This is a genomic window from Marinospirillum celere, assembly GCF_900112235.1.
Classification (GTDB): Bacteria; Pseudomonadota; Gammaproteobacteria; order Pseudomonadales; family Halomonadaceae; genus Marinospirillum; species Marinospirillum celere.
The window spans coordinates 115344-173014 of the sequence record NZ_FOLH01000003.1; the positions used below are offsets into that span (position 1 = coordinate 115344).

Annotated in this window: 56 protein-coding genes and 1 tRNA gene (2 of these 57 cut by a window edge); 45 read left to right on the plus strand and 12 right to left on the minus strand. The window is 48.2% G+C overall.

Translation table 11 applies throughout. The annotated features are described in order from the left end of the window. Positions 1 to 19: the 3' portion of a porin gene (locus BM185_RS07595; RefSeq protein WP_177203510.1), read on the plus strand. It extends 944 nt beyond the left edge of the window; only the last 19 of its 963 coding nucleotides appear in the window; its start codon lies off the left edge, out of view; it ends in the stop codon at positions 17 to 19. A gap of 58 nt (positions 20 to 77) precedes the next feature. Here the strand turns inward: BM185_RS07595 and BM185_RS07600 are convergent, their stop codons facing one another. After that, the gene (locus tag BM185_RS07600; RefSeq protein WP_091961625.1) at positions 78 to 956 is read right to left on the minus strand and encodes a LysR family transcriptional regulator; all 879 of its coding nucleotides are present in this window, start codon (positions 954 to 956) and stop codon (positions 78 to 80) included. Between the two features lie 170 nt (positions 957 to 1126). Between BM185_RS07600 and BM185_RS07605 the strand changes: the two genes are divergently transcribed. From BM185_RS07605 to BM185_RS07800, 39 genes are all read left to right on the plus strand, one after another. Then, positions 1127 to 3919: a monovalent cation/H+ antiporter subunit A gene (locus tag BM185_RS07605; protein WP_091961628.1), complete on the plus strand. Its 2793-nt coding sequence runs from the start codon at positions 1127 to 1129 to the stop codon at positions 3917 to 3919. After that, positions 3919 to 4257, plus strand: coding sequence for a Na+/H+ antiporter subunit C (locus BM185_RS07610; RefSeq protein ID WP_091961631.1), 339 nt, complete (start codon positions 3919 to 3921; stop codon positions 4255 to 4257). Before BM185_RS07605 ends, BM185_RS07610 begins: the two co-directional genes overlap by 1 nt. Next, positions 4254 to 5774 (plus strand): monovalent cation/H+ antiporter subunit D, encoded by a 1521-nt coding sequence (locus BM185_RS07615; protein ID WP_091961633.1) that lies wholly within the window; start codon positions 4254 to 4256, stop codon positions 5772 to 5774. Before BM185_RS07610 ends, BM185_RS07615 begins: the two co-directional genes overlap by 4 nt. A 32-nt stretch (positions 5775 to 5806) precedes the next feature. Next, positions 5807 to 6271, plus strand: coding sequence for a Na+/H+ antiporter subunit E (locus BM185_RS07620; RefSeq protein WP_245751731.1), 465 nt, complete (start codon positions 5807 to 5809; stop codon positions 6269 to 6271). Next, complete coding sequence (locus BM185_RS07625) at positions 6265 to 6534, plus strand: K+/H+ antiporter subunit F (RefSeq protein WP_091961639.1); 270 nt, start codon at positions 6265 to 6267, stop codon at positions 6532 to 6534. Before BM185_RS07620 ends, BM185_RS07625 begins: the two co-directional genes overlap by 7 nt. Next, positions 6531 to 6866, plus strand: a complete 336-nt coding sequence (locus BM185_RS07630) for a Na+/H+ antiporter subunit G (RefSeq protein ID WP_091961642.1) — start codon at positions 6531 to 6533, stop codon at positions 6864 to 6866. Before BM185_RS07625 ends, BM185_RS07630 begins: the two co-directional genes overlap by 4 nt. A gap of 81 nt (positions 6867 to 6947) precedes the next feature. Then, the gene (locus BM185_RS07635) at positions 6948 to 7790 is read left to right on the plus strand and encodes a pirin family protein (protein WP_091961645.1); all 843 of its coding nucleotides are present in this window, start codon (positions 6948 to 6950) and stop codon (positions 7788 to 7790) included. A gap of 20 nt (positions 7791 to 7810) precedes the next feature. Then, entirely contained in the window at positions 7811 to 8455 is a 645-nt protein-coding gene (locus tag BM185_RS07640) for a nitroreductase family protein (protein ID WP_091961647.1), read from the plus strand. Positions 8456 to 8549: 94 nt separating this feature from the next. Further along, positions 8550 to 8897, plus strand: coding sequence for a metalloregulator ArsR/SmtB family transcription factor (locus BM185_RS07645; RefSeq protein WP_091962723.1), 348 nt, complete (start codon positions 8550 to 8552; stop codon positions 8895 to 8897). Between the two features lie 64 nt (positions 8898 to 8961). Continuing rightward, positions 8962 to 10035, plus strand: coding sequence for a dTDP-glucose 4,6-dehydratase (locus tag BM185_RS07650; protein ID WP_091961650.1), 1074 nt, complete (start codon positions 8962 to 8964; stop codon positions 10033 to 10035). Between the two features lie 184 nt (positions 10036 to 10219). Further along, on the plus strand, positions 10220 to 11422 hold the full coding sequence (gene fliB / locus BM185_RS07655) for a flagellin lysine-N-methylase (RefSeq protein ID WP_091961653.1): 1203 nt from the start codon (positions 10220 to 10222) through the stop codon (positions 11420 to 11422). 20 nt (positions 11423 to 11442) lie between these two features. Continuing rightward, a complete protein-coding gene (locus BM185_RS07660; RefSeq protein WP_218149416.1) occupies positions 11443 to 13050 on the plus strand; it encodes an AAA-like domain-containing protein in 1608 nt (535 codons plus the stop codon). A gap of 3 nt (positions 13051 to 13053) precedes the next feature. Next, on the plus strand, positions 13054 to 14232 hold the full coding sequence (rfbB, locus tag BM185_RS07665) for a dTDP-glucose 4,6-dehydratase (RefSeq protein ID WP_091961659.1): 1179 nt from the start codon (positions 13054 to 13056) through the stop codon (positions 14230 to 14232). A 20-nt stretch (positions 14233 to 14252) separates the two neighbouring features. Continuing rightward, on the plus strand, positions 14253 to 15875 hold the full coding sequence (locus tag BM185_RS07670) for an aldolase catalytic domain-containing protein (RefSeq protein WP_177203511.1): 1623 nt from the start codon (positions 14253 to 14255) through the stop codon (positions 15873 to 15875). Between the two features lie 8 nt (positions 15876 to 15883). After that, positions 15884 to 16636 (plus strand): 3-deoxy-manno-octulosonate cytidylyltransferase, encoded by a 753-nt coding sequence (locus tag BM185_RS07675; RefSeq protein WP_091961662.1) that lies wholly within the window; start codon positions 15884 to 15886, stop codon positions 16634 to 16636. Then, positions 16629 to 17933 carry a phosphoenolpyruvate mutase gene (gene aepX, locus BM185_RS07680; RefSeq protein ID WP_091961665.1) on the plus strand — a complete coding sequence of 435 codons (1305 nt, stop codon included), beginning with the start codon at positions 16629 to 16631 and terminating at the stop codon, positions 17931 to 17933. The genes BM185_RS07675 and aepX overlap by 8 nt, the downstream gene beginning before the upstream one ends. A 19-nt stretch (positions 17934 to 17952) precedes the next feature. Continuing rightward, positions 17953 to 19071 (plus strand): phosphonopyruvate decarboxylase, encoded by a 1119-nt coding sequence (aepY, locus tag BM185_RS07685; protein ID WP_091961668.1) that lies wholly within the window; start codon positions 17953 to 17955, stop codon positions 19069 to 19071. Next, the gene (locus tag BM185_RS07690) at positions 19068 to 20168 is read left to right on the plus strand and encodes a phosphonoacetaldehyde reductase (protein ID WP_091961671.1); all 1101 of its coding nucleotides are present in this window, start codon (positions 19068 to 19070) and stop codon (positions 20166 to 20168) included. Before aepY ends, BM185_RS07690 begins: the two co-directional genes overlap by 4 nt. Beyond that, positions 20161 to 21408, plus strand: a complete 1248-nt coding sequence (locus BM185_RS07695) for a CDP-glycerol glycerophosphotransferase family protein (protein WP_091961674.1) — start codon at positions 20161 to 20163, stop codon at positions 21406 to 21408. The genes BM185_RS07690 and BM185_RS07695 overlap by 8 nt, the downstream gene beginning before the upstream one ends. A 37-nt stretch (positions 21409 to 21445) precedes the next feature. Continuing rightward, positions 21446 to 22729: a surface carbohydrate biosynthesis protein gene (locus BM185_RS07700; protein ID WP_281247339.1), complete on the plus strand. Its 1284-nt coding sequence runs from the start codon at positions 21446 to 21448 to the stop codon at positions 22727 to 22729. A gap of 20 nt (positions 22730 to 22749) precedes the next feature. After that, positions 22750 to 23790 carry a glycosyltransferase family 61 protein gene (locus BM185_RS07705; protein ID WP_091961680.1) on the plus strand — a complete coding sequence of 347 codons (1041 nt, stop codon included), beginning with the start codon at positions 22750 to 22752 and terminating at the stop codon, positions 23788 to 23790. A 17-nt stretch (positions 23791 to 23807) separates the two neighbouring features. Continuing rightward, the gene (gene rfbA / locus BM185_RS07710) at positions 23808 to 24689 is read left to right on the plus strand and encodes a glucose-1-phosphate thymidylyltransferase RfbA (RefSeq protein WP_091961683.1); all 882 of its coding nucleotides are present in this window, start codon (positions 23808 to 23810) and stop codon (positions 24687 to 24689) included. Next, positions 24689 to 25093: a sugar 3,4-ketoisomerase gene (locus tag BM185_RS07715; RefSeq protein ID WP_091961686.1), complete on the plus strand. Its 405-nt coding sequence runs from the start codon at positions 24689 to 24691 to the stop codon at positions 25091 to 25093. The genes rfbA and BM185_RS07715 overlap by 1 nt, the downstream gene beginning before the upstream one ends. After that, entirely contained in the window at positions 25090 to 25569 is a 480-nt protein-coding gene (locus BM185_RS14935; protein ID WP_091961688.1) for an acyltransferase, read from the plus strand. The genes BM185_RS07715 and BM185_RS14935 overlap by 4 nt, the downstream gene beginning before the upstream one ends. Next, positions 25553 to 26668, plus strand: coding sequence for a DegT/DnrJ/EryC1/StrS family aminotransferase (locus BM185_RS07725; RefSeq protein ID WP_091961691.1), 1116 nt, complete (start codon positions 25553 to 25555; stop codon positions 26666 to 26668). The genes BM185_RS14935 and BM185_RS07725 overlap by 17 nt, the downstream gene beginning before the upstream one ends. A 44-nt stretch (positions 26669 to 26712) precedes the next feature. Further along, on the plus strand, positions 26713 to 27678 hold the full coding sequence (locus BM185_RS07730; RefSeq protein ID WP_091961693.1) for an adenylyltransferase/cytidyltransferase family protein: 966 nt from the start codon (positions 26713 to 26715) through the stop codon (positions 27676 to 27678). After that, a complete protein-coding gene (locus tag BM185_RS07735) occupies positions 27656 to 28294 on the plus strand; it encodes a class I SAM-dependent methyltransferase (RefSeq protein ID WP_091961696.1) in 639 nt (212 codons plus the stop codon). Before BM185_RS07730 ends, BM185_RS07735 begins: the two co-directional genes overlap by 23 nt. Before the next feature lies 1 nt (position 28295). Next, complete coding sequence (locus BM185_RS07740; RefSeq protein WP_091961699.1) at positions 28296 to 30038, plus strand: CDP-glycerol glycerophosphotransferase family protein; 1743 nt, start codon at positions 28296 to 28298, stop codon at positions 30036 to 30038. A 216-nt stretch (positions 30039 to 30254) separates the two neighbouring features. Further along, complete coding sequence (locus BM185_RS07750; protein WP_091961704.1) at positions 30255 to 30908, plus strand: HAD family hydrolase; 654 nt, start codon at positions 30255 to 30257, stop codon at positions 30906 to 30908. 23 nt (positions 30909 to 30931) lie between these two features. Then, on the plus strand, positions 30932 to 31411 hold the full coding sequence (locus BM185_RS07755; RefSeq protein WP_143089497.1) for a hypothetical protein: 480 nt from the start codon (positions 30932 to 30934) through the stop codon (positions 31409 to 31411). Positions 31412 to 31420: 9 nt separating this feature from the next. Beyond that, entirely contained in the window at positions 31421 to 34906 is a 3486-nt protein-coding gene (locus BM185_RS07760; RefSeq protein ID WP_091961708.1) for a hypothetical protein, read from the plus strand. Positions 34907 to 35003: 97 nt separating this feature from the next. Continuing rightward, positions 35004 to 35867, plus strand: coding sequence for a flagellin N-terminal helical domain-containing protein (locus BM185_RS07765; RefSeq protein ID WP_091961711.1), 864 nt, complete (start codon positions 35004 to 35006; stop codon positions 35865 to 35867). A gap of 139 nt (positions 35868 to 36006) precedes the next feature. Further along, positions 36007 to 36471 carry a flagellar protein FlaG gene (locus tag BM185_RS07770; protein ID WP_091961715.1) on the plus strand — a complete coding sequence of 155 codons (465 nt, stop codon included), beginning with the start codon at positions 36007 to 36009 and terminating at the stop codon, positions 36469 to 36471. A gap of 24 nt (positions 36472 to 36495) precedes the next feature. Beyond that, positions 36496 to 37968 (plus strand): flagellar filament capping protein FliD, encoded by a 1473-nt coding sequence (gene fliD / locus BM185_RS07775; protein WP_091961718.1) that lies wholly within the window; start codon positions 36496 to 36498, stop codon positions 37966 to 37968. Between the two features lie 74 nt (positions 37969 to 38042). Beyond that, positions 38043 to 38477, plus strand: coding sequence for a flagellar export chaperone FliS (gene fliS / locus BM185_RS07780; RefSeq protein WP_091961720.1), 435 nt, complete (start codon positions 38043 to 38045; stop codon positions 38475 to 38477). Positions 38478 to 38609: 132 nt separating this feature from the next. Next, a complete protein-coding gene (locus tag BM185_RS07785) occupies positions 38610 to 39497 on the plus strand; it encodes a flagellin N-terminal helical domain-containing protein (RefSeq protein ID WP_091961723.1) in 888 nt (295 codons plus the stop codon). A 122-nt stretch (positions 39498 to 39619) separates the two neighbouring features. Then, entirely contained in the window at positions 39620 to 40117 is a 498-nt protein-coding gene (gene fliS, locus BM185_RS07790) for a flagellar export chaperone FliS (RefSeq protein ID WP_091961726.1), read from the plus strand. Beyond that, complete coding sequence (locus BM185_RS07795) at positions 40110 to 40484, plus strand: flagellar protein FliT (protein ID WP_091961728.1); 375 nt, start codon at positions 40110 to 40112, stop codon at positions 40482 to 40484. Before fliS (BM185_RS07790) ends, BM185_RS07795 begins: the two co-directional genes overlap by 8 nt. 73 nt (positions 40485 to 40557) lie before the next feature. Next, entirely contained in the window at positions 40558 to 42891 is a 2334-nt protein-coding gene (locus BM185_RS07800) for a Tex family protein (protein WP_091961731.1), read from the plus strand. A gap of 61 nt (positions 42892 to 42952) precedes the next feature. On the opposite strand, the gene BM185_RS07805 is transcribed toward BM185_RS07800, so the two are convergent. The 4 genes from BM185_RS07805 to rpsU form a co-directional block, all read right to left on the minus strand. Further along, positions 42953 to 43029, minus strand: a tRNA-Ile gene (locus BM185_RS07805). A 71-nt stretch (positions 43030 to 43100) separates the two neighbouring features. Further along, a complete protein-coding gene (gene rpoD, locus BM185_RS07810; RefSeq protein WP_091961733.1) occupies positions 43101 to 44960 on the minus strand; it encodes an RNA polymerase sigma factor RpoD in 1860 nt (619 codons plus the stop codon). Between the two features lie 107 nt (positions 44961 to 45067). Next, complete coding sequence (gene dnaG / locus BM185_RS07815; protein WP_091961736.1) at positions 45068 to 46882, minus strand: DNA primase; 1815 nt, start codon at positions 46880 to 46882, stop codon at positions 45068 to 45070. A gap of 134 nt (positions 46883 to 47016) precedes the next feature. Then, positions 47017 to 47232 carry a 30S ribosomal protein S21 gene (rpsU, locus tag BM185_RS07820; protein WP_072325212.1) on the minus strand — a complete coding sequence of 72 codons (216 nt, stop codon included), beginning with the start codon at positions 47230 to 47232 and terminating at the stop codon, positions 47017 to 47019. A 302-nt stretch (positions 47233 to 47534) separates the two neighbouring features. Here rpsU and tsaD point away from each other — a divergent pair, with 302 nt between their 5' ends. Genes tsaD through folK form a run of 3 tightly spaced genes read left to right on the plus strand, consistent with a single transcriptional unit; the run spans position 47535 to position 49502 of the window. Beyond that, positions 47535 to 48599: a tRNA (adenosine(37)-N6)-threonylcarbamoyltransferase complex transferase subunit TsaD gene (tsaD, locus tag BM185_RS07825; protein WP_091962733.1), complete on the plus strand. Its 1065-nt coding sequence runs from the start codon at positions 47535 to 47537 to the stop codon at positions 48597 to 48599. After that, complete coding sequence (gene folB, locus BM185_RS07830; protein WP_091961739.1) at positions 48592 to 48963, plus strand: dihydroneopterin aldolase; 372 nt, start codon at positions 48592 to 48594, stop codon at positions 48961 to 48963. Before tsaD ends, folB begins: the two co-directional genes overlap by 8 nt. After that, positions 48960 to 49502, plus strand: coding sequence for a 2-amino-4-hydroxy-6-hydroxymethyldihydropteridine diphosphokinase (folK, locus tag BM185_RS07835; RefSeq protein ID WP_091961741.1), 543 nt, complete (start codon positions 48960 to 48962; stop codon positions 49500 to 49502). Before folB ends, folK begins: the two co-directional genes overlap by 4 nt. Here folK and BM185_RS07840 read toward each other — a convergent pair. Beyond that, entirely contained in the window at positions 49478 to 50569 is a 1092-nt protein-coding gene (locus tag BM185_RS07840; protein WP_091961744.1) for a tRNA nucleotidyltransferase/poly(A) polymerase-related protein, read from the minus strand. The two genes, folK and BM185_RS07840, sit on opposite strands and share 25 nt — an antisense overlap. Positions 50570 to 50737: 168 nt before the next feature. Here BM185_RS07840 and BM185_RS07845 point away from each other — a divergent pair, with 168 nt between their 5' ends. Together BM185_RS07845 and BM185_RS07850 are read left to right on the plus strand one after the other, a co-directional pair. Continuing rightward, the gene (locus BM185_RS07845) at positions 50738 to 51310 is read left to right on the plus strand and encodes an LPP20 family lipoprotein (protein ID WP_091961746.1); all 573 of its coding nucleotides are present in this window, start codon (positions 50738 to 50740) and stop codon (positions 51308 to 51310) included. Between the two features lie 89 nt (positions 51311 to 51399). Further along, positions 51400 to 52605, plus strand: a complete 1206-nt coding sequence (locus BM185_RS07850) for a flagellar assembly protein T N-terminal domain-containing protein (protein ID WP_091961749.1) — start codon at positions 51400 to 51402, stop codon at positions 52603 to 52605. A gap of 25 nt (positions 52606 to 52630) precedes the next feature. On the opposite strand, the gene glpE is transcribed toward BM185_RS07850, so the two are convergent. The 6 genes in view from glpE to BM185_RS07880 are tightly spaced (at most 16 nt apart) and all read right to left on the minus strand, a layout consistent with a single transcriptional unit that may run on beyond the window. Further along, complete coding sequence (gene glpE, locus BM185_RS07855; RefSeq protein ID WP_091961751.1) at positions 52631 to 52945, minus strand: thiosulfate sulfurtransferase GlpE; 315 nt, start codon at positions 52943 to 52945, stop codon at positions 52631 to 52633. Between the two features lie 13 nt (positions 52946 to 52958). Further along, complete coding sequence (locus tag BM185_RS07860) at positions 52959 to 53780, minus strand: symmetrical bis(5'-nucleosyl)-tetraphosphatase (RefSeq protein WP_091961754.1); 822 nt, start codon at positions 53778 to 53780, stop codon at positions 52959 to 52961. Between the two features lie 10 nt (positions 53781 to 53790). Further along, positions 53791 to 54603, minus strand: coding sequence for a 16S rRNA (adenine(1518)-N(6)/adenine(1519)-N(6))-dimethyltransferase RsmA (gene rsmA / locus BM185_RS07865; protein WP_091961756.1), 813 nt, complete (start codon positions 54601 to 54603; stop codon positions 53791 to 53793). 16 nt (positions 54604 to 54619) lie between these two features. Then, entirely contained in the window at positions 54620 to 55615 is a 996-nt protein-coding gene (pdxA, locus tag BM185_RS07870; RefSeq protein WP_177203504.1) for a 4-hydroxythreonine-4-phosphate dehydrogenase PdxA, read from the minus strand. Further along, positions 55608 to 56897 (minus strand): peptidylprolyl isomerase, encoded by a 1290-nt coding sequence (locus BM185_RS07875; RefSeq protein ID WP_177203512.1) that lies wholly within the window; start codon positions 56895 to 56897, stop codon positions 55608 to 55610. The genes pdxA and BM185_RS07875 overlap by 8 nt, the downstream gene beginning before the upstream one ends. Positions 56898 to 56911: 14 nt before the next feature. Continuing rightward, positions 56912 to 57671, minus strand: partial view of an LPS-assembly protein LptD gene (locus BM185_RS07880; protein WP_091961764.1) — the end only. It continues 1808 nt past the right edge of the window; the window shows 760 of its 2568 coding nt (coding positions 1809-2568); the start codon falls outside the window, past its right edge — the gene reads right to left on this strand; the stop codon is at positions 56912 to 56914.

The window sequence follows — 57671 nt, forward strand, 5'->3', positions numbered from 1 at the left end:
TGCCCGCTACGACTGGTAAGCAACAACCGTTTCAGGTTCTTGGATAGAGCATTTGCCCCGGCCCAGCCGGGGCTTTTTTATCCCCTGGCCGTCACTTTCAACAAGCTCTCAGCCAGGGCACGGGTTGCCGGGCCAGCTCCTTCAGGGTCAGCGTAAATCAATTGCAGGGGAACTTGACGCAATCCTTGCGCGGGTAGATTTAAAGGCTGGAGTTCTTTTGAAGCTATTGCTTCCGCAACCAGATGCCGGGGTAACCAGGCAAATCCCAATCCCAGTTTGAGCATACGCAGTGAGGTGGCAACATGGCTCACGGTCCAGCGTTGTTCTGCTTCCAGCCAGCCAGCATCCAAACGATGGGCGCTTGAAGAGTCTCTGATCACCAGCTGTCTAAATCGCTTGAGATCTCTGAAGCTCAGTTCACCCATGTGATGTAGAGGGTGTTCGGGGTGAGCGACACAAATAAATTCAGCTAACATCAGAGGGCGGCCAATAAAACCCTGTACAGGCAGGCCCGAAATCAACAGATCCACTTCACCGGCATAGAGTAATTCCACACCACCTGAAAGCACCGTTTCACGAAGTTCAATACGTGTTTTTGGCCAGTGTGAAGAAAACTCGGCCAGACCTTCTGTCAGTCGGTTAGCTGGAAAAACCTGATCGACTGCTAAACGAACTTCGGCTTCAACGCCTGTTGCCAGGTGCTCGGCCATATCTTCCAAATCCCTGGCTTCCTCAAGTAAAAGGTGCGCCCGGCGAAGCAAAGCCCTTCCAGCCTCGGTGAGAAGGACTTTTCTTCCCTGGACAGCAAGGAGGTCTACACCCAGCTGTTGTTCAAGCTTGTGAACAGCGGCGTGCACACTGGATGGGCTTTTATGCACCATCTCAGCGGCCTGATTAAATCCACCAGCTTCCACGACAGCCTGCAGCATGCGCCACTGTTCCAGAGTTACTTTCATGGCTACCTCTTACGCTTCCCTTTGACTAAAGGGTCATAGAGAAATTGAACATCCTGCTTAAAGCAGTCAAGAGCCTGTGGTAATATGTCGCAGAATTTTGCGATGCAGCATAAAAAAATAAAGAAATTAGCATTTAAAATCATAAAGTTAAACACTCAGGCCTTACCCTAATGAAACTGGCCCTCATTTTTCTTCTACCCCTCGTGGGTGCTTTTCTGCCCTTGGGCATAGCGCGCAAGTCGTCTTGGCTACTGGCAAGCTGCGCAGCCTTGCCTGCTTTGGCCAGCTTTTTTTTACTCGTTAGCCTGACACCCGACTTGTTAGCAGGCCAGGTTCTTATTCAAACCTGGACCTGGGTTCCCTCCCTGGGCCTGAGTTTTTCCTTGCGCCTTGATGCCCTTAGCTTGATTTTTGCACTTCTGATTACAGGCATCGGCTGCCTGATTTTACTTTATGCCCGCTTTTATTTTGATGGCAAACCTTCTGCTGCCCGCTTTTATGCCCTGATCCTTATTTTTATGGCGGCCATGCTGGGCCTGGTGATGTCGGAAAACCTCTTGGTAATGCTAGTTTTCTGGGAAATGACCAGTTTAGTCTCTTTCCTTTTAATTGGCTTTACCTGGAAGAGCCGTGATGCCCGGCGCGGGGCTCGTATGTCCTTGGCGATTACAGCAGGTGGTGGTTTGGCGCTCATGGCCGGCCTGGTGCTCTTGGGGCTGGAAGTGGGCAGCTGGCAATTAAGTGAGGTGCTGGCTGCTGGTGATCAGATTAAAGCCAGTGAATCCTATGGTTTGATGCTGGTCCTGATTTTATTGGGTGCCTTTGCCAAATCCGCTCAATTCCCTTTTCACCTCTGGTTGCCCCATGCCATGGCGGCGCCCACACCGGTTTCCGCTTACCTCCACTCAGCAACCATGGTTAAAGCGGGTATTTTTCTGCTGATGCGCCTGCACCCGGCACTGGCGGACACTCCTTTGTGGCTGGATCTAGTCACCCTGGCGGGCATGACAACCCTGATGCTCGGCGCCTTTGTCGCCATGTTTATGCATGATATCAAGGGTCTCTTGGCTTATTCGACCCTGTCACATTTGGGCCTGATTACTCTGCTATTAGGGCTAGGCACTCCTTTAGCGCTGGCTATCGCTCTTTTTCACTTGATTTGCCATGCCTTCTTTAAAGCCCCTCTATTTATGATGGCCGGGTATGTCGACCAGTTAACCGGTAGCCGGGATATGCAGCGTATCAATGGGCTTTGGCGCTACTATCCTTTGCTGACCCTGTTAAGCGGTTTGTCAGCAGCGGCCATGGCTGGCCTACCTTTGCTAAGCGGCTATTTCAGCAAAAAGATGCTCTTTGCCGAAAGCCTGGCCATCACCCAACCTTTCTGGGCGGCTGGATTGCTGCCCGTTTGGGTGACTGTGGCGGGCCTTTTTTCAGTCGCCTATTCAATGCGTATTTTTCATAATGTTTTCTTTAATGGTCGCCCTGTGGATCTACCTAACTATCCACCCAAGCCACTCTTGAAAAAAGCCCTACTGCCGTTGATTCCCCTGGTCTTGATCACCCTGCTCATCGGGCTTTGGCCGGACTGGCTGTTTAAACACTGGATGCTACCTGCAGCTCTGGCAGCCACCCAGGTAAGTCTGCCTGAGTATGACTTCACGCAGTTATCCGGGGGCTGGCCTTTATATATGAGTCTCTTTGCCCTGATCGGCGGCTTGGCTTTCTATGCGGCCAGAGGCCCCTTGTTTGCCATTCATGCGCGCTTACCAGAAGTGGATGCCAAGAATATTTTTGAACGTTCTATGCATGGATTAACCGACTGGACACGCAGTCTTGTTTACAACCTGGAAAATGGCTCTCTGCAGCGCTATCTGGCTTTAATACTAATGACTTGCGTGCTTTTGGTCGGTTGGTCACTCCAGGGGCTCAGCAGCTGGCAGGGAAGTTTGGCAATGACACCTTTGGAGCCTGGCTTTGTATTAGGTTGCCTAGTCATGGCTATGGCCGCAATCAGTGTTGCCAAAATTCACCGTCACCGTCTGCCTGCACTCCTTTTACTTGGCGTAATAGGGCTGCTTATCACCCTGTTTTTTGCCCGCTTCTCTGCACCTGATTTAGCTTTAACCCAGCTTTCGGTAGAAGTTATGGCCGTCGTCATTATGATGCTGGCTCTTTCTTTCCTACCCCAGGAGTCACCTCAAGAATCCACAAAGCTGCGCAAAACCAGGGATTTATTGCTTGCCGGGGGTGTTGGTAGCCTAGTTGGTCTGCTTGCCTTTGCTGTGCTTACCCGTCCCTTCTCATCCATATCCGACTTTTTTCTTGCCCAGAGCGTTGAAGGCGGAGGTGGTACCAATGTGGTCAATGTCATTTTGGTTGATTTTCGCGGTTTTGACACCCTTGGAGAAATCACGGTTCTGGGCATTGCTGCTGTTGCTGTTTTTGCTTTTACCCGCGAACTCCATTTAAAAGAAAGGGTCACTTCCAACCTTAACCTTCAAGGTGTTGCTGAGGCCCACCCGATTATTTTAAGTGTTACTGCACGCCTGGTTTTACCCATTGCCTTAATGGTTTCCGCTTATATCTTCCTACGCGGCCACAACCTACCGGGTGGCGGTTTTATAGCCGGGCTGATTACGGCCGTTGCCTTCACCCTACAATATATGGCTGGCGGCCTGGTTTGGGCACAAGAGCGCATGCGTACCCAGTTTCGCCCACTGATAGGCGCGGGCCTACTCATCGCCACCTTTACGGGTATGGGTAGTCTGGTGCTGGGTTACCCCTTCCTAACCTCTACTTTCGGGCATTTTGATTTGCCTTTGTTGGGTGAAATTGAGCTGGCCAGTGTGCTCTTATTTGATCTCGGTGTTTATGCCGTCGTAGTCGGTGCCACCTTGCTGATACTCGGCAACCTGGGTCGCCTGATGACGGTTGCCGGACCGGGCAAGGAGGTTGGCTGATGGAAGCCTTGTTTGCTGTAACGCTTGGAATTCTTACCACTTCAGGTGTTTATTTGCTGCTGCGGGGCCGTACCTTCAGCGTCATTCTTGGGCTGACGTTGCTGTCTCATGCTGTAAACATCTTTCTATTCAGCATGGGGCGACTTCAACAGGGGTCTCCAGCCTTGATAGGGTTTACCGATCACCCAGGTGACCCCCTGCCTCAAGCCTTGGTATTAACAGCAATCGTCATAGGTTTTGCGATGACGGCCTTTACTGTTGTCCTGGCCTTGAAAGCGGCTGTCGAGCTGAGAAGCGACCATGTTGATGGTGAAGATCCCAATGAGGACCGCTTATGAGCCATCTGTTGCTTTTGCCAATTCTTTTACCGCTACTGGCTGGTGCCTTGCTGCTCTTCCCCACCCCTTCCTTGGTTTTTCAACGCTGGGTCGGCGGCTTAACCGTCTTTTTACTGGTGATTGTAAGCTTCTTGCTGTTACAGGAGGCGGCCAGCGGTGACTATCAGCTCTATGCTTTGGGTAACTGGGCACCCCCTTTCGGCATTGTTCTGGTTCTGGATCGCCTAGCTGCCTTAATGCTGGCCCTAACCGCTGGCTTGGCTTTCTTTTGTCTTTTGTACGCCTGCCAGGGCACTGACCGTTTGGGTGCCAATTTTCATGCCCTTTTTCAATTCCAGTTGATGGGCATTAACGGTGCGCTTTTAACAGGCGACCTGTTCAATTTATTTGTTTTCTTTGAAGTGCTTTTGATCGCTTCCTATGCACTGATTTTGCATGGAGGTAGCCGTGCTCGCAGTCGTGCTGGCTTACACTATGTGCTGATCAATCTGGTCGGTTCTGCCATTTTCATTCTTGCCTTGGCGCTTCTCTATGGGTTGGCAGGAACACTTAATATGGCTGATTTGGCGCAAATTGTTGGCCAGGTTTCTCAGGAAGATCGCCCGCTTTATCTGGCAGCAGGGTTTCTTTTGTTACTGGTTTTTGGCATTAAAGCCGCCCTTTTACCCCTGCTCTTCTGGCTGCCACGTACTTATACTGCGGCTAGTGCCCCGGTTGCTGCTCTCTTTGCGATCATGACCAAAATCGGTATCTATGCCATTTTGCGCGTTTTCTGGTTGGTTTTCGGTTTCGGTGACGACCCCCTGAATGAATCCATCTGGGCCTGGCTGTGGCCTTTGTCACTCGCTACGCTGCTCCTGGGTGGTCTGGGCGCTTTGGGTGCCTCCAGCATGCGGATGCTAACGGCTTATCTAGTCATTTTATCGGTGGGCATTTTACTGGCCAGCATTGCTTTGGCGACCCAGGAAACCCTCTCAGCGGCACTTTTTTATCTCATTCATAGCACCGGTCTGGCTGCTATTTTCTTTTTGCTGGCCGACTTGGTTGGCCGCCAGCGTGACCAGGGCTATGATCGCTTTTATGTTCATGCTGGAATCAATCACCGCTGGCTAATGGCTGGCTTATTTTTTATAGCTGCAATTAGTATGGCTGGCCTTCCTCCTTTGAGTGGTTTTATCAGTAAACTCTGGTTACTTCAGGCAACCACCAGCCACCCCCAAGGCTTGTGGCTTTGGGCCGTTCTTTTGGCAGCTGGTTTTCTGGTCCTGGTGGCTTTGAGTCGTTGTGGTAGCGGTTGGTTCTGGCGGGCACCAGAATGCGAAAAGCATAAGAAACTCAATAAACGGGAGCTGGGCCTGGTTGTTGTTATGATCAGCCTCAGCTTCTTGCTTTCAGTTAAGGCTCAACCTGTTATGGATTATTTGGAACTGACCGCCCAACAGCTGATGCAACCTGAAAACTATATCCAGGCCTTTCCTGGTCGTGAGGCACTGCTACCAAGAGGTCACTGGCAATGATTAAATCCAACTGGGGGTTTCCTCGCCCATTCTTGAGCATTTTTTTAGTCCTGCTTTGGCTGTTTTTGACCAATAGCTTTACTTGGGCTCAGCTCTTACTCGGACTTTTTTTGGGATGGTTGCTACCCTTGGTGGCTCATCCGTTTATGCCTGACCAGCCTCACGTTCGCCACCCTCTACTGATGCTGCGTTATTTGCTGGTTTTTCTCGCCGATATTCTTTCTTCCAACTGGGTGGTTGCGCGTCTTCTACTAGGAAAACCAGAAAGACTTAGACCTGCTTTTATTCACTATCCGGTGGAGCTGGATAATGACTATGCGATTACCCTGCTGGCCAGCACTATTTCCCTAACACCAGGAACGGTGTCTGCGCACTATGATGCCAACACTAAGCAACTGCTTATTCATGCGCTGCATTTTGAGGGTGAAGAGGCTGAAATGATCTCGCAAATCAAACAGCGCTACGAAAATGTCTTACTGGAGATTTTCCAATGTTGAGCTGGGCCATCCCTCTGGCTATGGGCATTTTCACCCTGGCCATGGCACTCAATCTTTATCGCCTTGCCAAGGGGCCGGATATTACCGATCGTATTTTGGCTTTGGATACCCTGATGATTAACAGTATCGCCCTGCTGGTGCTCACGGATATACGCCTGCAACTGGGTATTCTGTTTGAGGCCGCCTTGCTCATCGCTTTGATGGGCTTTGTTGGCACCGTTGCCATGAGCAAATACCTGTTACGGGGGGATGTCATCGAATGACCGGACTGCTTGAGTTGATAATTACCCTGTTACTGCTGATTGGGGCCTCTATTGCTCTTTTAGGCTCCTGGGGTTTAGCCCGTCTGCCTGATTTTTTCATGCGTCTTCATGGACCTACCAAAGCCAGCACTCTGGGCGTTGGCGCAACGCTACTAGGCTCTTTGATTTATTTTAGCAGCCAGCAACCGGGAATTTCGGTTCAAGAAGCCTTGATCACCCTCTTTCTTTTTGTAACAGCACCGGTCAGTGCCCACATGCTTGCCAAGGTTGCACTCCACCGCAAATTACCCTTGAATCCCAAGACCCGCAATTCATTCACAAAAGACGAATGAATAGTGCAAATTTTCCCAATTTTATTTTGTAAAACCGACCGCTAGACTGGTACCCATAACATCACGTTTTGGAGACCAGCAATGACCCATCTCAAGCAAATTAGAGCAGCTCAACCCACACAAGATGGTGCAGGCGTTAAAATTCGCCGGATTCATGATTTCGGCGGAAGCCTGGACCCTTTCCTGATGGTTGATGAACTTAAAGCTTCTGTCAAAGAAGACTATATTGGCGGCTTTCCTCCTCACCCTCACCGTGGCTTTGAAACCCTGACTTATATTATTCATGGTGGTCTGACTCATGAAGATTCCATGGGTAATAAGGGCGAAGTTCACGCGGGTGATGCCCAGTGGATGAGCGCAGGCCATGGGGTCATCCATTCAGAAATGCCCTTAACCGATAGCGACGGCCTGCATGGCTTTCAGATCTGGATCAACCTGCCTGCCAAGCGCAAGCTGGATGCCCCTCGCTACAAAGATTTGCGGGCAGCCGAAATGGGACAACTGGACTGGCAAGGTGGACAGATCAAATCCATCGCCGGTACTTGGCAAACCCATGCAGGCGAGGTTCAGGGTGGTCTTCCTCAACTGGGTGAAGGAGCCGCTATGGCTGATTTACAACTGGAAGCAGGCCAGACCTTTAAGGTGACCTTAAACCCAAATCAACAGCTTTTAGCCTATGTTTATCAAGGGAGCCTGAATGCGGGTGTCAAAACCGGACAACTGGGCACTTTTGTAGCCAATGACCAAAATCAAATTGAACTAACCAGTGAAGAAGCCAGTGGACTTTTGCTGATGACCGGGCCTGCATTGAAGGAACCCGTTGTTCACTATGGTCCTTTTGTTATGAACACCGAAGAGGAAATCCACCAGGCCATCAAAGATTATCAAACTGGGCAACTCACTCAAATTCCTGTCGTCGAATAACCGAGCAATGGAGAAAGTCTATGCAAGCCATACAAGCCCTAGAGCAGCGTTTTTCAGCCAATCACTTTGATACCAACAAGCCGGTGACTGAAAAACAAATTGAGCAACTGGTTTATTTGGCAACTCAAGCGCCCAGTGCTTTTAACATTCAGCACACCCGCTTACTGGCAGTCGTTGAGCCAGCGGCCAAAGCAGCCTTGAAAGCAGTCGCCTTTAATCAGCAAAAAGTTGAAGACGCAGCGGTTACTTTCGTTGTTTTGGCCGATACCCAGGCTCATGAACACTATGCAAGAGTCAATGAGCAGGCTATAGAAGCTGGGCTTTATGACCAGCAAATGGCTGAGAAAATGCTTGAGATGGTTGCCGGAAACTATGCTGACAAACCTGGATTCAGTCGCGACGAAGCACTGCGTTCCGGCAGCATGGTTGCCATGAACCTCATGACGGCGGCGACAGCTGTCGGCCTGGCCAGCGGGCCTATGATTGGCTTTGACCCTAAGGCCTTGCAGCAAGAGTTCAAAATAGCTGAACGCTATCTGCCAGTTATGATGATTGCCGTAGGTTACGAGGGTGCCGGTAACTGGCCCAAAAAACCCCGCTTAACCACTGAAGAAGTGCTGGTAAAAGATGCCCGCCCTGGACAGACCCACCCATTTAGCCAATAAGCACTGACACAGCCAAGGATGGCGAGTGTGTCTAGGGACTGGTACACTACCGCCTTTTAACGCTGCCTCTGGCAAGGACTATCAGGAAGCTGAAATGCTTAGCCCCGCCCAGTTTTTTAAATGCTTAAGTGATGATACCCGCTGCAAAATTCTTCTACTGGTGATGGAAGAAGAGGAGCTTTGTGTCTGCGAATTTAGTCACGCCCTAGATACCAGTCAGCCCAAAATCTCCCGGCATTTGGCCCAACTGAGGGCAACAGGCCTACTGCATGACCGTCGCCAGGGACAGTGGGTTTACTACAGCATCAAGCCCGCCAAAAGTCACTGGACCTACCAGCTACTCAATGAGTTCTACCAAGTTAAAAAAGACCATATCACCGACGAATTGACTCGCCTGCACACTATGGGTGACCGCCCGGAAAGACAAAAGGAGTGTTGTTAAAACTCCTTTGATCAATTAAATTTTGCAGGGATGCATAGATTGATCTTCACAAGGAGTGTCAAGGATGAAATTGCTTATTACTGGAGGCGCAGGTTTTGTTGGGTCAGCACTGATTCATTGGCTCTTGCAAAACACTGAGCACCAAGTCATTAACTTCGATAAACGCACCCCAGCAGCCAACCCCCTTTCCTTACAAAGTATCCGCAGGCATAAAGACTACACCAGTTTTAGAGGTGATGTCTGTGATCCAGATAGAATTGCTGAAGCCTTAGAAAAATTTCAACCCGATGCAGTAATTCATCTTGCCGCCGCTACCCCTGATGAAGCTGAAGGCAGGGCCTACACGGCCTCTGAAGCCTACATGCAAACCCAGTGTATAGGCACCTTCCACCTCTTAGAAGCCACGCGCCATTACTGGCAACAACTTCCAGCCCATAAACACAGGGACTTTCGCTTTTTACAAGTCTCTAGTGATGTGGTTTTTGGCAACCAACAAAAACTAACCAACACCCTGGCTGAAAGCAACAGTTATCAACCCGACTCCCCCTACTCAGCCAGCAAAGCCTCTGCCGATCAGCTCGTCAAAGCCTGGCAAGCCTGCTATCAACTGCCTATTCTGGTGACCTATTCATGTTGCAACTACGGGCCTCGTCAACACCCTAGCCAGCTTCTGCCAGCCTTAGTGATCAAGGCCTTAAATCAACAGCCTCTGTTAATTCCCAGCACCAACCAAGCAATAAAAGACTGGCTCTATGTTGAAGACCATGTGCGCGCTCTTTACCAGGTACTGCTTTCAGGACGTCCGGGAGAAAGCTATCACATCAGCAGCAACGAACCCCTTAGCCGCCACCAATTGCTTAACCAAGTCTGTCACCAGTTGGATGAACTCCAGCCCGCAGCAACTAGTTACTGTAATCTAATCACTTATGACACCTGCCTGCCCGACTACCAAACCTATCTATCCTTGGATACTACTAAAATACGCAGCGAACTGGGCTGGCAACCCCTTGATAACTTTTCCAGCGGCCTTAGAAAAACGATGACCTGGTATCTCAACAACTCCGCCTGGGTCAACAAAGCACTGGAAAGAAGCCAGCCGAAAGCCATTAGAAGGAAAAAAGTGACGCAAGGAATCTGAAACCTAAATCCCGTAGAAAACATCAAGCAATCAATGTTATCTTGCTGATATCACTGTCATCATGATGCAGCCTTCAACTCAAGAATTTAGTTGAGCCACCGATATTAAACAGGTAAGACTCGAGTCCTCAGGAAAGCACTCCTAATCCTGGGGCGGTAGCGTGCCTGAAAGGATTTTCAAAAGAATGCAGCAAGATACTCTCGCTCCCCGCTATGTTCGCCAGTTTCAGTGTACGGGAAGCAAATGTCCTGATAATTGCTGCCACAGCTGGCATGTTGGTGTCGATCCAGAAACCTGGCGGGGCTATAAAAGCAACCCTGCACTCATCCCACTAATGCAGGATAAACTGGTCGACAACCAGGATTTAGTTACTAAGGAAACCACCCCCGGCTATATCAAACTGGATCCAGCAACGAATCTCTGCACCCTGCAAGAGCCTTCTGGCCTCTGCAAACTTCAAAAGGACTTTGGAGAGGCTGCACTTTGTAAAACCTGTGACAACTACCCACGCAGCTTTAAACTCCTCGGCGAAGACCTCATCGGGACGCTAACCGATTCCTGCCCAGAAGCTGCCCGCTTACTGATTAGTGACCCAGATGCACTGGAACTCGAATTTGGCCCGCTTCAGCTACCCAATAACCCTCTGGTTTATACCGCAGAAGCGCCGAATCATTTTGCCGAACGCTACCAACTTCTCCAAACCCTGATCACCCTGCTGCGCTATCGGGGTATCAGCTTGGAGATGCGCCTGTTTATTTGTGGACTCTTAATCCAAAGAGCGCAAACACTTCTTGATGAAGGTGGCGATGTCAGTATGCAGCAGCTCACTGAGCTTTTTGTCAATCTGACCGGCGAAGGCTACTTTAATGAACAAGCCCAAGCTCTGGGTAAAAACAATGATCCGGCGCTCGGCTTGGTTATTCTGAAAGTACTCATCAAAGAAAAGCGCGGTAAATCGGCTTTTAACGATGAACTGCAAACCGCCCTTCAAGGCCTGGAAATCACCAACAAAACCAGTCTGGGTAGTCAGCACATTAAAAAACTGCAAGAAGCCCGTAAGCGCTACTTGAACCCTTTGGAAAAAAAGCAAGGCCACGCCCTGGAAAACCTAGTGGTTAACTGGCTACTTAGAGACCTTTTTCCTATTCAAAAACAGAACCTGAATGACGGCTGGGCGCATATTATGGCTCGCTATCTTCTACTAAGAACTCTGATCTGTGGTGTGGCCTTGAAACAGAAAAACCTCAATAAAAAAGACATGGCCCGAATCGCTTACCGCTTTGGCCGTGGCGTGAGCCACTCTCAAGTACTCAGCACTCTGCTTCTGGAGTTGGCGGGTCGTGATCTCGATAACGCCACTGTTTTCAGCAAAGCCCTTGACCTTTAGGTCCATGAAGTGAGCCAACCATGATACTGGAACGCTTTTTCAACACTGCCGGCCCGACCATTCCAGCCGATCATTATCACATTGACCTGCTTCACCGCTTGGACTGGGAAGAAATCCAACATCTCGTTGCCAGCAAGCGCTATTTCGTCCTCCATGCACCCCGCCAAACGGGTAAAACCTCCACTCTTTTGGCGATGATGAAAGCCTTTAACGCAGCAGGTCACTACGCCTGCGCCTATGCCAATATTGAAGGTGCACAAGCAGCTCGTGGTGATGAAACCCAGGGCATACCGGCTGCCTGCGATGCGCTAGTCAATGCCATTGACCTCTATCTGGATCAACCCCAGCTGTTGAACTGGTATGAAGAAAAGAAAAGTAGTCTCGCACCTCAACACCTTCTAACCCAGGTGTTACAGCAATGGGCGAAACTATCTGAGAAGCCTACTATCCTGCTTTTGGATGAGGTCGATGCTCTGGTTGGCGACACCCTGATTTCCTTGTTGCGCCAAATTCGTGCCGGTTATGGCCAACGGCCTGACTTCTTTCCGCAATCCATTATTCTTTGTGGTGTGCGCGATGTACGTGATTATCGTATGCATCAGGAAGGCACTGAAGTCATTACCGGCGGCAGTGCTTTTAATATAAAAGCTGAATCCCTGCGCATGGGCAACTTCACTGAACAAGAAACCCACGCCCTCTGGCAACAACACAGCCAAGAAACCGGCCAGGAATTTGACCCGGCCATTTTTCCAGAACTCTGGGAAGACACCCGTGGCCAACCCTGGCTGGTCAATGCCTTAGGTTATGAAGTCACCTGGAAAAACCGCAAAGCCCGTGATCGCAGCCATAAAATTTCCCTGACTGACTATCAGGAAGCCCGCGAACGCCTGATTTATTCCCGCGCCACCCATCTGGACCAACTCAGCGACAAGCTGAAAGAGCCAAGGGTGCATTCGGTTATTTCACGCATCCTGAGCACGGATGACGAAGAGACCAGTGATTTAAAATTCGATGACTTGCAATACGTCGAAGACCTTGGGCTAATCAACCTCTGGCCCTCAGTGAAAATCAGCAACCGCATTTACCAGGAAGTTTTACCCAGGGAGTTGACTTGGCCCACCCAGGTGATGATCGCCAACCAGGAGCAAGCTTGGTATATCAATGACGACCACAGCCTGAACATGGAGAAGCTACTCAAAGCCTTCCAGCAATTCTTCCGTGAACATTCCGACAGCTGGAGTGAAGGTTTTGATTATAAGGAAGCCGCACCCCAGCTACTTATGCAAGCCTTCCTGCAACGCATCATCAACGGTGGCGGTCGCATTTCCAGAGAATACGGCTTAGGCCGCAAACGCACTGATCTCTTTATCGAATGGCCATTAAACCCCGAAGAAGCTATGTACGGCCCCCTGCAAAGAGTCGTCATCGAACTCAAAATCCTGCGCGGCAGTCTGGAAACGGCTATTGAAAAAGGGTTGGAACAGGCCACTGACTACACCCAACGCGTGGGTGCTGAAGAAACCCACCTGGTCGTCTTCAACCGTGACCCTGCCACTCCCTGGGATCAGAAAATCTGGCAGCGTGAAGAAACTTATCAAGACAGAAACCTAAAGGTTTGGGGTGCTTAATCAATGAAGCTTCTCATAACCGGCGGGGCCGGCTTTATTGGCTCAGCCGTGATCCGTCACATTATCCAGAATACCCAGGACAGTGTCGTCAATATCGACAAGCTGACCTACGCAGGGAATCTTGAAAACCTGGTAGCGGTCGAGCAATCCAGCCGCTACGCCTTTGAGCAAGTCGATATCTGCAACCGCCTTCAACTGGAAGATGTTTTTAACCAACACCAGCCAGACGCTATTATGCATCTGGCTGCCGAAAGCCACGTTGACCGCTCCATTGATGGTCCTGCTGCCTTTATCGAAACCAATATTGTCGGCACCTACACCTTACTGGAAGTCGCACGCAGCTACTGGCAAGGGCTGGATACAGAACGCAAACAGGGATTTCGCTTTCATCACATTTCTACTGATGAAGTCTATGGCGACCTGCCCCACCCGGACGAAGACGACCAGGCAGAGAGCAAGCTATTCACTGAAACCACTGCCTATGCACCCAGCAGCCCCTATTCAGCAAGCAAAGCCAGCTCAGATCACTTGGTACGTGCTTGGCATCGCACCTATGGTTTGCCGGTTATCATCACCAACTGCTCCAACAATTATGGCCCCTACCATTTTCCAGAAAAATTAGTGCCCCACATCATCCTGAACGCACTCAAAGGCAAGCCTCTACCTGTTTATGGTAAAGGCGATCAAATCCGTGATTGGCTCTATGTCGAAGACCATGCCCGCGCACTCTATAAAGTGGTCACAAAAGGCCAGGTTGGTGAGACCTACAACATTGGCGGCCACAACGAAAAACAAAATATCGAAGTCGTACACACCCTATGTGAAATCCTGCAAGAACTAAAACCTTTTGATTCTGTTGTGGGAGCGCAGCCCCTAAATGACCATCGCTCGCAGAGCGAGCTCCTACACAAGGAATCTGCGGGAACGCACTTTGTAGGAGCGCAGTCCCTGCGCGATTATCGTCAATTAATCACCTTTGTCCAGGATCGTCCCGGCCACGACAGACGCTATGCCATAGACTCCAGCAAAATCGAACGTGAGCTCGGCTGGAAGCCTCAGGAAACCTTCGAAAGCGGCATGCGCAAAACTGTGCACTGGTACCTGGATAATCAAGAATGGTGGCAAAGGGTGTTGAATGGCAGCTATCAATTAACACGTCTTGGGCATGACTCCCAAAGCTAGGATCAGAGCAGGTTATCAACATGCATCCGAATAACTCGATTACCCATCTGGATTGTACGCTGCGCGATGGCGGCTACTACAATGCCTGGGACTTTTCCGCCGAGCTGATCAATGACTACCTCGAAGCCATGCACTCAGCTGGCATTCAGGTTGTTGAGCTGGGCTTCCGTTCTCTGGAAAATCAGGGCTTCAAAGGGGCCTGTGCCTATACCCGAGATGACTTCATTGCCCAGCTCAATGTACCCAGTGATCTTGCCTTGGCAGTGATGATCAACGGCAAAGAGTTGGCTACGGACGACCCTGCGGAACAAACCCAACGTCTGAAAGCCCTTTTCCCCAACGCGGCAGCCGAGTCACCGGTTCAATGGGTGCGTTTCGCCTGCCATTTACATGAGTTCAAACAGGTTCTTCCTGCCACTCACTGGTTGAAAAAGCAAGGCTACAAGGTCGGCTTCAATCTCATGCAAATTGCTGATCGCAGTGAAGAAGAGATCACCGAGCTGGCACACCTGGCCGCTCAATACCCTCTGGATGTGCTTTACTTTGCCGACTCCATGGGCAGCATGACACCTGAAGACACAGCGCGCATCGTTGGCTGGTTGAGAAAAGGCTGGTCCGGTGAACTGGGTATTCACACCCACAACAACCAGGGCCTGGCACTACAGAATTCCCTAAAAGCACTGGATGCAGGTGTGACCTGGCTGGACTCAACCGTCACCGGTATGGGGCGTGGGCCTGGTAATGCCAAAACAGAAGAGTTGGCAATTGAGTTAGCCAAGCGTACAGCTACCAAGCCACAACTGACCAGACTGCTCAGTGTCATACGTCGCCACTTTCAGCCGCTACAAAACAAGTACGGCTGGGGCACCAACCCCTATTATTACCTAGCAGGGCTTTACGGTATCCACCCCACCTATATACAGGAAATGCTGGGGGACTCTCGCTACGATGAAGAAGATATCCTTGCGGTCATAGAGCACCTGCGCGTTGAAGGCGGTAAAAAATTCAATCTTAGTGCTCTGGATGCGGCCCGTCATTTCTATCAAGGCACTCCCCGAGGTCAGTGGCAGCCCAGTAATCTTTTCAAAGGTCGCAGTGTTCTTATTCTCGGCACCGGCCCAGGCGTTGCAGCCCATCAGCAAGCATTGGAATCCTTTATTCAGCGCACGCGTCCGCTGGTGGTCGCACTCAACACCCAAAGCGCCCTACAAAATGACTTGATTGACTTAAGAGTGGCCTGCCACCCGGTTCGCCTACTGGCTGACTGCGAAACCCACACCCGCCTGCCTCAACCCTTGGCAACACCCATCAGCATGCTCCCTGAGGATGTGCAGGCATCATTACAAGACAAACAGATTTATGACTTTGGTTTGGCGATACAACCCAATCAATTTGAGTTTTCTGAAAACTACTGCACCTGCCCCAGCTCACTGGTTATTGCCTATGCACTAGGGCTGGCAACCTCCGGGCAAAGCAAAAACCTGCTGATGGCTGGCTTTGATGGCTATGGCGCTGATGACCCGCGCAGCAAGGAAATGCAACATATTCTGGATTTATACCAGCAGCACCCCAAAAGCCTACCCCTGACTGCAGTGACCCCAACGCGCTATGCGCTGAACACTCAATCGATTTATGCCCTTTAAGGAATGACATGAAAACAGTTGTCATCATTCCAGCCCGCTACGCATCAACGCGCTTCCCCGGCAAGCCCCTGGTCGATCTGGCTGGCAAACCCATGATCATCTGGGTTGCAGAACTCTCTGCAAAAGCGGTAGGCCAAGAAAATGTCTATATCGCCACAGACGATCAGCGCATTGCCGAAGTGGTTGCGCAGCATAACTTCCAATACCTAATGACCAGCTCCCAGGCACTCACAGGGACCGACCGCCTTGCAGAAGCAGCAGAGCAATTGAATGCCGACATCTTCATCAATGTTCAAGGTGATGAGCCTCTCGTTGACCCTGCAGACATCCTCAAAATAAGAGATGCAAAACTGCAACACCCCGGTCAAATCATTAATGGCTTTTGCTGGCTCACCCCTGATGAAGACCCACACAGCGTCAACATCCCCAAGGTGATCACCAACGAGCAGGATGAGCTGGTCTATATGTCCCGCCAGGCACTACCCGGCTACAAAGAAGACAAAAATGCTCCAAAAGGCTTTAAAAAGCAGGTGTGTATCTATGCCTTTAACAAGGCCGAACTCCTGGCCTTCAAAACCTTTGGACGCAAAAGCCAACTAGAAGCCTGTGAAGATATAGAAATTTTGCGTTTTATTGAATTAAACAAAAAAATTCGTATGGTCGAAACCAAGGGTGGAAGTTTAGCGGTGGATGCGCCAGAAGATATCGATGCAGTAACTGCCGCTCTAAAAAACAAGGAAACAAACCAGCCTAATGAATAAAAAAACTGTTTATGTCGGCATGAGCGCTGACCTGGTTCATCCTGGGCATTTGAATGTTCTTAATAGGGCGCAAGAGTTGGGTGAAGTCACCGTTGGGCTTCTGACCGACGAGGCGATTGCCTCCTACAAACGTGTTCCCTATATGGAATTTGAACAGCGCAAGCAGGTGATTGAGAACATCAAAGGGGTTAGTCAGGTCATTCCACAGACCACCCTGGATTATGTACCCAACCTGGAAAGCCTGAAGCCAGACTATGTTGTGCATGGTGATGACTGGAAAACCGGCGTGCAGCAAAAAACCCGCCAGCGGGTGATTGATACCCTCGCCCAATGGGGTGGTGAGCTGGTTGAAGTCCCTTACACCAAGGGTATTTCTTCCACCCAGTTGAACAAAGCGTTGAAAGAAATCGGCACCACACCCGATGTGCGCCTTAAATCCCTGCGCCGCATGCTGAAAGTCAAACCCTTACTGCGTTTTCTGGACATTCACAATGCGCTCAGCGGCCTGATCATTGAAAATACCAGCATTGATACCCCGCAGGGCAAACGCGAGTTTGACGGCATGTGGGGCAGCAGCTTGACCGACTCCACCGCCAAGGGTAAGCCGGACATCGAGGCGGTCGATGTTTCAGCCCGCATGACCACCCTGAATGAAGTTCTGGAAGTCACCACCAAACCCATCATTTATGACGCAGATACAGGTGGCCAACTTGAGCACTTCAAGTTCACCGTGCGTACGCTTGAGCGCTTGGGGGTTTCTGCCGCCATTATTGAAGACAAAACCGGCCTGAAGAAAAACTCCCTGTTTGGCACTGAAGTCGAGCAGACCCAGGACACTATCGAAAATTTCTGCCTTAAAATTCAGGCTGGTAAGCAAGCCCAGGCCACGGATGATTTCATGATCATTGCCCGTATTGAAAGCCTGATACTGGATCAGGGCATAGATGATGCCTTCACCCGCGCCAAGGCGTATCTGGAGGCCGGTGCTGATGGCATCATGATTCATAGTCGCAAAAAAGACCCCGCTGAAATTTTTGAGTTCTGCCGTCGTTATAACACTCTGGAAAACCGTAAGACCCTGGTTGCTGTCCCTTCCAGCTACAACACAGTGACTGAAAATGAACTGCAGGATCATGGCGTGAACATTGTCATCTACGCCAATCAGTTGCTGCGCAGTGCCTATCCAGCCATGCTGAAAACAGCGCAATCCATTCTGGAGCACAAACGCTCTGCCGAGTGTGATGCGGATATGCTGCCGATCAAAGACATCCTGGAACTGATTCCTGGCACCAAATAAAACAGCGGCTGAAGAACCCATGATTGCACCTGACCAGTTTTACACTGCCATGAAAGCCGCAGGCATCCAGCTCTTTGCTGGCGTGCCGGATTCCCTGCTCTCCAGCCTCTGTGCTTACATCGATGATCACAGTCAGCCAGGGGAGCACATCATCACCGCCAACGAGGGCAATGCCATTGCCCTGGCTGCTGGCTACCACCTCAGCAGTGGTCGTTATGCTGCGGTTTACATGCAGAATTCTGGGCTGGGTAACACCATCAACCCACTCACCTCTTTGACTGATCCAGAGGTGTACCGCATCCCGATGCTGCTGATCATTGGCTGGCGAGGCGAGCCTGGTGTCAAGGATGAGCCACAGCACATCAAACAAGGCCGGGTTACACCGGGACAACTGGATTTACTCGAAATTCCTTATCTGATTCTGGATGCTGACTCAGATGGCTTGAAGGTTCTAGAACAAGCCATCGAAATCATGAAAACAACAGGCGCCCCTGTTGCCTTGATGGTTCGCAAGGATACTTTCACCAAATACAAAACAAGGCGGCAGACGAGCATGCAATCCAGCATGAAGCGTGAAGAAGCACTGCGCTGCCTGCTCGCCCTCACTGGTGACGATCTGATTGTTTCCACTACAGGTAAAACCTCCCGTGAGGTTTTTGAACTGCGAGTAGAAAGACATGAATCCCAGCGCGACTTCCTGACCGTGGGTGCCATGGGTCATACCGCTTCGATTGCCCTGGGTGTTGCTCTGGGCAACCCCAGCAAGCGGGTCATTTGTATTGATGGTGATGGTTCAGCACTGATGCACTTGGGTGCTTTGCCAATCATTGGTAGTCAAAAGCCTGCCAATTTGATCCACGTGCTGCTCAACAACGCTGCTCATGAGTCTGTAGGTGGTCAACCCACCATTGCCGACCAGATGGATTTTGCAGCCATCAGCAAGGCCTGTGGCTATAACGCCTATGCCAAAGCCAGCAATGAAGAAGAATTGACGCAAGCCTGGCAACAACTAAGCCAGCAGGCAGGGCCAGTATTACTGGAAGTCTGTATCACCACAGGCTCTCGGGATGATCTCGGCCGCCCGACCAGCACACCTGAAGAAAACAAGCTGGCCTTCATGAAGGTGGCTAAGTCATGAATTCCACTTGGTCACATCACAATCCGGTCAGGATACTGGCCGGACGCGGCTGTCTTGACCTGCTTGGTCAGGAAATAACAGCCGGTCACTGGTTATTGGTCACAACAGCGGGGGCAACCCGACGTGGACTGACACAGAAAATCCTGGATCTACTGCCACAGGTTCAGATCAGTATCTGCGACAGTATCACACCGAACCCGGAGTTGGATTACCTTGATCAGTTAACCGCTGATTATCGCCCACAGCGCATTGATGGCTTGATTGCCTTGGGTGGTGGCAGTGTCATGGATGCCGCCAAGGTGCTATCGGTGACGCTGCTCAGTGAACTGGACAAACCCCTGGCAACCAGTTTAAGAGAAGGTAAAGGGCAGGCATGGAGTAAAAACCTGCCCGTCATTGCCATCCCTACCACCTCGGGAACCGGCGCAGAAGTGACCCCTTTTGCAACTGTCTGGGATCAGAACGAACATAAAAAACACTCGGTAACAGGTGACTGCGTCTACCCTATGCTGGCTGTAATGGATCCAGAGTTAACCCTGACGTTGCCACATGATGAAACCCTTTATACAGGTCTGGATGCCATCTCACATGCGCTTGAATCTCTATGGAACAAGAACAAAACTCCAGTCAGTGAAGCCTGGGCCTGGCAGGCGCTTAAATTAGCAATTGAAGCCCTGCCAGTGGTTCTGAAAGAACCAGAAAACCTGGATGCCAGAGAGAAAATGCAGCAAGCAAGCCATCTAGCTGGGCTAGCAATCAGCCAGACACGCACAGCTATTGCTCACAGTATTTCCTATCCGCTAACCAGCCACTATGGCGTGCCTCACGGATTGGCGTGCAGTTTCACTTTGCCAGCACTGATTGAAGAGTACCTGGGCAAGAAACAAAACTGCACACACCAGAACCTCTTACTTGAGGCTCAGGTGATGCTCAAAAATTTGAAGATGGATGCAAGGCTGAGTAACTATTTAAATGCCAAAGAACTGGCTGCTTTAGCAAAGGAAATGCTCAATCCGGAACGCTACGCTAACACCAGTTTTGAATGTAAAGTTGAAGAAATACTTAAGCTCAGCACGCTAAGGGCAGAAAATGTTTAACAGTGAATCAGAAAAAAAGATGTACAACAGAAACCTGCTGGCTGAGTACAAGAAATCCAAGGCAGCGAATAAAAAAAGGCTTGAAAAGCTTAAGGGTAAAGAAAAGCTCAACATTCTATTTCTGATCATCCATAAACAAATGTGGAAGATGGACGCCCTCTACAGAGCGATGGAAGAAGATCCCTTCTTCAACCCAACAATATTGGTGATTCCAGACTTTACCTACCATAAGAACAACTTGCATGAACACCTGAAGGATAACCTCAGATTCTTTCAGGAAAAGGGGTACAGAGTAGAATCATCCTATGATGAATCAACCCAAGAGTGGCGTAAGGTAGCAGAATTCGAACCCGACATTTTGTTCTTCTCCTACCCTCACCCCATGACCCACGACAACTACTATGAAAAGGCGTTTCGAAACTACCTATCCTGCTATATCCCCTATTACCATCAGACAGGTAACTTTCTTGAAAACGTACCCCAGTACAATCGCCTTTTTCACAATATGATGTGGAAGATCTTTGTGCCCAGCGATATTTCACTGGAAACACACAAAGAATACAGTGCCAATAAGGGCGACAATGTTGTTGTTACAGGCTATGTTGCCTGTGAGCCTCTATTGGAACCCCCGAAGAAAGACCCCTGGAAAGTGATCAATGATGGCAAAAAAAGAAAGCGCATTATCTGGGCTTCTCATCACACTTTTGATGATACACATATTCAACTGTCCACTTTTCATCTCTACCATGACTTCTTTAAAGAGTTGGCGATCAAATACAAGGATGAAGTTCAGTTTGCATTCAAGCCCCACCCACTGCTGAAACCCAAGCTGGATGCTCACAAGGACTGGGGAAAAGAAAAAGCAGATGATTACTATAAATTCTGGGTGGAACAAGAAAATACTCAGCTTGAAGACGGTGACTACGAAGACCTCTTCCTGACATCCGACGCCATGATCCATGACTGTGTTTCCTTCATTGCCGAATACCACTACACCAAAAAACCTGTCATGTACCTATGGCGTAATGAAGAGATCACAAAAGAGTTTAACAAGCTAGGGTTGGCGGCACTGAAAGACTGCATACCAGGTAAGAGTGAAGAGGCTATTGAAAGCTTCATAAAAGAAGAACGCTCGGACAACACGAATAGTAGAAAGTTCTACAAAGAGCATATTGAACCCTACTACAAAGAAAGGCCGACAGCCAAAATTATTAAAACGATCAAGATACGAGAGCACTGAAATGAAAAGCATCTCAGGAAAGCCAGTAGTACTAATGATGGTGGACTCACCTAGGCGAGATCTAAGGTGGCGCATTTACATGGCAGCAAATCTATCAAAGTACGGGATAACGTCAATAATAGGTCAGAGGGACTACATATTACCAACGCACGACAATTCTAAAAAAGCTATATGGCTTGGTCGCTTTATCTCAAACAATGGTAAAGTACCCGGAGACAAGTTGCTATTCGAAACATTTAAGAGGAACAAGACACCTGTATTTTTCATACATGACGAAGGTGGTTTTCATATAAAAAAATACTACAACAACACAATAACTGAGCGGATACACCCAATAGACATCATGAAAGAAGATTTCATAAAGAAAGTCTATGTATGGGGTGAAGAGCAAAAGAAGATATTACTAGATAAAGCGCGCAAAGAACTGAAAGAAAAAATAACAATTAGCGGAAGCCCAAAGTTTGAAATACTTGAGAATGCAGAAGTTGGTGATGAGAAATGGATTCTTGCTTGCACCCCTTTCAAAGTCTGCAACCCAGGCAGTCAAGGTATTAAGCCATTTTCTGAGCGAGCAATTGATCTAGCGAAAGATGACACAGCTGGGTCAATGAATGAGGCTCACTGGCATCACTTAAGATACTGGAAAAAAACAACAGATGAGTTTTCAGAATTTATCGAAATGATAGATCAGCTGTCAACAAAACTACCAAATGAAAATATAGTTATCCGACCGCACCCTGATGAAAATGCTGATTATTATAAAGGTTTGTTTAGCCATAGGAAGAATATAGAGATAAATTCAAGTGGAGATGCCTTTTACCTAATAAGAAACTCTAAAGCAGTCATCCACACGGAGTCTACCACTGGACTAGAGGCTTTACTTTGTGGTAAAAAAACAATAAATTTCAGGCCACTTGGTGAGCATGACTACGTCATGCTGGGCTTAGAGACTGCTGGAACATCAGCGGGAAACATAAATGAAGTTTTAACATGCTTACAAGACGAACATCCATCCAAAGACATTAGCAACAATAAATATATCAACCTAAACACAAACAGCCTAGAAAAAATTACAGATGATCTAGTATCATTTATCAACAAAAACAAAGTTAAGTCAAGATGCTTAATACAGAATCCAGAAGCCGAAGCACCAAAAGAATTTGACACCAAAGGAAAGAACTATCCTTACTCAATAAAAGAAATTGAAACCTATCTAAATGAAGCAAACCAAAAACTAAATACAGCCGCAACCATAGAGCAACAAGGCTTCAATCATGTAATAATAAAACAAAAAACAATCGCGAGAGAGCAAATCGAATAACGAAAAAGAAATACAAAACAATGAAAACATTAAAAATAGAGAAAGATAACGGTATCGACAAAAAAATAGCTTTCGCGAAAGAGTGCGCTGGAAAGTTTATAAAAACCGAGTCTACTATCAAAACAAATCCTTTATATTTTTTTCAGCCGAATGATATAAAAGTTTATTACAGACATGCTATTTCGACAAAAAAAAACACTGAGGTAGAGGATGCATATAACGGAAGAACAACCTCTGAATTAACTAAAGCTCTATGCCCCAGGCTTTCCAAGTTAAAAACATTAAAATTTGAAGAGACACATTATCTCATTGATAGATGCCTCGACGGGGGTTATTTCCATTTCATTTATCAGGTTTTACCTTCTATAAAAATGGCTCTCAATCATGAAGAAAGTCCTAAACTCCTGTCTTTCAAGCTTAATAAATTCAAAAGAAATATAATAAATAGCATTTATGGAGATGTGGATATTTTAGAGCTAGAAGAAGATACGCCCACTAAAATTAAAAACATCAGAATCCCCTCCACAATTTTAAAAAAAGGTCATGCAATACAACCTGAATCCTGGTTCAAATTAAATCCAAGTTTATTTGATTTTTTAAGACCCTTGGAAACATGCAATAAAATAAATAATAAAATATACTTGTCCAGAAGAAAAAGTGGATCTACCAGGCGACAATTAAGTAACTCTGCAGATCTTGAGTATGCCCTCGAAAAGCTAGGTTACAAGATTGTCTACCCTGAGCAACTCAGCTTTCCAGAGCAAAGAAAACTATTTGAAAAAGCTGACATCCTGGTTGCAGAGTCGGGCGCAGCACTTTCAAATATAGTTTTTTGTCGACGAAAAACCAAGTTAGTAGTTTTGCAGTATTCATCTTACTTCGAAGTTAATGGTGGATTCATCTCAATGGGTTCCTTGCTTGATCTAGAATGCTATGAATACAATGAGCATTCCATTAAGACTCATGGATTCCTAGGTCACAGGGATGAAACTATTTGGAAAATATCCTTAGATAGAGCAATTAAGTTTATATCGCAAGCAGAGCGCGATAGTTTTTCATAGGTTTGAAATTAAAGGTAATGAAAGTAATGACTAAAGGTATCGTACTTGCTGGTGGCTCCGGAACTCGTTTATACCCGATCACCAAGGGCGTATCCAAGCAGTTGCTACCTATATACGACAAGCCTATGATCTACTACCCGCTATCGGTACTGATGCTGGCCGGAATCCGTGACATTCTTATCATTTCTACTCCTGAAGACTTACCCAATTTTGAGAAGCTTCTGGGTGATGGTAGCAATTTTGGTATACAGTTAAGTTATGCGGAACAACCCAGCCCAGAAGGTTTAGCTCAAGCTTTTATAATAGGTGAAGATTTTATCGGGGATGACAGCGTATGTCTGGTGCTCGGTGATAATATTTTCTACGGTCAGGGTTTCTCCCCGACGCTAAAGCAAGCTGCTGCTCGCTCAACTGGTGCCACCGTATTTGGATATCAGGTCAAAGACCCTGGGCGCTTTGGCGTAGTTGCTTTTGATGAAAGCAATAAAGCTATCTCCATTGAAGAAAAGCCTGACCAGCCAAAATCCAACTATGCGGTGACTGGGCTCTATTTTTATGACAATGATGTCATCGAAATTGCCAAGCAGGTTAAGCCTTCACACCGTGGTGAACTGGAGATTACCAGCGTTAACCAAGCTTATCTTGTGCGTGGTGATCTCAGCGTTGAGCTGCTTGGTCGAGGTTTTGCCTGGTTAGATACAGGCACACATGAAAGCTTGCTGGATGCAGGGAGTTTTGTTCAGACCATTGAGCAACGTCAGGGATTGAAAGTAGCATGCTTGGAAGAAATTGCATTTAACTACGGCTGGTTAACTAAAGATCAGCTGATTCATCAGGGACAGGCACTGAGCAAAAATGCTTATGGACAGTATTTACTTAGAATAGCGGGGGAGTACTGATGGGCAGTTTACTCAAGCTCATAGAGTTCCCGCCTTTGGGTGATGATCGTGGATCATTGGTTGCCCTTGAAGCCAATAAAACAGTTCCATTTGATATCAAGCGTGTTTATTACATTTTTGGAACAAAAGAAGGTGTTGCACGGGGCTTTCATGCACATAAAGCACTCAAGCAGGTTGCAGTGTGTGTAACTGGTAGCTGCCGTATAGTTCTGGATGATGGGTGTCAAAAAGAAGAAGTACTGCTTGACTCACCAGTAAACGGGTTGCTGATCGAGAATATGGTCTGGCGAGAGATGCATGACTTCACGTTAGATTGTGTGCTGTTGGTGTTGGCTAGTGAGCACTATGACGAAGCTGACTATATTCGCAATTACGATGACTTTCTTAAGGCAACAAGGCCATGAGTACTATTCACCCACAGGCAGATGTTGCAACCTCTTGCATTGGAGAAGGTACTAGAGTTTGGCAGTTTGTTGTCATTATGGAAGGAGCACGGATTGGCAAAGAATGTAATATATGTGCGCAAACATTGATAGAGGGTGATGTTGTTATAGGGGATAGAGTCACCTTAAAATCAGGCGTTCAACTATGGAACGGCACCCGTATTGAAGATGATGTATTCATCGGCCCCAACGCAACCTTCACGAATGACCTGTATCCACGTTCAAAGATGTATCCTGAAGAGTTTTCAGGTATCACAATCAAGAACAACGCAAGCATAGGGGCCAATGCAACACTGCTACCTGGCATTACCATTGGTGAGTGTGCAATAGTCGGTGCTGGTTCAGTAGTTACGAAAGATGTACCTGCATATGCTCTTGTACTTGGCAACCCTGCTCAAATCGTCCGATACCTAACAAAATATGATTCCATTTCTTGATCTTAAAGCCATCAATGCACAGTATCGCGAAGAGCTCATTGAAGCTGCCACCCGCGTGATTGACTCTGGCTGGTACATTCGTGGTGAAGAAGTAGAGGCATTTGAATCAGAATTTGCTGACTACTGCGGTACGAAGCACTGTATTGGCGTAGCTAACGGTCTGGATGCACTGACTTTGACACTACGAGCCTGGAAAGAACTTGGAAAACTTAAGGAAGACGACGAAGTCATTGTCCCTGCAAACACCTATATTGCAAGTGTCCTAGCGATTACTGAGAACCGCCTAAAACCTGTTTTGGTTGAACCCGATGAAGAAACCTACAACCTTTGCCCAAAAAAAACTGCAGCAGCCATTACGCCGAACACTAGGGCTATTCTAGCTGTTCATTTATACGGCCAAATGGCTCCCATGCCTGAGCTAATGAAACTCGCTGAACATCATAACCTCCTTGTATTGGAAGATGCTGCTCAAGCACATGGTGCGGCAATTAATGGAAGGAAAGCAGGAAGCTGGGGGGATGCTGCTGGTTTCAGTTTTTATCCAGGTAAAAATTTGGGTGCACTCGGTGATGCAGGTGCGGTGACAACCAATGATGCTGAACTGGCATGCACTATACGCGCACTGGGTAATTATGGTAGCAAGAAAAAGTATGAAAGCATTTATCAGGGTGTTAACAGTCGATTGGATGAAATGCAAGCAGCTTTTTTGCGAATAAAATTGAGAAGTTTGGACCAAAACATTAAGCAACGCAGAGAAATTGCACTAAACTATGCAAAAAAAATTGATAACCCAAGAATTATACACCCTATATCTACAATCAACATGCCCGACTCATTAGAAAATCATGTTTTTCATCTTTACGTTATCCGAACGACACTGCGCGACTCGTTGCAAACACACTTGGTAAACAAGAGTATACAATCTCATATTCACTATCCTATCTCACCTAATCTACAGCGATGCTACGCTAATAGAATACAACAAAGATTTATATTAACTGAATTGATTAACTCACAAATACTCAGTCTACCAATGCACCCCGATATAAAAGAAGAAACCTTGCTCAGAATTATAAAAGCGACAAACGAACTCCATTAGCATTACAGCTATCATTTTAAGATACAAATAAATTAGGAGAAAAAATGGCAGAGAAAATAAAACTGGAGTTTCTTAGCCCTGGCAAACTAATACCAGGAAAAAAAACCTGCCAACATATATTGTCATCAATCGAAGCCACACTTGCTTTAAAAGGGCACATTGAAGAGCCAATAATTGTAGACAAAGAAAGCAATGTGATAATTAAAGGCAACCACCTGTTCCAGATACTGGTAAACAACAAATCTAATGAAATACCAGTCATTCGCACCAAGTACAGCTCCAAGGAATTTGTATTAATAACAAATGAAGAAAAAAATATAAATAAAGACATATATATATCTAGCGCACTAAACAAAAAACCACTAAACCCATCTGACTGCATCAATATTTCACTAACAGAACCACAAAAGATTTATTACAAGATCGAAAACTGTGCAAATATCTATAAAAACACATCGCTTTCAAAAGAACAAGAAAGCAGCCTCACAGTTGATACACTAAAAAATTATATTGAAAACGAGATCAATTCGGCCACTGAAAAAATATACCACTTAAAAAAAGAGCTAAAAAGAATTGAATCAATAAGAGAAATGATTAGTGACTCCTTAAAAGTTGGCTTTTTTCCTGGTAAATTCCATCCACCTCACATGGGCCATGTGCAGACAATATTAAATCTATTAAAACAATACAAAAAAATAATAATAGGGATCAGTCAAGACATTCCAGAAAAAAATATGATGACAACTCCTAAAGAAGTTATGCAGACACTTAAAGAGCTTTTCAGGGGCAATGAAAAAATTGATATTGTCATGCTCGACGGAGTTCTTGTTGAAAAAAATGATCTAAACGGATTGCCCTATTTTGATGTTTTGCTATCAGGTAACCCAGATGTTTTAAAGTGGTGCGAAAAGATGGGTGTAGACAGTGATTTTGTGAGTAGATCCCATGGAGATCTATCCAGCACATTAATAAGAAGCGATATTTACGATGAGCAACAAAAAAGCAAGTGAGTTTTACTCAAAACTCTCAAACACAATAAAAGATCCAATTGAAACTAGAAACAAATCAAAAGACACGACACCCTACGATGTTAAATTGATATCTGAGTTTGCACACAAAAGTAAAACACTATTGGATTTAGGCTCTGGCAGCGGATTAATAGTTAACAAAGTTTTCAAATTATTTAAGAAAACTGTTGCTATTGAAAAACAGCCTGGCATCTCACAATTTATAAAAAAGAACGAAAAAATAAAAGTAGTTAATGCAGATCTGCTTGAGTTACGTGACCAAAAATTTGATGATATAAGCTTGATAACTGCTTTTGGAGTTATGAACTACTTCACAAAAGATGAGAGCTTGACGATATACAGAAGATGCTTCGAAATTTTAAAACCTGAAGGGTTCATAATAATAAAAAACCAAATGGGTGTAAAGCATGATGTGACAATAGATGGCTGGTCAGAGGAGCTGAATGCAAAATACTTTTCCCAATACAGAAGCCTTTCGAACGAAATAAAAATACTGGAAAGCTGTGGATTTAAAGCAATAAAAACTATGGATCCATACCCTGAAGATTTCAACAGGTGGAAAGATACTAAATTCAAAGCCATTATTGCAGGTAAATAACATGGATACTAGTCAGTCATTTTGGAAAAATTGTGGCGATTCTAAAATAGGTCCAAAATCCCTCTATGAATTACAAAGAAGGCTTCTGACACATTTTATATTGCCTTGTATACCAAGCGGTGGATCTACAATTGATCTTGCATGTAGCGATGGTGAGTTTACAAGTTTATTATCAATCATCTCTTCTGTTACTAAAGGTTACGACATATCACCAAAGCTAGTAAAAAAAGCAAATGAAAGCTTTGGTGATAGCAACATCACTTTCGAGGTTTCTGATCTGGTAAATGAAGAATTACATGGAAAATACAACACTGTTTCCTGCATGGGTCTTTTTACATGCATTACAAATAACACTCATTTTAAAGAAATTGTTGAAAAGATCGACAGAATTTCAGGTGAAAGCTGTTACTTAATTCTAAAGGATACATTAACCGAACAAGATAAAAGCATCCATATCAACAATGGAAACTATGAAGCAATATATAGAAATGAAATTGACTACATCGACACTTTCAAAAAATATGGATTTACTATTACGCAAAGACACTCACTTCATAAAAATGAAAAAATCGGCATAGAGTCTGTTATTTTCTTACTTCACCGATCTAAAAAAACAGCAGTAACAGATTCAACAAAAAAGAATATTGCTATAATACATCAGTTTAATGAATCCTGGGTTAACGTTGATCAACTTTACAAGGAGCTTTCAAATAAAGAAGGAGTTAATTGCTTCGCTATTATAACTCCTTTTCTACACAAAAACTATGAATGGAGTTTTTTTAAATCAAAAGAGCACCTTGACTCCTTTGGCGTAAAAAATTTTAGGTGGGATCAAATAGATTTAAGCAAAGAATATTTTGATGCTACAGTATTTCTTTCTCCTTATGAAAAAACTCGGCCGCTGGACATTGCCACACGAAAAATAAAGGAAATATCAAAATTAACAATTTATATTCCTTATGGGTTAGAATGTGGCGGCGGAGAAGGAAATATAAACCTTCAGTATAAACAACCGTCATTAGAGTTCATAGATGTGGTTTACACAAGATCTGAGTTGGCACAACAGCAATTTATTAAATATTGCCCTTATCCAGCTGAGGTAATACCAATTGGTCACCCAAGACTTGATTATATAAGCTCAGGACTACATACTAAAACAACCCACAAGAAATTCACTATCCTTTGGACTCCCCATTTTTCATTCACGTCCAACAAATGGTCTTCTTTTGATATCTTCTTTGAGTTCCTGGTTGATCTTCAATCAAATAACCGTGATCTGAAAATTATTTTCAGGCCCCACCCAATGTTTTATAAAGAGCTCAACCAAATCGGCTTTGACAAAGAAAAGACTAAAAATATTTTAAGTGAAATGCATGATTTAGGCTTTATGGTTGATAAAATGATTGATCATAGGCCATCTTTTATGGAGTCCGATATCATTCTTGCTGATCCTGGATCTTTTCTCATTGAGTATTTAGCAACAGGCAAGCCAGTTGTTTATTTAGAAAACCCTTTTGGATTCGGCCTGAACGATGAAGTCAAAGATTTAATAGATTCATTTTACGTAGCTTCCAGCCCTATTGAGCTATCAAAAATAATTTTTGATTTAAAAGATAAAAATGACACTAAATTCACTAAAAGACAACATGCCACCAATAAAACATTCAAGAATATAGGTACGGCCTCAAAAATGATAGCAGATGACATTATCAGAAGAACTTTTGAGAACAGAAGATATGAATAACTGCAATGAACTAATGGATGCCCTAAAATCACTCCGAGAAAAAAAAATCAGGGAATACTTAATATCTAATAATCGATCTAGAGATTCTGCCTTAGCATTTCATGAGCTTTATAACAAAAATTACAGGGCGGCGCGCAGACTGTTTAAATTAGAGTTTAAAAAAAACAATAAAAATCCAAGATTGGCTCGCCTAATTGATATGATTTCTGAAGTCAAATGAAGTGCTTTCTCTTCGATTGCGACGGCGTACTTCTTAACTCCAACTCTGTCAAAACTCAAGCTTTCTACCAGGCCACGCTGCCCTACGGCAAGGATGCTGCACAGGCTATGGTTGACTACCATACCGCCAACGGGGGTATTTCCCGTTACAAGAAGCTTGCTCATTTTTGTGACTCTATTTCCCCACAGTTTCCCTCCACTACTTTAAAGCCTGACCTTAATTCGCTGTTGGTAAATTATGCCGAAAAAGTTCGTGAGGGGTTGCTTGCTTGTGAGGTGGCGGAAGGGTTATTTGAGCTGCGTGAACTGACTGCTGGCACCCCTTGGATGATTGTTTCTGGCGGGGATCAAGCTGAGTTACGTGAGGTTTTTGCTAAGCGTGGACTAGATCACCTGTTTGATGCTGGTATTTTTGGTAGCCCAGATACCAAGGACGAGATCCTCGCACGTGAGCTCGCTTCTGGTAACATCAAGAAGCCAGCTTTGTTTTTGGGGGATAGCAAGTATGACTATGAGGCAGCTACGCGTGCGGGGCTGGATTTTGTGTTTGTCAGTCAATGGTCAGAGGTGAAAGACTGGCAAGCCTGGGTTGAACAGGAAGGTATCGAAACTGTTTCTTCTATTAAACAACTGACAACAAGGTTTTCATGATGGATTATCTCTCGGATGAATTTATGACCCAACTGCAGGAAAAAACTTTCTGCGGCCCCAATGCCTGGAAGCGTTTGATGAGTTGGCTGGAAGTAGACAAGCCCTTCCAGGATTTTATGCAGATCTGGCAGGCTGAGGTTGCACCAGGGTTTCATGCTCACCCTGCACCTGCTGAGTTGCCCGTAATCACCGGCTTGCTGGAAAGTCACTTTGAGGCCCTCTATCCTGCTCAGTTTATTTTGCGTTTGGCACAGCTTGCCGATGATCAACGCAGACACTGGTTATTTACTGCTTTAAGTGAGCGCCAGCAGGAAGTGCTTGCTGCTTGGCTGCGTGACAGTCAACTTGATCGTAGCAAGGGGCAGATCGCTGACCATTGGCAGGATTCACTGGACCAAGAATCGCTGAGCTACGAGGGCATTCCTTTGTATGCATCGCTTACTTATGAGGTTTTCAAAGACCTTAGCTCCATTGCCAACCCTCAGATCAAGCGCTTACGTTAAGGATTTATCATGAAACAACCTGCTATTATTTCCACACTTCTTGATCGCCAGGCGGGTCTGCTGGATGCTGTTCTGCGAGAACAGCCCATGGATATTATTGCCCCCAGGCTCTTTGCGGAAACGGCTCGTCAACTGGGCAAAAAGCATCAGGTCAAGGTGCATATCATCGAAGAGGCTGTGTCTTCCTATGATCAGCTGACTGCAACAAAAGAGTTGGCTGCATCTTATAACGCCAAGCTAGAAGCCTCTCATGAGCCTCTTGAAAACTGGCTAGAGCAACAGGGTCAAAAGGCTTCTCTGGCTCCACGAATACTTAAAGTCGCTGAAGGGCGCACGGAAAAGCTGTTGACGCTTTATCGTGGCCTGGATCTATTGCATCAAGAACTGGATATTCAAGCACTCCTGGTGAATCAGGAGTATATGATTCACGAAGCCACCCTGGTGAACTGGGCCAAACATCGTGATGTGCCCAGTGTTCATTTTTGCCACTGCCCCTATACCTTCCGCAGCGTTGGCAGTATGCGCCACTTTGTCAGCAGTCATATGACGCTGACCAGTGAGCGTTGTAATTTAACTCTGGATGATATGCAGACGGGTCACGGTGAGCGTCAAGTCACCGGTTTGATTAACTGGGATGCATACCGTGACATTGGCTTTGAGCACCTCATCCAGATTAACGAGCAACTGGCGATTCCTGATGATGCTCTAGTCATCAGTTTCTTCACTTCCTATGCCTTTCGTGAAAGTGCCTGCGCCGACCCGGAAACCTATGAAAAGTCGCTGGACGCCTTTCTTCAAGCTGCGGCTGAAGTTCAGGCTGCTACCGATGAAGAGCTTTTCTTTATTGTTAAGGACCGTCCTTCCGGTATTGCTTTTGGCGAAGAACAGGTCAAGCATAAGGCTAAGAAGTTTGGGCTAGAAAAAAATCTGGCCTACCTTTTCATCCGCCCTGAAGTCGTTGTTGCCCGTTCAGACATCACCATTTCTTGTGGCTCTGGTATTGCCCTTGAAGGCATGGCACTGGGTAAACCAACCATTGAGCTAGTGATTCGCCAAACATTTCTTGCCAACCTGGTGTTTGCTGCTGATGATGGTGTTATTCAGTGTGAACCACCGACCCTCGCTGCCGAGCTACTACGCTTAGTAGAAGATGAAGATCTACGTGAAGATATCGCTGATATCGTAATCGATAAAGATGACCTGATCGAGCCAACCCAACTGCAGCAAGCGACCCAGGAGTCTGCTGCCTACCTGCTGGAAATACTGGGCAAGGAAGATGCAGCTGAAAAGGTACGCTCAGCTGATGACTTTTATGATCACCTTCAGGTCATGGGCCAGGATGCACGCTTCCAACAAACCAATGCCTTCCAGGTGTGGCGTGCCCGCACTCAACCTAATGAGTTGACTGGTCAGCTTATGGGTGAGCGTTATAACCAGTGGCAACACAAACCCAGCTTTCATCTGGTGGTAGTGGCTGACAAATCCCTATTTGATGCGCTGGCCAATACCCTGGACAGCTTCGAGTTGCAGATTTACCCACACTATGGCGTGAGCATTATCAGCCCGGATGCCTGTCCGGATGAATCCTTGCTCAGCTCACCTAACCTTCAGTGGGTTCAAAGCGAAAAGCCCTTTGAAGCGATCAATGAAGTTATTAGCCAGGTGGAAGCTGACTGGGTCATGCAGCTTTGGCCGGGTGATGAACTACAGCCTCAAGCACTTTTCAACCTGGCGGACTATGCCAACATCAATTCGGATTGGCTCGCCATTTATGGTGATGAGGTCCTGATAAAGCCAACGACAGATGACTTGGCGGATGATGAATCCAGATTGGGTACCAGCGAGCATACTGACCCGATTTTCAAGCCGGATTTCAACCTGGACTTACTGCGCTCCACTGATTATGTCAATCGCGCAACCGCTTTCCGCAAGGATGCCTGGACGGCTATGGAAGGGTTCAGAGCCCTGGCTTACCGCCAGACTGAAGATCTAGTGTTTCGCATTGCTGAACGGATGACGTTACCTGCGATCGGTCATTTGCCCAATATTCTTGTCCATCGTTCAACCTTTATGGACAATCTGGTAGCGAGCGATGAACATGAGGCTCTGGGTGCCTTGATTCGCCAGGAGCATCTGGTACGTTGCCAATTCGAAAAGGCTCAGGTCCAGCCAGGCCTGCATCCACAGATTTACAATACGCGTTACCAAATCACTGACAGCCAACCTGTTACCGACCTGCTGATCGCCACCAGCGGTCTGAATGATAGTTTACGCGGCTGCCTGGTGTCCCTGAAGGAACAGTTATCCGCAGATACGCTACAAATTTATGTCTCTGTGCCCTCCAAAGCAGAGGCGCAAGCCTGGTTACTTGAAGAGGGACTGGACTTCACCCAGATCAACTGGGTTGAACAAGCTGACTTTTCGGCAAACCTGGCACTTCAATGGAAACGGCTAATTGAAGCCAGCCAAGCAGATTATTTTATTCTGGCTTTTGATCGAGTCCGCTGGGTTCAGTCAAACTGGTTGCATTCTCTGCTTGACCAGTTGCAGCGCCCTGATGTCGCCATGACGGGGCCACGCCTGGTTTCATCACGTGCCACCATCATTAGTGCAGGCCAAATTTTGGGTAAGGATGGACTGGTGGGCGATCTGTACCGTGACTTCTTCCTGGAGCAGGAAGTCCCTGGTCTACCCAGAGCCTGGTGTGAGCAGAACTTTAATGCCCTTAATCCTTCGTGCATTGCTATAAAGCGCTCAGCCTATGAGCAGCAAGGGGGCCTGGATGAGGCGATGGTTAGTCATCTTGCCGTTAATGACCTGCAACTGAAGCTTTGTACTCAGGGCCAAAAGTTGGTCTGGACGCCCCTGAGCACTGTTGTCGTCACTGATCCTTTGCTACCACCGCCTGATAAAGATGTCGAAGCTTTTAAGGGCCGCTGGTTCAACCTCCTGCCCCAGGATCCCGCATTCAATCCCAACCTTGAGCTGCGTGGATCAGGTGTTTTCCCCGACATCCTGCTTTCTGGGCGCTGGCATCTTTACCATCATCAGCGTCCCCAGTTACTGGCTGCTTTTTTGGATCAACAAACGGAACAGGTTGAGTCCGCAGCCAGCATAATCAAAGGCCTCCATGAAGCTGATAAAAATGAAATTATTCAGCTGCAGGAGCACCACTACTTATCAAGCAACCCAGTACAACCAATCAACACTGTTGAGCTCGCTCGATTGATGCCTGATACCTGTGTTTACATTGGCTCACCTACTGATCACGAAGCTTTATTGAAAGACACGCCAACCTACACTCAGATCGAACAGTGGGCAGTTATCACCTCTTCCATGGACTGGGAAGCTTGGCAGCCTCTAGAAGAGCACCTAACTGGCTGGCTCTTCACCGACGCAGGTGTAGAGGCAAAGTGCACAACCAAAAAACCATCTAAAGTTATCAAGAGTCTCGCCGATTCAGAAAACTGGCTGCAAGATACCTTTTCAAAGTAAGCAGTGATTTTTTTCTAAAAAATGCTAAAGCTTTCTTTTAAGCGCCCGATAACTTGACTGTCCCCGGACAAACTTACATACGCTAAGGAGTTCTACCATGTCTCTAGTAATTAACACCAACGTTTCGGCCCTCAACGGCGCCCGTAACCTTGCAAACACTCAAGCCGACCAGGCTCAGACCTTCAACCGCCTGTCTACTGGTCTTCGTATCAACTCAGCAAAAGATGATGCCGGTGGTCTGTACTTGGCTCAATCTCAAACCAAGGATATCCGTGGTTTGAACATGGCTACCCGTAACGCTGGTGATGGTATCTCCATGGCACAGACAGCTGAAGGTGCTCTGGACCAGATTACCTCTAACCTGCAGCGTATCAACGAGTTGGCTATTCAGTCTGCTAACGGCACTTACAACACAGCAGCTCGTGGCGGTCTGCAAAAAGAGGTTGACCAGCTCACCCAAGAAATAGCTCGTATCGTTGAGACCACTGAGTTTAACGGTCAGATGCTTTTAAATGCCTCTGCTGAATCTTTAACCATGCAAGTAGGTAACCAGAATGGTGGCGACTACCAAGTAAGTGTTGGTCTGTCAGGTGGCCTGGCTAATGCCATTGGTGGTGGTGCAATTTCATCTATTGTTGCTGGTGGCATCAACGGCACCGACATTATTAGCATTAATTCCCAAGCTTCTGCTCAGGCGGCCATTGAATCAACTCGCACAGCCATCGATTCAGTTTCTGAGCAGCGTGCTACTTTTGGTGCGGTTATGAACCGTTTTGAAGCAGTTATTTCAGGCAACCAGATTTACTCTGAAAACCTGCAAGCTGCACGTAGCCGTATTCAGGACGCTGACTTTGCAACTGAAACCTCCAACCTGGCTAAGCAGCAGGTTCTGCAGCAGGCTGGTGTTGCTGCTCTGGGTCAGGCAAACGCCTCTTCTCAGGTAGTACTGGGTCTGCTGTAAGCTTAAGCGCTTACTGGCATTACCTTAAAACGCCGGGCTTTGCCCGGCGTTTTTTTATTGATTAGAAGAAAAATTAAAGTTGTCAAGGCCAGTGCCGATACCTAACATTAAGATACAGGCAACTTAATTGGGGTTTCTCATGGCATCAGAAATGACGACTCAGGCAGTATCAGGCTTCAATGAAAGTCTGAGCTTTCGCGCCCAGAGCGGCAATCAACAGCCCGGCAGTGATAAAGCTCAAGTATTGAAAGAAGCACAAAAAACTGTGACAACTGAGCAAGCCAGTGAACTTCCCACCACATTGAAAGTGGAAGAAAAAATTGCTGAGCAGCTCAACCGTGTTGAGCAGATGCAGGAAGATGCAAGCAAAGAATTCAGCATGGATGAGCTCCAGGAGGTACTGAATGAAATTAATAGTGCCTTTTACTTGCAGAACCGTGCAGTGAAGTTTGAGATCCATGACAAGACCGAAGATCTGGTCGTGCAGGTGCTGAACACCAAAACAGATGAAGTAATACGCCAGTATCCTTCTGAAGAGATTCTCAATCGTCGCAAACGCCTGATGGAAGGTGATACCAACTTCTTTTCCACCCGGGTCTATTGAATAGTTTGACTGAGGAATGCAGCCATGTCTGGTATTAGTTTCAATGGTGTAGGCTCTGGCCTGCCCGTCAACGATATTATCAAAGCCACTGTTCAGGCAGAGTCAGCCCCACTCAAACGCCTACAAAATGACAAGCAATTTTTTAACTCGCAAATCAGCGCCCTTGGTCAGTTAAGTAGCCGCCTGGGCTCCTTACGTAGCGCCATGCTTGACTTAAGAGGCATGGATAAGTTCCAAGTTCTTGCTGCCGACTCGGGCAATGAGAAGCTTTTTACATCGACTGCAGATCACTTGGCTGGCGCTAAAGCTGGCAACTACTCTATTGAAGTTCTTGCAGAAGCAAGAAATTATCGGCATGTATCTGAGTCACTCAGCAAAACAGCAACCTATGATGGCGAGCTAACATTCCTGGATGCAAATAATGATCCACTGCTGGATACAAATGGTAACGCAATTACCATCGATACCACAGGTAAAACTCTGGATCAGATTCGTAGTGCCATTAACAATCATGCAGATTTGAGCGGCAAAGTATCTGCTAACCTAGTTAACGAAAATGATACCCAGGGGCGCTTGGTTATCAACTCCCAAGTAAGTGGTGAAAAGGGACGTATTACTGCAGAATTCACCAATGTAGATCTTGCAGACAAGGATGACGATTTAAGTACAAAGGCGACTGACAACCTGGATGCTCGTATCAAAATTGATGGCATTGAAGCTAGTAGTTCCACTAACAACTTCAGCAATGTGATCTCAGGTGTCAGTATCAATATTACACCTGGTGCCATGAATGAAGCCAGCCAGACCAGCACCCTTCAGATACAGCGTGATGATGATACCATCAAGGATAATATTGACGCTTTTGTTAAGGCCTATAATGACGTCATTATCCATTTAAATGAAGCCAAAAAAGGCTCTCTTTATGGTGATAGTACTACTCGTGATGTAGAAGCCCAGATGAGGGACATTCTTTACACTCCTACACAAAGTAAAGACGGTGATCCTGAAAAAACTCAGCAAAATATGTTGGCTTTGATGGGTATAGAAATGCAGGTCAATAGGAATTACGACCCTGAAAACCCAGATTCTCAGAATGGCACTCTGAAAATTGACCGGGAAAAATTGACCGAAGCTCTTAACAACGACTTTGATCGCGTGGCTCTGACAATAGGTGGCTCAAGCTTCCTTGATGACGACCAGCCTGATGGTTATGCCCAACGCTTTGCTGATATGGCCCAACGCCTGACCACCACCACTTCTGAAGACGGTCAAATACGTAAAGGTCTATTAGAGATACGTCGTGAAGGTTTGCGCTCTGAAGTTAATCGCATAGATGACAGAATTGAGTCTACCAATATGCGGCTTGATTTACTGGAACAGCGCCTTTATAGACAGTTCAATGCCATAGAAGGCATGATTGCCAACCTGAACTCCACAGGTAACTTTATTGGTCAACAGTTAGCTGGACTTCCGGGGTATTCGCGCCCTTCTAGATAAGCTGGTCAAGTCATTAAAGCAAGGGTATCCTCAGGGATGCCCTTTTTTATGTTTGTTTATGGAGATCACACCCAATGGTATATAAAAAGCAATTACGTGGCGCCTTCCAATATGCTCAGGGCACCAGTAAAGAAGCGGAAATTGAAACAGCCACTCCTCATCGGCTTATCCAAATCATGATGGAACTATTGATGGGCCGACTTGCAGCAACAAAAGGCGCCATCGAACGCAAAGATGGCCTAGCAAAAACGCAAGCTGGTACCCGTGCTCAGGCGATCATTACAGAATTGAGAACCTCCCTGGATTATGAAAAGGGCCAGGAAGTTGCCATTACCCTAAATAGCCTCTACGACTATATGGGCCGCCGCCTTATGCAGGCCATGACTGCTAATGATGCCGAAATGGTTCAAGAAGTCATTAATCTGATGAAACCCGTAAAAGAAGGCTGGGATGACATCAAAGCTGAGGCTGAAAAGATCCTTGCAGACCGAGACCAGCAAACCTCTTAATTATGGCACGCAGCTTGCAATATATTAATCAGCACCCTGGCATTGCCAGATAAAGGGTCAAAACGGCAAAGTTTTGCCGCATATTAACGGCAAAACTTTGCCAAAGACATTACCTGAAAAGGAGTCATTACAATGGGTTTGGTTCTCAACACTAATATCGCGGCAATGAATGCCACGCGTAATCTGCAAAACACCCAAGCTGACCAAGCAACCACCTTCCAGCGCCTATCCACAGGTCTGCGTGTCAATTCTGCTAAAGATGATGCAGCTGGCTTGTACCTGGCTCAGTCACAGACCAAGGATATTCGTGGTTTGAATATGGCCACCCGTAATGCCAGTGATGGTATTTCCATGGCACAAACAGCCGAAGGTGCCTTGGATCAGATCAGCTCTAACCTTCAGCGTATCAATGAACTAGCTATTCAATCTGCTAATGGCACCTACAATACAGCTGCACGAGGCGGCCTGCAGAAAGAAGTGACTCAACTTTCTGAAGAGATTGCGCGTATTATTTCAGTAACTGAATTCAATGGTAAACCCTTGCTCAGCAGCGCTGCGCAGACTGTTACTTTCCAAATCGGCTTCCGCAATGAATCTGCATCTCGCATCAATTTGGATACCGAAAATGGTTTGGTAGGCATCCTAGGAAATGCAAATAATGCGAGCGCTGCAGCCAGTCTTGCTCGTATTATTGATGCTGGGCTAGTTCAATCTGCCAATGGTATGAACATCACTAGCATTAGTGCTGCCAGGGCTGCTATTACCGAAACCCGCGCTTTGATTGATGGAATTTCCGAAACTCGTGCAACTTTCGGCGCTATCATGAACCGCTTTGAGGCGGTGATATCCGGCAACAATATTTATGAAGAAAACCTCAGTGCAGCGCGTAGCCGCATTCAGGATGCCGACTTTGCTGAAGAAACCTCCAACCTCTCCAAGCAGCAGGTTCTGCAGCAGGCTGGAATTGCTTCTTTGAGTCAGGCGAACCAGTCTAGCCAGGTTATTTTGGGCCTACTGTAAACAGCTCAGCAAGTTTGTAAACAGCTAGTAAAGAGCGGCGCAGCACCGGTTGTCGCCGCTTTTCTTTGTATCTTCCTTCGGCTAGACTCTGTATAAGTCAAACTCTCAAACGGATTGCAGTTATGCCACGCCCAATGACACCCTATCAGATGAAGAAATCTGCCCAAGCTTGGGCTTCGCAGGTCAACAACAACCGTCATTTAGAAATGGAGGTTGCTGAAGCTGACGCTCACCAACGTACCTCCATGCTTTACAAAGCCATGATTTCACACATGCAGGATGGCATAAGAGCACTGGAGCGTCAGGATGAGGTTTCCAAAAACAAATGGTTAACCAAAGCGCATACCTGTTTCAATGAGCTAAGAGCCAGCTTGCGCCATGATATAGAGCCAGAATTTGCCGCCAACCTGGACAACCTCTATGAATACTGTGGCCGTCAACTGGCTAAGGCTCGCGTCGCCAACAAGGTTGAACTGGTTGAAGAATGCATCAACCTCCTCACCCCAATTCAGGAAGCCTGGGACCAGGTTCACGACGAGGCCATGAAATTCCGTGAAGATCTCGCTGAATACCAGAAAAGTCAGGCTGCTAAATCACCTCAGCAGGATGCCAATGACTAAGCCAAGGGGCTCCATTGCAGAGTTGGCAGTACCTGAAGCCTTGCAGCAATGCCTGAAGGCAACACGCAAGCTGCTTGATGAGTTTGCTCAGTTTGAGGAGCCGGAAGCAGAACCGGATACGGATAAAATTGAAAAATTAACCAGTATCCGTGAGCAGCTCATCTATCAGACCTTTGCTGAAACCTGGAGCGACGAAGCAGTTAATCAACATCGCCAGGAACTCGAAGAGCTGGAAAGCCTTGACGTGCAGTTGCGTGAACTCGCTCAAAAGGTGCGCGATGAACTTCACCAAAAACGCTCTGCTAATCAGCACAATCGGAAGGCTGTAAATGCCTATGGCACAGCCAAGGGTCAGTTTCACCGCTAAGCTGTACGCCCATCCAGTTTTTGCTATAATCCCCTCTTTTCAAATTCAATTCCCTTGCTAGAAAAGGATTCTCATGCTGCCTTCGATTGCCCAGCGTCTTGCTGATGAACTCCAGGTTCGTGAAGCCCAGGTGGCTGCCACGGTTGCTCTTCTGGATGAAGGGGCCACGGTACCCTTTATTTCCCGTTACCGTAAAGAAGTCACCGGTGGCTTGGATGATACCCAGCTACGTAGTCTGGATGAACGCTTGCGCTACCTGCGCGAACTGGAAGAACGCCGTGAAGCCGTTCTGGCTTCTGTCGAAGAACAGGGCAAACTAACGGATGAATTGAAAAAAGCATTTTTGCTGGCAGACACCAAACAGCGCCTGGAAGATCTCTATCTCCCTTATAAACCCAAGCGCCGCACTAAAGCCCAGATTGCCCGTGAAGCGGGTATTGAGCCCCTTGCTCAGGCTCTGCTGGCAGACCCCAGCCTGGACCCACAAACTGAAGCGAATGCTTACCTTAACCCTGAAGCCGGCTTTGCTGATGAAAAAGCCGTTCTTGATGGTGCCAAACAGATTCTAATGGAGCTGTTTTCGGAAGACCCTGAGCTTTCCGGACGACTGAGAGACCAGCTCTGGAAAGATGGCAAGCTATCCAGCCGCGTTCTACCCGGACAAGAAGAAGCAGGTGCCAAGTACAGTGATTATTTTGAACATGATGAGCGCTTACAAACAACGCCCTCTCACCGGGCTCTAGCCATGTTCAGGGGTCGCAATGAAGGCTTCCTATCACTCAGCATTCAACTGCCCGGCGAAGAGGAAATGCAAGCCCACCCAGCCGAAGCCGTGATTGCTGAACAGTTTGGCATCAAAAATCAGAGCCGTGCTGCAGACAAGTGGCTCAATGAAGTCGTCCGCTGGACCTGGAAAGTCAAACTCTATACCCGTCTGGAAACTGAGCTCTTAACCCGCTTACGTGAACTGGCCGAAGAAGCCGCCATCAAGGTATTTGCTGATAACCTCAAAGATCTGCTCTTAGCGGCTCCAGCTGGGCCTCGCCCCACTCTGGCACTGGACCCTGGCCTGAGAACCGGTGTTAAAGTCGCTGTTGTTGATGCCACTGGCAAGTTAGTTGATCACGATACCATCTACCCTCATGCCCCGCACAACAAATGGCAAGACTCTTTAGCAACCCTTGCCAGCCTCTGCCTTAAGCACCAGGTAGAGTTGCTTGCCGTCGGTAATGGCACCGCCAGCCGGGAAACCGACAAGCTAGCCGGTGAGTTGATCAAAGGCTTGGCAAGCTCCAAAGGCCAGAAGATGACCAAGGTGATGGTCAATGAGGCTGGAGCGTCCATCTATTCTGCTTCTGAGTTTGCTGCCAAAGAATTCCCCAACCTGGATGTCACCCATCGCAGTGCGGTATCCATAGGCCGCCGCCTCCAAGACCCCTTGGCTGAATTGGTCAAGATAGAACCCAAATCTATTGGTGTTGGCCAGTACCAGCATGATGTTTCCCAGGTTCAGTTAGCACGCACTCTGGATGCAGTCGTTGAAGACTGTGTTAACGGCGTCGGGGTGGACCTGAACATGGCCTCCGCACCCCTGCTGGCACGCACCTCAGGCCTTAATACCAGCTTGGCAGAAAATATTGTCGCCTGGCGGGATGAGGAAGGTGCCTTCAAGGAGCGTAAACAACTGCTCAAGGTCAAACGCCTGGGCCCCAAGGCTTACGAACAGTGTGCCGGCTTCCTGCGTATCATGAAGGGCAAGAACCCCTTGGATGCTTCCGGCGTTCACCCGGAGGCCTATCCGGTGGTAGAAAAAATCGCCAAGGCCCATAATCGTGAACTGGCCAGCCTGATCGGCGATACCACTTTCTTAAAAAGCTTAAACCCTGCCGATTACACGGATGAGCAATTTGGCCTGCCTACAGTAAAAGACATTATCAAGGAGTTAGATAAGCCTGGCCGCGACCCTCGCCCTGAATTCAAGGCTGCCGAATTCCTTGAAGGCGTCGAAGAAATGAAAGACCTAAAACCCGGTATGATTTTGGAAGGTGTAGTCACTAATGTTGCCAATTTCGGTGCTTTTGTCGATATCGGTGTGCATCAGGACGGCTTGGTCCATATCTCCGCACTGGCTGACAGCTTTGTCAAAGACCCTCGGGATGTCGTCAAGGCCGGTGACCTGGTCAAGGTTAAGGTGATGGATGTCGACCTGCCACGCAAGCGTATTGCCCTTTCCTGCCGAATGAGTGACCAACCAGGGGAAAATACCAGTCGCCCTATGGGAGACAGCAAAAAGACGGGTAATCAGGCGCGCTCAACACAAAAGCACAACCAGCAGCAAGGCCAGATGTCAGGCAATACTTTGGGTGATCTCTTGAAAGCCGCACAGAAGAAAAAGCAGAAAAGCTGAAACCTCCAGCAGGGAACGCTGGAAATAACCACTGAATTTCAGTAAAGGACAACAAGGAATTTGGTGGGCCCAGCAGGACTTGAACCTGCGACCAATCGATTATGAGTCGACTGCTCTGACCAACTGAGCTATAGGCCCGGGGAGAAGTTGAAGCGCTGAAGATCATACCAGAAAGCCTTGAAGGATCAAGACTTTCTGACATTTATTGACTATTCGTCCAGGAAGGAACGCAAAGAATCACAGCGCGAAGGATGACGCAGCTTGCGCAGTGCCTTGGCTTCGATCTGACGAATACGCTCACGGGTGACATCAAACTGCTTGCCGACCTCTTCCAAGGTGTGATCTGTATTCATATCGATACCAAAGCGCATTCTGAGTACCTTGGATTCACGTGCGGTCAGACCTGAAAGGACTGAACGTGTCGCTTCAACCAGGCCTTCACCAGTTGCTGAATCCACTGGCGATTCCAGGTTGGTATCTTCAATGAAATCACCCAGATGCGAATCTTCATCATCACCAATGGGCGTCTCCATAGAGATAGGCTCTTTGGCAATTTTGAGTACTTTACGCACCTTGTCTTCCGGCATTTCCAAGCGCTCACCCAGCTCTTCAGGTGAAGGCTCACGCCCCATTTCCTGAAGCATCTGGCGCTGGACACGATTGATTTTGTTGATCGTTTCAATCATGTGCACCGGAATACGAATGGTTCTGGCCTGATCCGCGATGGAACGGGTAATTGCCTGACGTATCCACCAGGTGGCGTAGGTTGAGAATTTATAGCCACGACGGAATTCAAACTTGTCGACGGCTTTCATCAGACCTATGTTGCCTTCCTGAATCAAATCCAGGAACTGCAAACCACGGTTGGTGTACTTCTTGGCAATGGAAATGACCAGACGCAGGTTGGCTTCAACCATTTCTTTCTTGGCACGGCGACTTTTTGCCTCACCAATCGACAGGCGACGGTTGATTTCTTTCAGATCTGCAACCGGCAGCGCAAAGCTTTCCTGGTAGGAGCGAATCCGCTTTTGAGCGCGCTGAATATCCAGCTTATAAGGCTTCAGTTTCTTGGCAAAGGTTTCATCCTTGGCAAGAATACCCTCAACCCATGCCGGGTCGGCTTCCTGACCGGGAAAGCTGGCAATAAAGTCAGCACGTGGCATTTTCGCCTTGCCAACACACAGCTTCATAATGCCCCGTTCTTGAGAACGGATATCGGCTACGGCATCACGTACCTGACTCACCAAGCGCTCATAGTGCTTGTTGGAAAGCTTAAAGGGTGCAAAGAGTTCGCCAAGACGGTTAAGCTCTTCTTGCGCCTTGTCACTTTTGAAACCCTGCTTTTCTATCGCCTTGTTGGCTTTTGCCAGCTGTTCACGCAGGGCCGTAAAACGAATACGTGCCTCTTCTGGATCAGGGCCGCTAACGGTCGCTTCTTCATCCTCATCATCAGATGAATCGTCTTCCTCGTCATCATCCTTGTCGGCTGCCTTGCTTTTGGGCTCAGGTGCTGGCGGTGCCACTGGCTTGGCAGGAGGCACATCATCTTCTACCGGATCGATAAAACCAGCAAAGACATCAGTCAGACGCCCCGTGTCGGCTTCGATAACCTGATCATAAGAGTCAATAATAGTCTGCACCGTCCCAGGCAGATACGCCAGGGCATGCATCACTTCGCGGATACCTTCTTCTATCCGTTTGGCGATCACAATTTCGCCTTCACGGGTCAGAAGTTCCACGGTTCCCATTTCGCGCATGTACATGCGCACTGGGTCTGTTGTACGACCAGCATCACTTTCGACAGCGGCCAAAGCCGCTACGGCTTCCTCTGCGACAGCCTCATCGGTGGAATCACCGTCGGTCATCAACAGAGTTTCCATGTCCGGGGCTTCCTCGCTGACGGGGATACCCATGTCGTTAATCATGCGGATAATGTCTTCCACCTGATCGGGATCGGAAATCTCCTCAGGCAGATGGTCATTGACTTCCGCGTAGGTCAGGTAACCCTGCTCTTTACCGCGGGCGATCAATTCTTTCAGTCGAGATTGCTGCTGCGCGTTCCCGGACATAGAACCCCTATCTCAGCTATGCAAGAAACGTGGATGAGTTGACAGACATGTTAGCCTGCCGTTTGAATAAGCGCGGAATTCTAGCACAATTCAGTTTTCAAGTCCATTTACCAGTTACTTGGTGGCAGAAGCTTCATTAACTCCGCTAGCTCCTGATGTTCATCAGCGGTCAGCTCGCGTTGATTACTGGCATCCAGTAGTTCGCGATAGCGTTGATCCCGCCCTAGTTGCGTATGGCTGGTTTCCAGCTGCTTGCAGATATGCCTAATTTCCTGTTCTGCTGCCTGCCGATTGAGTTCCAAAACCTGCCTAGCCTGGATCAGCAAAGCTTCACCTTCTGGTGTTCCTGTCCAATAGGCTAGCAGTACCTGGGTGGTTATGCCCGGATTTTTATGCAGATAATCAAGGATATTGCGAAAATACTGTGCCTGTTGTTCATCCGAGTGGGAAAAATCCAAATTTGCCGGAACCTCTTGCGCCAAATCCGGAAAACGAACCAGTAGTCTGAAAAGTTTTTCTTGGGGTCCACCCAATTGCCCCTGATGGCTTGGTGCTGCAGGTCTGGATAGAGGAGCCCTCTTGGCTGCAGCCGCCTCTACACTGCCAGGTGAACCTGGCAAGAGACTGGCTTCGTCAAAGCCCGTTAAACGAGCCAGGCTGATCAAAAGACGCTTTTTTAGAAAACCTTCGGGTAAAGCCTGAAGCTTAGGGCGGGCCAACTCAGCCAGGCGTGTCTGCCCATCGACCTGGTTAAGGTCCAGGCCCGTCCTTAAGGATCTGAGCAAAAACTCACCTAAGGGAAGGGCCTGATTCACCCGCTGCTCAAAAAGACCCGCCCCTTCTTTACGAACCAGGGTATCCGGGTCTTCACCCTGAGGCAGAAATAAAAAGCGTGCTTGACGCCCATCCACCATCCAGGGCAACACCGTCTCTAAAGCCTTGTGGGCAGCTTGCTGACCGGCATTATCACCATCAAAGCAGAAAACGACTTCATTCACCAAGCGAAAAACACGCTTTAAATGATCGCCAGTTGTCGCTGTACCCAAGGTAGCTACCGACCAGTGAATCCCTTGCTGAGCAAGCGCCACCACATCCATGTAACCCTCAACAACCAATAACCGCTCAAGTCGGCCTGCTTGCTTACGCGCCTCATAGAGCCCATAAAGCTCCTGACCTTTATGAAACAAGGGGGTTTCTGGTGAGTTCAAATACTTGGGTTTACTGTCATCCAGCACCCTGCCACCAAAGGCAATCACCTGCCCCTGAAGGTTGCGTATAGGAAAAATAACCCGGTTGCGAAAGCGGTCATAAACCCGACCCGTTTCTTCCTTTTGCGCCAGCAAACCCAATTCCAACTGCTGTGCTTCTGGAATACCTGCCTGACTTAAATGGTTTTTCAAAGCATCCCAAGCATCCGGTGCAACACCCAGAGCAAAGCTCTGCATCACGGCTTCACCCAACCCCCTCTTATCCTTAAGATAGGTCAAACCTTCCAGGCCTTCGGAGCGGCTAAGCTGCTGCTGAAAAAACTCAGTTGCCAGCTGCATGGCACGCACTTGGCCAAGCTGCTTTTCTTTAGCCTGGCGCTCCTGTTCACGCGCCGCTGAGGTTTGCACCCCCTCTTCACGAGGAACCTCCAAGCCCTGCATACGCGCCAGAGTCTCGACCGACTCCACAAAGTCCAGGTGGTCATGCTCCATCAAAAAACTCAGCGCATTGCCTGAAGCTCCGCAACCAAAACAGTAGTAAAACTGTTTATCAGGACTAACACTGAAAGAAGGTGATTTTTCGTTGTGGAAAGGGCACAGCCCCCAAAAGTCCTTGCCCTTTTTTTTCAGCTGGACACGACTTGAGATCACCTCAACGATATCGCTGCGGGCGGCCAGGTCATCAATGAACTGTCGGGGAATACGTCCTGCCATCTTACGAAAACCTACTTAACTCGTGCTGAAAGACTGCACAAATAAAAAGCGGACCTTGAAAAACTTCAAGATCCGCTTTAGGCGTTGCCTTGCGTCAAGACAACCTCAACACACCTGCATCGCAGGGCGTCTGATTAATACAGACGCTCGAAACGACGCTGTTCGCGCTGAAGTTTTTTCTGATGACGTTTGACAGCAGCAGCTTTCTTGCGCTTACGCTCAGCCGTGGGCTTCTCATAGAATTCACGACGACGTACATCAGCCAGTACACCGGCTTTTTCGCAGGAACGCTTGAAGCGGCGCAGTGCTACATCAAACGGCTCATTGTCTTTGACTTTAACAGCAGGCATTAAATCACCGTCCTTAAAAGGGTAGGATTGAAGTTTTACGGTTTTTGCTGCTAACAGTGTCGACAGCAAGCCCAATAGTTTATCCCCAGACAGCCAGGAGTGCAAATATTAAGCGGCTTCCTTTATACTTGGGCGGATCAAATTACTTGATGCTTGCTTTTGCAAGGCAGCCCGCTTTTCACTGGTTCGACCTTCCAGGTCTCAACCAGTGCGCTTCGCTGTCCCTGCTACGCTGGACGCAGGCAACCTTGCCGCGAGCTCAAGGCATCTTCGACCACCCAACTTTAGCGGAATATCTATCAATGCTGGTTCTGGGAATTGAAAGCTCCTGTGATGAAACAGGCGTAGCCCTCTATTCAACACAGCAGGGGCTCTTGGCTGATGCGCTCTTCAGTCAGGTTGAGCTGCACGAAGTCTATGGCGGTGTTGTACCCGAACTGGCTTCACGGGATCACCTGCGCCGTCTGACCCCGCTGGTTCGCCAGGTTATGAAAAAGGCTGGCCATCAACTGAGTGATCTGGATGCAGTCGCCTATACGGCAGGGCCGGGGTTAATCGGTGCGCTCTTGACGGGGGCCAGTCTCGCTCGCGCTTTAGCTTTTGCTTTGGAGATACCTGCGCTGGGTGTCCACCATATGGAAGGCCACTTGCTCGCTCCTTTGTTGGAAAAATCGCCTCCCAAATTTCCTTTTGTCGCCTTGCTGGTATCCGGTGGTCATACTCAATTAATCCAGGTTGAAGCCATCGGCGAGTATCAGCTCTTGGGCGAGTCGGTTGATGATGCAGCGGGTGAGGCTTTTGATAAAACGGCCAAGCTGCTTAACCTGGGATATCCTGGCGGTCCCCGCTTGGCCAAGCTTGCAGAACAGGGTAATCCCGAGCGTTTTAAATTCCCTCGCCCCATGACCAATCGTCCCGGCCTGGATTTCAGTTTTAGTGGCTTGAAAACCCATACCCTGACCTGCGTCCGTGATCTGCAAAATCAGGCTGAGCTGAGTGAGCAGGATCTGGCTGATGTTGCCTGGGCCTTTCAGGATGCAGTGGTTGATACCCTGGTTATTAAATGCAAACGGGCGCTTAAGCAAACCGGCTATAAACGCTTGGTGATTGCCGGTGGGGTCAGTGCCAATACCGAGCTGCGTCAGCGCCTGGAAAAAACCTTGCAAGGCATGGGTGGAGAAGTTTTTTATCCAGCCCTGCAATACTGTACTGACAATGGGGCCATGATTGCCCTGGCAGGTGCCTTGCGCCTCGAAGCAGGACAGAGCGATGGCGCTCTTTTCCCCGCTCTTAAGCCACGCTGGCCGCTAACCGACTTGCCTTCTCTGAAGCAGGCTTCCAACCCTGAGGAGCCGCTTAATGGCTGATCGTATTTTCATCACCAACCTGACCTTTCTAGCCGGAATTGGGGTCTTTGAATGGGAAAAGGGAATCCAACAAAAACTCGAGCTGGATGTTGAAATGCTCACTGACATCCGCCCAGCTGCACTTAGCCAGGATCTTCAGGCAACGCTGGATTACGCAGCTATCAGCCAGCGTTTGGTGGCTTACAGCCAAGCGCAGCACCATGACCTAATTGAAACTCTGGCTGAAAACTTGGCGACCCTGTTACTTGAAGAGTTCAATATCCGCCAGCTAACCCTGACCCTGCGCAAGCCTGATGCCGTCCCAGCAGCAAGCAGTGTTGGCGTGACCATCACCCGCCCTCTGGAAGTCAAGGTAGATGCATGACTGCTGAAACTGTTTTCGCCTGGGTCAGCCTGGGTAGTAATCACGATCGCCATTTTCAGATTGGCCGCGCCCTGGATGAATTGGCTGAGCGCTTTGGAAAACTAACCATTAGTGCCATTTATGAAACCCAGCCTGTCGGTATTCAGGTTGAAAAGTGCGCTCCCTTCTATAACCTGGTGGCTGGCTTCTACACGCAGCTTTCACCTGGTGAGCTCAACCGTGAATTCAAAAAAATTGAAGGGGATGCCAAGTATATTCTTCCCGCTGATAAAAGCGTCTATATTCGTTCCCTGGACTTGGATCTAGTCACCTATGGGCAGGTGACAGGCCTGGTAGAAGGAGTAGAGCTGCCTTATCGCCAACTTTTCAAGCATGATTTTGTACTCCTGCCCCTCGCTGAGCTGGCACCTGAAGAGTTAGCCCCCGGCACAGACAAAACCTATGCCGAGCTATGGCAAGAACACGCCCATCCCGAGCAGCAAATGCAAAGAGTTAACTTCACTTGGCAAGGCCGTCAAATCTCGGCAGCCAGCAGCTGAAGACGCTCTTCTCGCAAAGCCTCACCGACTGCTGGACCCTTCAGCCCTTGGGCAACCCAGGGCTGGGCGCTCAGCTTGCGACAAGCCGCAAGGAGTTCAAGTAAGCGTTGCCTGGAAGCTAACTGTCCCAGCAACACCAGCAGAACCAAAGTCTGCTGAGTCAGCTCTGGACGCCGCCAGGAATCAAGTTGCTCAAACAACTCCAAAACCTCTTCCGCAGCCTGTAATCTAAGCCCAGGATGTTGGCTCGCTTTCTGCAAAGCCTCCGCTTGTTGCAAAACGGCTTTGGGAGCCTTCACTTGCTGCAAAAAATGGGTTTTCAGGTTACTCGGCAGATCAAGCAATACCAAGGCCAGCATTTGGGCACTAGCAAGGGCCTGTTCCGCCGCTTTGCTTAACAAACCGGGTAGCTCAGGGTGCCTTTGCCAATGTGCAGCCAACTCCGGCCAGAGGGCTTGCAAGGCTCCAACCTGTTCAAGCACCGCAAAGAAAACTCCCGGCTGAGAAGTCGATAAGGCCTTATCCATTTCCAACCAGATCCGCTCGCCCGTCAAAAAGGCCAACTCACCCTGATCCACCAGTTTGCGCATTAATGCCTGAGTTTCAGGCTCAAGGGTAAAGCCCAAGTCAGCAAACCGGGCAGCAAAACGGGCTGTACGCAAAACCCTAAGCGGATCTTCAGCAAAAGCAGGTGAAACGGCCCTGAGCAGACGCTGCTGAAGATCTTGTTGACCACCAAAGGGATCTATAATTTCACCCTGAGCAGTTTCAGCCAAAGCATTAATGGTTAAATCACGCCGTAACAGATCTTCTTCCAGAGTTACACTGGGATCAGCCGCCACCACGAACCCCTTGTAGCCCCGGCCTTGCTTACGCTCAGTTCGGGCCAGTGCATATTCTTCCTGAGTTTTGGGGTGCAGGAATACTGGGAAGTCTTTACCCACGGCTTTAAAACCCTGAGCCTGCATTTGTTCAGGGGTTGCGCCCACAACCACCCAATCACGATCCTTGACAGGCAAGCCCAACAATTTATCCCTTACTGCCCCACCAACCAGATAAATCTGCATGCCCTCTCCTCAAAAAAAACTAAAACTTTTGCTAATGCAGCCGAAAAAAATGGTGTAAAACAAATTCATGACTCGTGAATTCTGGTTTTGGATCTGAGATTAAGCCTACCCAAGCTCAGCAATCCCAACTAGAATGCATTGCAGATACTAAAGGACCTGGGAGATATCATGCTTAAAAAAATACTGTTCACCGGCGGCTTGCTGCTGACTCTAGGGGTCACTGCGGGCTGTGCATCCAATGATCAACAGCCTCAGCAGGCCCAACAAGCTGAACAAGACAAAATGATCCTGCACTCATTTGACCCTGTCGTGGTCCGCGTCGAAGGCTTTGGTGCCCCTGGTAACACCGATGTGCAAACCAACCAGCAGCAACGCAAGCTTCTGGCCATGCGTGCGTCCAAAATGGATGCCTACCGTGCCTTGGCAGAACGTGTCTATGGTACACGCATCCAGGGTAACACCACGGTACAAAACCTGGCAGCCCGTGATGATAACATCCGCGGCTATGTTGATAACCTGGTACGCGGTGCCAAGGTGATCTCCACTTCCCAGGAAAGCGATGGCACCTATAAGACTCAAATGGAGCTGGTTTTAGAGCCCCGCTTCCAGCATTGCATGCTCAGGTCTGAGTCCCTGGCTGCTGACCCCGCTTGTTCTCAGCACACAGTGCATGGTGAGCACCCCAGCCAGAGAATGCCTGTTACCCAGTCTCAGCCAAGAACCCGCTATCATCTGAACTGATAGGGTTGTTAAGAGTCTGAGCAATAGACTTTATTGACGGGAAGTGTCATCTTTGGCACTTCCCGTTTTGGTAATCATGGACTGGGTTTATGTATAAAGCACTCATCTTCAGCCTTTTGATGTTTCTGGCTTTTCCTGTACAAGCCTACTGGGTGGAAGCCACCGGCTCCTCAGTAATTGATCATCAGGATTTGGTAACCGCTCGACGCTCTGCCATCCGCGATGCCCTTCGCCAAGCCAGCTTCCAGGGGTCGCTGCATGTTAATGGCTATCAAGCCATGAGCCGGGGTGAGGTGCATACCGATCAACTGTCCATCAACACCCAAAGCAGTATCAGTGAAATGCAGGTGTTGAAAGAAGAAGTCAGAGACGGAATTCTTTTTATTAATGTCAGGGCGCGCATAGAAAGCAGTGGGCGCTGCGAAGGTAGCAACTATGCCAACGGCTATAGACGCAGCCTGGCGATTAGTAACTTTTTCCTAGAAAACCCTTCCTCAGCCAACATGGGAGCCCTCCATGATGTCAATGAAAGGCTACCCAAAGAAATTCTGCGCCGCCTTCAGGGTGAAGACAGAATGCGGGTTCTGGATGCCGTACGCTACCAGCTCTATAATGACACCAGCAGTATTCCTACCTCAGTTAGCGATCGCGGCACCCTGACAACTGCTGTGGATACCGCCACCCGAATCGGTTCCCAGTATGTTCTAACCGGTGTGGTACGCAATCTGGATTTAAGAAACCCGGAGCTCGCAAGTGAGCGCCCTCTCCTGCGCGGCATGTATGAACGCAGCCGTTATGGTGGCGAACGCTTTGCCCGCAACTTTACCGTTGATCTTTTCATTCATGATGGTTTCAGTGGCGACCTGGTGACCAGTCGCAGCTATAGCACCAGCGGCCAATGGACAGAAAATCGTACCGAGCGAGTTGGCTTTGCTTCAGCTCGTTTCTGGGAAATTGATTACGGGCAAAAAGTTGATGAGCTGATTGAGCAAATGGTCAGTGACCTCAATATTCAAGTCGGCTGCCAGCCTTTTATGGCCAGAATTACCCGAGTTGAAAATCAGACCATCTATATTGATGTGGGCTCAGATGCGGGTTTACAACCCGGTGATACCCTGAGCGTTTATCGCAAGAATACCTTCTTTGACAACACTCAGCGCGCCTATACAGAGCTGGTTCCAGTGGAGCTGACTCTCAGTTTGGAAAGAATCCAGCCCAACTTTGCTGTTGGCACTGTGGAAACCCTGCCTGAAATGTACAACATTCAACAGGGTGACCTGGTTATTGCCTGGTAAGACTCAACCCTAGAGCCTCGGCCGGTTATTCACACCAGTCAGGCTCTACCGCTTTCCACAGCTCATAACCCCCATCCAGGCTATAAACTTCAGAAAAACCCTGTTCGACCAGAAATTGAGCGGCACTCTTGCTGCTGTTGCCGTGATAACAGCAGACGATCAGGGGCTTTTGCTTATCCTGCTGATCAATAAATGCTCGCACATTATCATTATCCAAGTGAACCGCACCCTTAATATGCCCCTGCTGGTAGCTTTGCGGATCACGGATATCAACCACTGCTGCCAGGTTTTGTTTAAGCAGTTCACTGGCTTCAGCAGCCTGGATGGTTTGGAAATTCATAAGTTGGCCTCTTTCAGCGATTTTTCTTGCTGGCTTCTATTTGAAAGGTTTGCTGATCTTCCAAGCGCAGTGCAGTTAGTTTTTGCCCCCAAACACACCCTGTATCCAGGGCATGAATCCCCGCAACACCGGTATGACCTTCAAGCGCGGCCCAATGACCAAACAAAATCCGGGTTTCCTTGAGGACTTGGCTGGGGTAGGTAAACCAAGGGGCATAGCCCTTGGGTGCCTGATCGGCTTCGCTTTTGGTTTCCAGTTCCAAACGGCTATCCGGTGCACAAAACCGCATACGGGTTAGATAATTCACCACACAGCGTTGACGCTCATAACCCTGAAGGCTATCTGACCAAAATCCGGGCTCATTTCCAAACAGGTTTTCCAAGAGCTTTTTCTGTCGCGATGAGCGCATTTCCAATTCAACCTCCGCCGCCAAGGCCTTGGCCTGGGCCAAATTCCAGGCTGGTGGAATACCTGCATGAGTCATCACATAGTTGAGTTGAGGATCATGATGCAAGAGAGGTTGCTTGCTCAGCCAAGCCAGCAAATCCGGAGCATCCTTGGCACTAAGTAGCGTGTCCAGTGTATCCGAGCGCTTGGTTTTACGAATACCCGCTGCTACGCCAAGCAGGTGAAAATCATGGTTACCCAACACCACCTTGACTGCTGACCCCAACTCTACCACTAAACGCAGCACTTCTAGCGAACCTGGACCCCGATTCACCAAATCGCCTGCCAGCCATAACTGATCACGTTCGGAACGGAAGTCGATGAACTCCAGCAACTGCTTGAATTCATGATAGCAGCCCTGAATATCACCGATTGCATAGGTAGCCATGATGGAATCCTTAGTCGGGTTGAGTAGCAAGTTGCTGCTGGAAATTGGATAAAGCGACGAATTCTGAAACCTTGAGCGTTTCAGGGCGCCTTTGAGGATCAATGCCCAAGGATTCCAACTGCTCGCCTGTCAGCAGCCCTTTGAGATTATTACGCAGGGTTTTACGCCTTTGTGCAAAGGCCTGACGAACCAAATGAGCAAAGGCATCCAAATCTGTCACCACAGCCTCTTTTTCAGCTCTGGGCGTTAAGCGCACGATGGCTGAGTCCACCTTGGGTTTGGGATGAAAACAGTCCGGGGGCACCAGAAACAGCTGTTCTATCTGACAAAAATATTGGGCCATAACACTTAACCGGCCCCATTGGCCTGTATCCGGCTGAGCAGCCAGGCGTTCCACCACCTCTTTTTGCAGCATAAAATGCATATCCTGCACGACCCCTTCATAACTCAATAAGTGGAAAATCAAAGGCGTTGAAATATTGTAAGGCAGGTTACCCAGAATACGCAGTGGCTGACCTTCCCGCTGGAGGCTGGCAAAGTCAAACTTCAATGCATCGGCTTCATGCACCTGAAAGTTGGCCTGGTTAAAAAATTTAACCTTTAAACCTGGAATCAAGTCACGATCCAGCTCTATCGCATCTAGCTTGGCTTCAGATTCCACCAGCAGTTCGGTAATCGCGCCCATGCCTGGTCCAATTTCCACCAAATGGTCTTTAGGTCCAGGACCTATCGCCCGGACTATACGCCGGATAATACCCGGATCTTGCAAAAAGTTTTGGCCGAAACGCTTACGCGCCCTATGGCCTTGCAGGGGTGCAGACATGATTTTTCCAGTGAAATTAATTCTGTAAACGCGCAGCGTAGTGAAGTGCAGTCAACAGGCTACCTGTGTTGGCCTGTCCACTGCCCGCAAGATCCAAAGCCGTACCATGATCAACCGAAGTACGAATAATAGGCAAACCCAGAGTGATATTGGCCGCACGACCAAAGCCTTGATATTTGAGAACAGGCAACCCCTGATCATGATACATGGCCAGGACAGCATCACCCTGAGCCAGGTTCTTTTCAGTAAACAGGGTATCGGCTGGCCAGGGGCCGAGCAAGGTCATGCCTTTTTCTGTACGTAATCGAGCCAGGGTGGGTTCTATCACCTCCAGCTCTTCACGACCCAGGTGCCCTCCTTCGCCTGCATGAGGGTTAAGACCACAAACCAAAATGCGTGGCTGGGCATAGCCGAACCGCTTTTGTAAATCCTGATGCAAAATCGTCAGAATCTGCTCAAGCCGTTGCGGGGTGATCGCTGCTGCAACGTCTTTAAGTGGTAAGTGAGTCGTGACCAGGGCAACGCGCAGCTCCTCTGTAGCCAGAAGCATCACCACCTGTGCACAGCCACAGCGTTCCTGAAGGAATTCAGTATGCCCGCTAAAAAGATAACCCGCTTCATTAATCACCCCTTTATGAACAGGCCCAGTAACCAAAGCCTGCCCCCAGCCTTGCAGACAAGCTGCGGTAGCCTTTTCAAGGGTTTCCAAAACATAGCTGGCATTCTCAGGGTTGAGCTGACCACTTTGCACTGCTGCTCTTAAAGCCACCGGCCAGACTCTTAAACAACCGGCCTCGACCTCGGGCAAATGCGCTTCTTTTAGCTGCTGCTCACTGACTAACTGCGTTTTGATGGTCAGCCCCAGTTCCAGAGCCCTTTGCTCAAGCAATCCAGGATCAGCAACCAGAACCCAGTCAGCATTCTGGCCCTGAGCTGCGAGCTGTACAAGCAGGTCCGGGCCAACACCGGCTGGTTCGCCTGGGGTAATCAATAGGGTTTGCTGTTTAGCCACGAATTTCAACCCAGGTACTGTCACGGATTTCGCGCAGCCAGTTTTGCACTTCCTCTTCAAAGCGACGCTCAGAAAGAACCTGTTGAACCTGCTGCCTGCGCATTGAGTCAGTGACATCGGATTCACGTCTTTCAGTCACTTCTATCAGGTGCCAGCCAAAACGACTTTGTACCGGCTGGGAAATTTCACCAATTTCCAGTTGGTCCATGGCCTCTTCAAAGGCTGGAACCATTTGTCCAGGGCTGACCCAGCCCAGACTGCCACCTGATTGACGCGTTGCCCGGTCGTCTGAGTATTCTCTGGCCAGGCTAGACAAGCTTTCACCCGACTGAATACGCTCACGCATTTGCAAAATTAAAGCCTGGGTGGCTTCCTCATCACGCAAGGCATTGGGTGTTAGCAGCAGGTGACGAGCACGTGTTTGTTGCACCAGATGCTCAGAGCCGCCACGGGTTTCCAGGAGCTGAATCAGGTGAAAACCACTGGGACTCCGGATAGGGCCAGCCGTTTCTCCAACCTGTAAGGTCACTACCCGATCAGCAAAAAGTGAAGGCAACGACAGTGCTGTACGCCAGCCTAGATCACCACCACTAAAGGCTTCATCACCGGCTGAAGCAGATACTGCCAGTTCACGAAAGTCTTCCCCGGACTCCACTCGCTCCAACAGTTCCTTGGCTTTTTCCTGAGCCTGAGCTACCTGTTCAGGGGAGGGGTTATCAACGACTGGAATCAGGATATGACCGACCCGGAATTCACGTCCTTCTTCTTCCAGGGCTTCCGGAGATGACAAATAGTTGTCCACTTCAACCTGACTGACTTGAATGCGCTGACCCACTTGCCGCTGACGCACCTGGGAAATAAGCATTTCCTGGCGTATTTGTTCCCTAAAAGCAGGGAAAGTCATACCATCTGCTTCGATTGCCTGGCGAAACTGGTTCATATCCATGTTGTTCTGGCGGGCGATACGATTCAGGGTGCCGTTAAGAGTTTGTTCATCAATACGCAGGCCCATCTCAGCAGCCAGCTGTAACTGAATTGTGTCCAGTACCAGTCTTTCCATAACCTGTTCACGCAGCACCTCATCTGGCGGTACGCGCACGCCACGATCACTGATTTGGGCACGAACCATCTGCATGCGATCACGCAGCTCACTTTCCATTAGCGCTTCTTCACCCACGATCGCAACGACCCTGTCCAGCAGGCGGGACTCTGCCTGCAAGCTGGCTGCAAAGACCAGGAGCACTAACCCCAAGAGGGATATTACTTGTTTAATTTTCAGCAAAATGGACACCTATCTTATCTTCCACTTGAATAACTACGTTCTGTAAAACCCTGGATTTCTGTACCCAGAAGATCACGTGTTGATTGACCCGCACCGCCCAGGCCACGAAAGACGACTTGCAGGTAAATAGCCTGATCCCTGTCTCTTTCCTCTGTTTCACCCTTAGGGAAGAAATCAGGATCCTTGATCCAGTCGCGATACACCATTTGCAGCTGCCAACAACAGGAGGTGTATTCCAAACCCGTCAGGCTATCGAGAACTTCATCCCGTTTCCAGTCCCAAGAGCGCTTAAAGAAGAAACGCCAGTGTTCATTGTGAAGTGGAAACACACCACTGATATACAACTGTTCTTCCGCTTCTGCAGTATAAGAATAGGCATCTAGCTCATCTGTTGAAGGCCGGGGCCCTTGCAAACCAAGGTTTTGATAGTTGGATGTGTAAGTATGGCCCAGGTTCAAATGCATCCCCCGGCCATCTTGATAACTGAAGCGGGTATTGGCTCTGTCTGTTTTCTCCAGGCGCTCATCCCAAAGCAAACTGGAACGCAGCTGCAGGTTGCGGGTAATATTCCAATTGGCTTGGAAAGCCAGATTGGACCTTTCCCTCACCTGGGAATAGTCCTGTTCGGCACGCGGCAACTGATCTTCACGATTAGGGTCATCGGGGTGCCGATAACTTTCGTTAACGCGTCTATCAGCCCAGTAAAACTCTTGGGCAACCGCAAAACTCACTACTTCCCGACCCGTATCCTGATTCAGTAGGCGCTGGGTAACA

What these genes read in the sequence shown, in the direction of transcription:
- BM185_RS07600 (WP_091961625.1), bottom strand. Translation starts at nt 956, where the DNA reads ATGAAAGTAACTCTGGAACAGTGGCGCATGCTGCAGGCTGTCGTGGAA.
- BM185_RS07605 (WP_091961628.1), top strand. Translation starts at nt 1,127, where the DNA reads ATGAAACTGGCCCTCATTTTTCTTCTACCCCTCGTGGGTGCTTTTCTG.
- BM185_RS07610 (WP_091961631.1), top strand. Translation starts at nt 3,919, where the DNA reads ATGGAAGCCTTGTTTGCTGTAACGCTTGGAATTCTTACCACTTCAGGT.
- BM185_RS07615 (WP_091961633.1), top strand. Translation starts at nt 4,254, where the DNA reads ATGAGCCATCTGTTGCTTTTGCCAATTCTTTTACCGCTACTGGCTGGT.
- BM185_RS07625 (WP_091961639.1), top strand. Translation starts at nt 6,265, where the DNA reads ATGTTGAGCTGGGCCATCCCTCTGGCTATGGGCATTTTCACCCTGGCC.
- BM185_RS07630 (WP_091961642.1), top strand. Translation starts at nt 6,531, where the DNA reads ATGACCGGACTGCTTGAGTTGATAATTACCCTGTTACTGCTGATTGGG.
- BM185_RS07635 (WP_091961645.1), top strand. Translation starts at nt 6,948, where the DNA reads ATGACCCATCTCAAGCAAATTAGAGCAGCTCAACCCACACAAGATGGT.
- BM185_RS07640 (WP_091961647.1), top strand. Translation starts at nt 7,811, where the DNA reads ATGCAAGCCATACAAGCCCTAGAGCAGCGTTTTTCAGCCAATCACTTT.
- BM185_RS07645 (WP_091962723.1), top strand. Translation starts at nt 8,550, where the DNA reads ATGCTTAGCCCCGCCCAGTTTTTTAAATGCTTAAGTGATGATACCCGC.
- BM185_RS07650 (WP_091961650.1), top strand. Translation starts at nt 8,962, where the DNA reads ATGAAATTGCTTATTACTGGAGGCGCAGGTTTTGTTGGGTCAGCACTG.
- fliB (WP_091961653.1), top strand. Translation starts at nt 10,220, where the DNA reads ATGCAGCAAGATACTCTCGCTCCCCGCTATGTTCGCCAGTTTCAGTGT.
- BM185_RS07660 (WP_218149416.1), top strand. Translation starts at nt 11,443, where the DNA reads ATGATACTGGAACGCTTTTTCAACACTGCCGGCCCGACCATTCCAGCC.
- rfbB (WP_091961659.1), top strand. Translation starts at nt 13,054, where the DNA reads ATGAAGCTTCTCATAACCGGCGGGGCCGGCTTTATTGGCTCAGCCGTG.
- BM185_RS07670 (WP_177203511.1), top strand. Translation starts at nt 14,253, where the DNA reads ATGCATCCGAATAACTCGATTACCCATCTGGATTGTACGCTGCGCGAT.
- BM185_RS07675 (WP_091961662.1), top strand. Translation starts at nt 15,884, where the DNA reads ATGAAAACAGTTGTCATCATTCCAGCCCGCTACGCATCAACGCGCTTC.
- aepX (WP_091961665.1), top strand. Translation starts at nt 16,629, where the DNA reads ATGAATAAAAAAACTGTTTATGTCGGCATGAGCGCTGACCTGGTTCAT.
- aepY (WP_091961668.1), top strand. Translation starts at nt 17,953, where the DNA reads ATGATTGCACCTGACCAGTTTTACACTGCCATGAAAGCCGCAGGCATC.
- BM185_RS07690 (WP_091961671.1), top strand. Translation starts at nt 19,068, where the DNA reads ATGAATTCCACTTGGTCACATCACAATCCGGTCAGGATACTGGCCGGA.
- BM185_RS07695 (WP_091961674.1), top strand. Translation starts at nt 20,161, where the DNA reads ATGTTTAACAGTGAATCAGAAAAAAAGATGTACAACAGAAACCTGCTG.
- BM185_RS07700 (WP_281247339.1), top strand. Translation starts at nt 21,446, where the DNA reads ATGGTGGACTCACCTAGGCGAGATCTAAGGTGGCGCATTTACATGGCA.
- BM185_RS07705 (WP_091961680.1), top strand. Translation starts at nt 22,750, where the DNA reads ATGAAAACATTAAAAATAGAGAAAGATAACGGTATCGACAAAAAAATA.
- rfbA (WP_091961683.1), top strand. Translation starts at nt 23,808, where the DNA reads ATGAAAGTAATGACTAAAGGTATCGTACTTGCTGGTGGCTCCGGAACT.
- BM185_RS07715 (WP_091961686.1), top strand. Translation starts at nt 24,689, where the DNA reads ATGGGCAGTTTACTCAAGCTCATAGAGTTCCCGCCTTTGGGTGATGAT.
- BM185_RS14935 (WP_091961688.1), top strand. Translation starts at nt 25,090, where the DNA reads ATGAGTACTATTCACCCACAGGCAGATGTTGCAACCTCTTGCATTGGA.
- BM185_RS07725 (WP_091961691.1), top strand. Translation starts at nt 25,553, where the DNA reads ATGATTCCATTTCTTGATCTTAAAGCCATCAATGCACAGTATCGCGAA.
- BM185_RS07730 (WP_091961693.1), top strand. Translation starts at nt 26,713, where the DNA reads ATGGCAGAGAAAATAAAACTGGAGTTTCTTAGCCCTGGCAAACTAATA.
- BM185_RS07735 (WP_091961696.1), top strand. Translation starts at nt 27,656, where the DNA reads ATGAGCAACAAAAAAGCAAGTGAGTTTTACTCAAAACTCTCAAACACA.
- BM185_RS07740 (WP_091961699.1), top strand. Translation starts at nt 28,296, where the DNA reads ATGGATACTAGTCAGTCATTTTGGAAAAATTGTGGCGATTCTAAAATA.
- BM185_RS07750 (WP_091961704.1), top strand. Translation starts at nt 30,255, where the DNA reads ATGAAGTGCTTTCTCTTCGATTGCGACGGCGTACTTCTTAACTCCAAC.
- BM185_RS07755 (WP_143089497.1), top strand. Translation starts at nt 30,932, where the DNA reads ATGACCCAACTGCAGGAAAAAACTTTCTGCGGCCCCAATGCCTGGAAG.
- BM185_RS07760 (WP_091961708.1), top strand. Translation starts at nt 31,421, where the DNA reads ATGAAACAACCTGCTATTATTTCCACACTTCTTGATCGCCAGGCGGGT.
- BM185_RS07765 (WP_091961711.1), top strand. Translation starts at nt 35,004, where the DNA reads ATGTCTCTAGTAATTAACACCAACGTTTCGGCCCTCAACGGCGCCCGT.
- BM185_RS07770 (WP_091961715.1), top strand. Translation starts at nt 36,007, where the DNA reads ATGGCATCAGAAATGACGACTCAGGCAGTATCAGGCTTCAATGAAAGT.
- fliD (WP_091961718.1), top strand. Translation starts at nt 36,496, where the DNA reads ATGTCTGGTATTAGTTTCAATGGTGTAGGCTCTGGCCTGCCCGTCAAC.
- fliS (WP_091961720.1), top strand. Translation starts at nt 38,043, where the DNA reads ATGGTATATAAAAAGCAATTACGTGGCGCCTTCCAATATGCTCAGGGC.
- BM185_RS07785 (WP_091961723.1), top strand. Translation starts at nt 38,610, where the DNA reads ATGGGTTTGGTTCTCAACACTAATATCGCGGCAATGAATGCCACGCGT.
- fliS (WP_091961726.1), top strand. Translation starts at nt 39,620, where the DNA reads ATGCCACGCCCAATGACACCCTATCAGATGAAGAAATCTGCCCAAGCT.
- BM185_RS07795 (WP_091961728.1), top strand. Translation starts at nt 40,110, where the DNA reads ATGACTAAGCCAAGGGGCTCCATTGCAGAGTTGGCAGTACCTGAAGCC.
- BM185_RS07800 (WP_091961731.1), top strand. Translation starts at nt 40,558, where the DNA reads ATGCTGCCTTCGATTGCCCAGCGTCTTGCTGATGAACTCCAGGTTCGT.
- rpoD (WP_091961733.1), bottom strand. Translation starts at nt 44,960, where the DNA reads ATGTCCGGGAACGCGCAGCAGCAATCTCGACTGAAAGAATTGATCGCC.
- dnaG (WP_091961736.1), bottom strand. Translation starts at nt 46,882, where the DNA reads ATGGCAGGACGTATTCCCCGACAGTTCATTGATGACCTGGCCGCCCGC.
- rpsU (WP_072325212.1), bottom strand. Translation starts at nt 47,232, where the DNA reads ATGCCTGCTGTTAAAGTCAAAGACAATGAGCCGTTTGATGTAGCACTG.
- tsaD (WP_091962733.1), top strand. Translation starts at nt 47,535, where the DNA reads ATGCTGGTTCTGGGAATTGAAAGCTCCTGTGATGAAACAGGCGTAGCC.
- folB (WP_091961739.1), top strand. Translation starts at nt 48,592, where the DNA reads ATGGCTGATCGTATTTTCATCACCAACCTGACCTTTCTAGCCGGAATT.
- folK (WP_091961741.1), top strand. Translation starts at nt 48,960, where the DNA reads ATGACTGCTGAAACTGTTTTCGCCTGGGTCAGCCTGGGTAGTAATCAC.
- BM185_RS07840 (WP_091961744.1), bottom strand. Translation starts at nt 50,569, where the DNA reads ATGCAGATTTATCTGGTTGGTGGGGCAGTAAGGGATAAATTGTTGGGC.
- BM185_RS07845 (WP_091961746.1), top strand. Translation starts at nt 50,738, where the DNA reads ATGCTTAAAAAAATACTGTTCACCGGCGGCTTGCTGCTGACTCTAGGG.
- BM185_RS07850 (WP_091961749.1), top strand. Translation starts at nt 51,400, where the DNA reads ATGTATAAAGCACTCATCTTCAGCCTTTTGATGTTTCTGGCTTTTCCT.
- glpE (WP_091961751.1), bottom strand. Translation starts at nt 52,945, where the DNA reads ATGAATTTCCAAACCATCCAGGCTGCTGAAGCCAGTGAACTGCTTAAA.
- BM185_RS07860 (WP_091961754.1), bottom strand. Translation starts at nt 53,780, where the DNA reads ATGGCTACCTATGCAATCGGTGATATTCAGGGCTGCTATCATGAATTC.
- rsmA (WP_091961756.1), bottom strand. Translation starts at nt 54,603, where the DNA reads ATGTCTGCACCCCTGCAAGGCCATAGGGCGCGTAAGCGTTTCGGCCAA.